The organism is Flavobacterium chungangensis (genome assembly GCF_042654045.1).
Classification (GTDB): domain Bacteria; phylum Bacteroidota; class Bacteroidia; order Flavobacteriales; family Flavobacteriaceae; genus Flavobacterium; species Flavobacterium chungangensis.
The window spans coordinates 1-57,671 of the sequence record NZ_JBHSFY010000018.1 but is presented as its reverse complement, the minus strand read 5'-3'; the positions used below and the strand labels follow the sequence as shown (position 1 = coordinate 57,671).

51 protein-coding genes and 1 tRNA gene (1 of these 52 running past the window's edge) are annotated in these 57,671 nt (G+C 32.2%); 21 read left to right on the top strand and 31 right to left on the bottom strand.

Going from position 1 to position 57,671, the window contains the following annotated elements:
- From ACFO3N_RS22495 to ACFO3N_RS22475, 5 genes are all read right to left on the bottom strand, one after another.
- Window positions 1-312, bottom strand: partial view of a mechanosensitive ion channel domain-containing protein gene (locus tag ACFO3N_RS22495; RefSeq protein WP_379801068.1) — the 5' portion only. It extends 219 nt beyond the left edge of the window; 312 of the gene's 531 nt are visible here — the first part of the coding sequence; the start codon lies at window positions 310-312; its stop codon lies beyond the left edge, outside the window.
- 10 nt (window positions 313-322) lie between these two features.
- Window positions 323-907 carry a Maf-like protein gene (locus tag ACFO3N_RS22490; RefSeq protein ID WP_379801067.1) on the bottom strand — a complete coding sequence of 195 codons (585 nt, stop codon included), beginning with the start codon at window positions 905-907 and terminating at the stop codon, window positions 323-325.
- The gene (locus tag ACFO3N_RS22485; RefSeq protein WP_379801066.1) at window positions 900-1,826 is read right to left on the bottom strand and encodes a geranylgeranylglycerol-phosphate geranylgeranyltransferase; all 927 of its coding nucleotides are present in this window, start codon (window positions 1,824-1,826) and stop codon (window positions 900-902) included. Before ACFO3N_RS22485 ends, ACFO3N_RS22490 begins: the two co-directional genes overlap by 8 nt.
- A gap of 76 nt (window positions 1,827-1,902) precedes the next feature.
- Window positions 1,903-2,430 (bottom strand): KdsC family phosphatase, encoded by a 528-nt coding sequence (locus tag ACFO3N_RS22480; RefSeq protein WP_379801065.1) that lies wholly within the window; start codon window positions 2,428-2,430, stop codon window positions 1,903-1,905.
- Window positions 2,414-3,175, bottom strand: coding sequence for a Rossmann-like and DUF2520 domain-containing protein (locus ACFO3N_RS22475; RefSeq protein WP_379801064.1), 762 nt, complete (start codon window positions 3,173-3,175; stop codon window positions 2,414-2,416). The genes ACFO3N_RS22480 and ACFO3N_RS22475 overlap by 17 nt, the downstream gene beginning before the upstream one ends.
- 288 nt (window positions 3,176-3,463) lie before the next feature.
- Between ACFO3N_RS22475 and ACFO3N_RS22470 the strand changes: the two genes are divergently transcribed.
- Window positions 3,464-6,685, top strand: coding sequence for a cytochrome c biogenesis protein CcsA (locus ACFO3N_RS22470; protein ID WP_379801063.1), 3,222 nt, complete (start codon window positions 3,464-3,466; stop codon window positions 6,683-6,685).
- 71 nt (window positions 6,686-6,756) lie between these two features.
- Here ACFO3N_RS22470 and ACFO3N_RS22465 read toward each other — a convergent pair whose 3' ends face one another.
- On the bottom strand, window positions 6,757-7,710 hold the full coding sequence (locus tag ACFO3N_RS22465) for an alpha/beta hydrolase (RefSeq protein WP_379801062.1): 954 nt from the start codon (window positions 7,708-7,710) through the stop codon (window positions 6,757-6,759).
- Window positions 7,711-7,882: 172 nt separating this feature from the next.
- Here ACFO3N_RS22465 and ACFO3N_RS22460 point away from each other — a divergent pair, with 172 nt between their 5' ends.
- Window positions 7,883-8,557, top strand: a complete 675-nt coding sequence (locus ACFO3N_RS22460; RefSeq protein ID WP_379801061.1) for an ArsR/SmtB family transcription factor — start codon at window positions 7,883-7,885, stop codon at window positions 8,555-8,557.
- Between the two features lie 67 nt (window positions 8,558-8,624).
- Here ACFO3N_RS22460 and ACFO3N_RS22455 read toward each other — a convergent pair whose 3' ends face one another.
- The 4 genes from ACFO3N_RS22455 to ACFO3N_RS22440 form a co-directional block, all read right to left on the bottom strand.
- On the bottom strand, window positions 8,625-9,353 hold the full coding sequence (locus ACFO3N_RS22455; RefSeq protein WP_379801060.1) for a DUF3667 domain-containing protein: 729 nt from the start codon (window positions 9,351-9,353) through the stop codon (window positions 8,625-8,627).
- Window positions 9,354-9,371: 18 nt separating this feature from the next.
- Window positions 9,372-9,764, bottom strand: coding sequence for a DoxX family protein (locus tag ACFO3N_RS22450; RefSeq protein ID WP_379801059.1), 393 nt, complete (start codon window positions 9,762-9,764; stop codon window positions 9,372-9,374).
- An 86-nt stretch (window positions 9,765-9,850) separates the two neighbouring features.
- Window positions 9,851-10,639, bottom strand: a complete 789-nt coding sequence (locus ACFO3N_RS22445; protein ID WP_095931171.1) for an anti-sigma factor — start codon at window positions 10,637-10,639, stop codon at window positions 9,851-9,853.
- Window positions 10,639-11,169 (bottom strand): RNA polymerase sigma factor, encoded by a 531-nt coding sequence (locus ACFO3N_RS22440; RefSeq protein WP_250836192.1) that lies wholly within the window; start codon window positions 11,167-11,169, stop codon window positions 10,639-10,641. The genes ACFO3N_RS22445 and ACFO3N_RS22440 overlap by 1 nt, the downstream gene beginning before the upstream one ends.
- 766 nt (window positions 11,170-11,935) lie before the next feature.
- On the opposite strand from ACFO3N_RS22440, the gene ACFO3N_RS22435 reads away from it, so the two are divergent.
- Complete coding sequence (locus ACFO3N_RS22435) at window positions 11,936-12,523, top strand: glutathione peroxidase (RefSeq protein WP_379801058.1); 588 nt, start codon at window positions 11,936-11,938, stop codon at window positions 12,521-12,523.
- A 189-nt stretch (window positions 12,524-12,712) separates the two neighbouring features.
- Here ACFO3N_RS22435 and ACFO3N_RS22430 read toward each other — a convergent pair whose 3' ends face one another.
- Window positions 12,713-13,210: a GNAT family N-acetyltransferase gene (locus ACFO3N_RS22430; RefSeq protein WP_250836190.1), complete on the bottom strand. Its 498-nt coding sequence runs from the start codon at window positions 13,208-13,210 to the stop codon at window positions 12,713-12,715.
- Window positions 13,211-13,226: 16 nt separating this feature from the next.
- Window positions 13,227-14,402 carry a thioredoxin family protein gene (locus ACFO3N_RS22425; RefSeq protein WP_379801056.1) on the bottom strand — a complete coding sequence of 392 codons (1,176 nt, stop codon included), beginning with the start codon at window positions 14,400-14,402 and terminating at the stop codon, window positions 13,227-13,229.
- 177 nt (window positions 14,403-14,579) lie between these two features.
- On the opposite strand from ACFO3N_RS22425, the gene menD reads away from it, so the two are divergent.
- The 8 genes from menD (at window position 14,580) to menC (ending at window position 23,669) form a co-directional block, all read left to right on the top strand.
- On the top strand, window positions 14,580-16,241 hold the full coding sequence (menD, locus tag ACFO3N_RS22420) for a 2-succinyl-5-enolpyruvyl-6-hydroxy-3-cyclohexene-1-carboxylic-acid synthase (protein ID WP_379801054.1): 1,662 nt from the start codon (window positions 14,580-14,582) through the stop codon (window positions 16,239-16,241).
- Window positions 16,242-16,331: 90 nt separating this feature from the next.
- A complete protein-coding gene (locus ACFO3N_RS22415) occupies window positions 16,332-16,673 on the top strand; it encodes a DUF2853 family protein (RefSeq protein WP_379801053.1) in 342 nt (113 codons plus the stop codon).
- 171 nt (window positions 16,674-16,844) lie between these two features.
- Window positions 16,845-17,699 carry a CvfB family protein gene (locus ACFO3N_RS22410; RefSeq protein ID WP_379801052.1) on the top strand — a complete coding sequence of 285 codons (855 nt, stop codon included), beginning with the start codon at window positions 16,845-16,847 and terminating at the stop codon, window positions 17,697-17,699.
- An 811-nt stretch (window positions 17,700-18,510) separates the two neighbouring features.
- A complete protein-coding gene (locus tag ACFO3N_RS22405) occupies window positions 18,511-19,344 on the top strand; it encodes a 1,4-dihydroxy-2-naphthoyl-CoA synthase (RefSeq protein WP_012024845.1) in 834 nt (277 codons plus the stop codon).
- A gap of 95 nt (window positions 19,345-19,439) precedes the next feature.
- Complete coding sequence (gene menA, locus ACFO3N_RS22400; RefSeq protein WP_379801051.1) at window positions 19,440-20,402, top strand: 1,4-dihydroxy-2-naphthoate octaprenyltransferase; 963 nt, start codon at window positions 19,440-19,442, stop codon at window positions 20,400-20,402.
- Window positions 20,403-20,432: 30 nt separating this feature from the next.
- A complete protein-coding gene (locus tag ACFO3N_RS22395; protein ID WP_379801050.1) occupies window positions 20,433-21,110 on the top strand; it encodes a metal-dependent hydrolase in 678 nt (225 codons plus the stop codon).
- Between the two features lie 183 nt (window positions 21,111-21,293).
- Window positions 21,294-22,532 (top strand): tetratricopeptide repeat protein, encoded by a 1,239-nt coding sequence (locus ACFO3N_RS22390; RefSeq protein WP_379801049.1) that lies wholly within the window; start codon window positions 21,294-21,296, stop codon window positions 22,530-22,532.
- A 93-nt stretch (window positions 22,533-22,625) separates the two neighbouring features.
- Window positions 22,626-23,669 carry an o-succinylbenzoate synthase gene (gene menC, locus ACFO3N_RS22385; RefSeq protein ID WP_379801048.1) on the top strand — a complete coding sequence of 348 codons (1,044 nt, stop codon included), beginning with the start codon at window positions 22,626-22,628 and terminating at the stop codon, window positions 23,667-23,669.
- Between the two features lie 35 nt (window positions 23,670-23,704).
- Here menC and ACFO3N_RS22380 read toward each other — a convergent pair whose 3' ends face one another.
- Window positions 23,705-24,247 (bottom strand): hypothetical protein, encoded by a 543-nt coding sequence (locus ACFO3N_RS22380; protein WP_379801047.1) that lies wholly within the window; start codon window positions 24,245-24,247, stop codon window positions 23,705-23,707.
- A gap of 17 nt (window positions 24,248-24,264) precedes the next feature.
- Entirely contained in the window at window positions 24,265-25,176 is a 912-nt protein-coding gene (locus tag ACFO3N_RS22375; RefSeq protein ID WP_379801046.1) for an OmpA family protein, read from the bottom strand.
- Between the two features lie 184 nt (window positions 25,177-25,360).
- Between ACFO3N_RS22375 and ACFO3N_RS22370 the strand changes: the two genes are divergently transcribed.
- Together ACFO3N_RS22370 and ACFO3N_RS22365 are read left to right on the top strand one after the other, a co-directional pair.
- Window positions 25,361-25,834 (top strand): CYTH domain-containing protein, encoded by a 474-nt coding sequence (locus ACFO3N_RS22370; protein WP_379801045.1) that lies wholly within the window; start codon window positions 25,361-25,363, stop codon window positions 25,832-25,834.
- 1 nt (window position 25,835) lies between these two features.
- Window positions 25,836-26,804, top strand: a complete 969-nt coding sequence (locus ACFO3N_RS22365) for a YpdA family putative bacillithiol disulfide reductase (protein WP_379801044.1) — start codon at window positions 25,836-25,838, stop codon at window positions 26,802-26,804.
- A 118-nt stretch (window positions 26,805-26,922) separates the two neighbouring features.
- Here the strand turns inward: ACFO3N_RS22365 and ACFO3N_RS22360 are convergent, their stop codons facing one another.
- Entirely contained in the window at window positions 26,923-28,491 is a 1,569-nt protein-coding gene (locus tag ACFO3N_RS22360; protein ID WP_379801043.1) for a protein adenylyltransferase SelO, read from the bottom strand.
- A 185-nt stretch (window positions 28,492-28,676) separates the two neighbouring features.
- Entirely contained in the window at window positions 28,677-29,210 is a 534-nt protein-coding gene (msrA, locus tag ACFO3N_RS22355; protein ID WP_379801042.1) for a peptide-methionine (S)-S-oxide reductase MsrA, read from the bottom strand.
- Between the two features lie 181 nt (window positions 29,211-29,391).
- Between msrA and ACFO3N_RS22350 the strand changes: the two genes are divergently transcribed.
- On the top strand, window positions 29,392-30,879 hold the full coding sequence (locus tag ACFO3N_RS22350) for an aminotransferase class V-fold PLP-dependent enzyme (RefSeq protein WP_379801041.1): 1,488 nt from the start codon (window positions 29,392-29,394) through the stop codon (window positions 30,877-30,879).
- A gap of 235 nt (window positions 30,880-31,114) precedes the next feature.
- Here the strand turns inward: ACFO3N_RS22350 and ACFO3N_RS22345 are convergent, their stop codons facing one another.
- The 6 genes from ACFO3N_RS22345 to ACFO3N_RS22320 form a co-directional block, all read right to left on the bottom strand.
- Entirely contained in the window at window positions 31,115-32,857 is a 1,743-nt protein-coding gene (locus ACFO3N_RS22345; RefSeq protein WP_379801040.1) for an APC family permease, read from the bottom strand.
- Between the two features lie 96 nt (window positions 32,858-32,953).
- Window positions 32,954-33,424: a nuclear transport factor 2 family protein gene (locus ACFO3N_RS22340; RefSeq protein ID WP_095931191.1), complete on the bottom strand. Its 471-nt coding sequence runs from the start codon at window positions 33,422-33,424 to the stop codon at window positions 32,954-32,956.
- A gap of 47 nt (window positions 33,425-33,471) precedes the next feature.
- Entirely contained in the window at window positions 33,472-33,996 is a 525-nt protein-coding gene (locus tag ACFO3N_RS22335) for a hypothetical protein (protein WP_379801039.1), read from the bottom strand.
- A gap of 11 nt (window positions 33,997-34,007) precedes the next feature.
- Entirely contained in the window at window positions 34,008-34,484 is a 477-nt protein-coding gene (locus ACFO3N_RS22330) for a hypothetical protein (protein ID WP_095931193.1), read from the bottom strand.
- A 6-nt stretch (window positions 34,485-34,490) separates the two neighbouring features.
- Window positions 34,491-35,168 carry a peptidoglycan DD-metalloendopeptidase family protein gene (locus ACFO3N_RS22325; protein ID WP_379801037.1) on the bottom strand — a complete coding sequence of 226 codons (678 nt, stop codon included), beginning with the start codon at window positions 35,166-35,168 and terminating at the stop codon, window positions 34,491-34,493.
- 4 nt (window positions 35,169-35,172) lie between these two features.
- On the bottom strand, window positions 35,173-35,838 hold the full coding sequence (locus tag ACFO3N_RS22320; RefSeq protein ID WP_379801036.1) for a spermidine synthase: 666 nt from the start codon (window positions 35,836-35,838) through the stop codon (window positions 35,173-35,175).
- Between the two features lie 64 nt (window positions 35,839-35,902).
- On the opposite strand from ACFO3N_RS22320, the gene ACFO3N_RS22315 reads away from it, so the two are divergent.
- Window positions 35,903-36,454, top strand: a complete 552-nt coding sequence (locus ACFO3N_RS22315; RefSeq protein WP_379801035.1) for a 1-acyl-sn-glycerol-3-phosphate acyltransferase — start codon at window positions 35,903-35,905, stop codon at window positions 36,452-36,454.
- 84 nt (window positions 36,455-36,538) lie between these two features.
- On the opposite strand, the gene ACFO3N_RS22310 is transcribed toward ACFO3N_RS22315, so the two are convergent.
- Entirely contained in the window at window positions 36,539-36,988 is a 450-nt protein-coding gene (locus ACFO3N_RS22310; protein ID WP_379801034.1) for a helix-turn-helix domain-containing protein, read from the bottom strand.
- A gap of 311 nt (window positions 36,989-37,299) precedes the next feature.
- Between ACFO3N_RS22310 and ACFO3N_RS22305 the strand changes: the two genes are divergently transcribed.
- The 4 genes from ACFO3N_RS22305 (at window position 37,300) to ACFO3N_RS22290 (ending at window position 42,216) form a co-directional block, all read left to right on the top strand.
- Complete coding sequence (locus ACFO3N_RS22305; RefSeq protein WP_379801033.1) at window positions 37,300-38,454, top strand: M14 family metallopeptidase; 1,155 nt, start codon at window positions 37,300-37,302, stop codon at window positions 38,452-38,454.
- 77 nt (window positions 38,455-38,531) lie between these two features.
- Window positions 38,532-39,011 carry an Lrp/AsnC family transcriptional regulator gene (locus tag ACFO3N_RS22300; protein WP_008468989.1) on the top strand — a complete coding sequence of 160 codons (480 nt, stop codon included), beginning with the start codon at window positions 38,532-38,534 and terminating at the stop codon, window positions 39,009-39,011.
- 92 nt (window positions 39,012-39,103) lie between these two features.
- The gene (locus ACFO3N_RS22295; protein WP_379801032.1) at window positions 39,104-41,689 is read left to right on the top strand and encodes a phosphoenolpyruvate carboxylase; all 2,586 of its coding nucleotides are present in this window, start codon (window positions 39,104-39,106) and stop codon (window positions 41,687-41,689) included.
- Window positions 41,690-41,700: 11 nt separating this feature from the next.
- Window positions 41,701-42,216 (top strand): DinB family protein, encoded by a 516-nt coding sequence (locus ACFO3N_RS22290; RefSeq protein WP_250836163.1) that lies wholly within the window; start codon window positions 41,701-41,703, stop codon window positions 42,214-42,216.
- A 173-nt stretch (window positions 42,217-42,389) separates the two neighbouring features.
- Here ACFO3N_RS22290 and recQ read toward each other — a convergent pair whose 3' ends face one another.
- The 7 genes from recQ to ACFO3N_RS22255 form a co-directional block, all read right to left on the bottom strand.
- The gene (gene recQ, locus ACFO3N_RS22285; protein WP_379801031.1) at window positions 42,390-44,498 is read right to left on the bottom strand and encodes a DNA helicase RecQ; all 2,109 of its coding nucleotides are present in this window, start codon (window positions 44,496-44,498) and stop codon (window positions 42,390-42,392) included.
- Between the two features lie 150 nt (window positions 44,499-44,648).
- Window positions 44,649-45,062, bottom strand: coding sequence for a DNA primase (locus tag ACFO3N_RS22280; RefSeq protein ID WP_379801030.1), 414 nt, complete (start codon window positions 45,060-45,062; stop codon window positions 44,649-44,651).
- Between the two features lie 8 nt (window positions 45,063-45,070).
- Window positions 45,071-46,039, bottom strand: coding sequence for a deoxyhypusine synthase family protein (locus ACFO3N_RS22275; RefSeq protein ID WP_095931202.1), 969 nt, complete (start codon window positions 46,037-46,039; stop codon window positions 45,071-45,073).
- Between the two features lie 103 nt (window positions 46,040-46,142).
- Window positions 46,143-47,546: a type III PLP-dependent enzyme domain-containing protein gene (locus tag ACFO3N_RS22270; RefSeq protein ID WP_095931203.1), complete on the bottom strand. Its 1,404-nt coding sequence runs from the start codon at window positions 47,544-47,546 to the stop codon at window positions 46,143-46,145.
- Between the two features lie 302 nt (window positions 47,547-47,848).
- Window positions 47,849-48,916: a 3-dehydroquinate synthase gene (gene aroB, locus ACFO3N_RS22265; protein ID WP_379801029.1), complete on the bottom strand. Its 1,068-nt coding sequence runs from the start codon at window positions 48,914-48,916 to the stop codon at window positions 47,849-47,851.
- Window positions 48,917-49,028: 112 nt separating this feature from the next.
- Window positions 49,029-51,740, bottom strand: coding sequence for an O-antigen ligase family protein (locus ACFO3N_RS22260; RefSeq protein WP_379801028.1), 2,712 nt, complete (start codon window positions 51,738-51,740; stop codon window positions 49,029-49,031).
- Window positions 51,741-51,793: 53 nt separating this feature from the next.
- A complete protein-coding gene (locus tag ACFO3N_RS22255) occupies window positions 51,794-54,103 on the bottom strand; it encodes an O-antigen ligase family protein (protein WP_379801027.1) in 2,310 nt (769 codons plus the stop codon).
- Window positions 54,104-54,256: 153 nt separating this feature from the next.
- Here ACFO3N_RS22255 and ACFO3N_RS22250 point away from each other — a divergent pair, with 153 nt between their 5' ends.
- Window positions 54,257-55,426: a proline dehydrogenase family protein gene (locus tag ACFO3N_RS22250; protein ID WP_379801026.1), complete on the top strand. Its 1,170-nt coding sequence runs from the start codon at window positions 54,257-54,259 to the stop codon at window positions 55,424-55,426.
- Window positions 55,427-55,536: 110 nt separating this feature from the next.
- Here ACFO3N_RS22250 and ACFO3N_RS22245 read toward each other — a convergent pair whose 3' ends face one another.
- The gene (locus tag ACFO3N_RS22245) at window positions 55,537-57,327 is read right to left on the bottom strand and encodes an ABC transporter ATP-binding protein (RefSeq protein ID WP_379801025.1); all 1,791 of its coding nucleotides are present in this window, start codon (window positions 57,325-57,327) and stop codon (window positions 55,537-55,539) included.
- A 263-nt stretch (window positions 57,328-57,590) separates the two neighbouring features.
- On the opposite strand from ACFO3N_RS22245, the gene ACFO3N_RS22240 reads away from it, so the two are divergent.
- Window positions 57,591-57,665: transfer RNA gene (locus ACFO3N_RS22240), tRNA-Val, on the top strand.
- The last annotated feature ends 6 nt before the right edge of the window (window positions 57,666-57,671 follow it).

The window sequence follows — 57,671 nt, the reverse complement described above, 5'->3', positions numbered from 1 at the left end:
TCCGGAAGTGATATTGCTTAAAATAGACCATTGGGCAAACATAGCAACACCAATTACAGTTGCAATAGAAGAAATGGTGATAAAAATATCTTCTGTTTGAACTCCCCAGATTACAATTAAAGTGGTTACAACAAGTATATTCATTAAAATGTTAATATACTTGATAATTAGATTGGTACGATGTTCAAATAATTGGCTTGTAGCCGCAAATTGCTTTATTAGTTTAGCAATTACTATACGTAGTACAATCAAAACACCAATAAGAATGATTGTTGCTATTATTTCTCGGCTATACTCTTTAAAAGAAAACATAAATAAATTTTTACACTAATGTAGTCAAAAAATCGTAAACTTTGGCTGTCGGAAGCCCCATTACATTGGTATAAGAGCCTTCTACTTTTGCAACTGCCATAAAACCAAACCATTCCTGAATGCCATAAGCACCAGCTTTGTCGTAAGGTTTGTAGTTTTCTATATAATATAAAATAGCTTCGTCTGACAAATCGTTGAAGGTTACTTTTGTGATATCATGCAAAAGAGTAGAGGAGTCTTTAGTTTTAAAACAAACAGAAGTAATGACTTCATGAGTAGCATTAGACATCGATTTAATCATATCAAATGCTTCTTCGGCACTTTTAGGCTTTCCTAAAGCTTTATTCTGGTGCCAAACAATGGTGTCGCTTGTAACCAAGATTTCATTTTCTTTCAATTCTCCTTCAAAAGCATTGGCCTTTAATTCAGCAAGATAATCGGTAATTTCGGCTGCTTTTAATTCTGGCGGATAAATTTCTTCAACATCTTTTAAACGAATTTCAAAATCAAGATCTAAATCCTTAAAAAATTGCTGTCTACGCGGAGAACCCGAAGCTAAAATGATTTTATATTTTTTTAGTTTTTCTTTAAGCATTGTATTTGATATTTAAGGCAATAACCAATATTGATAGGATTCCAAAGAATAAAATAAGTTTTAAGATGTTGCTTAAATGATGAAATTCCTTTTGAGATTTTGCACTGAATATTTTTACTATAAAATAAAGTAAAGGCGCTAAAACGGTCGCAAAAGCATAAAATACTGAAATGTAAAGCTTGTTTTGCATGAAGTACGTATTGCAATAAAGCGCACACATAATAAACGCAACAACGGCAAAGCCCAAAGCTATTTTGGCTGCTCTATTAACTCCTATTGCAACAGGTAACGTATTCATTCCCATATTGTAATCGCCATTTACATCTTCGATATCTTTTATAATTTCACGAATAAAATTAATCATAAAAGCAAATAAGGCATAGTCTATTAGAATAGAAAAAAGACTTGCCATTTGGGCTTGATTCTCGCCTGTTGTAGCAGGAAAAAGATCAAAAACACCAATAATCAAAACGCTTACAGCCAAAAGCAATGCCACTACGAAATTGCCTAAAATCATAATTTGTTTTAGACTCGTAGAATAAAAATATAGAAGCGAAGCAATTAGAATAAAAAGTGATGCAAAAGTCGGCCTCATAATAATATTCGAAAGAATAAAACCAATTGCAACGCCAGAAATATTTAAACCTATATAAATATTATAAGCAGCAGTTTCTGTAATTCCTTTTCCAACGACAACATTTTGCGGTTTGTTGATACTATCAGTTCCTACATCGTAAATATTATTGATTACATAACCTGCAGCAGCCAATAGAACGGTGCTTAAAACCAGCAAACCGTATTGCCAGTCAGCCAATGCCAGCGGAACTTGCTGTTGTTTTAAAAAGTCATAGCGAAAAAGCAGCTGCATAAAAGCAAGCATCAAAAGGTTTTTATAACGAATAAGTTTTAGGAATTTCATTTTTTTTGAAGTTACAAAGGTTCAGAGGAACAAAGGTTCAAAGGTGTGGAGCTAATTGAAAACTGCGACTGATTACTTAATCGTGTTTTGCGTTAAAATAATCCATCCATTTTCCTTGCACTTTCATCACTTGCTCGATAACGTCTCTTGCAGCACCGCGTCCTCCTTTTACGTGTGAGATGTAGCGGCATAGTGTTTTAATTTCTGGACTAGCATCTTGCGGACAAGTTGGAAGTCCAACTAATTTCATTACATGAAAATCAGGGATATCGTCTCCCATATACAACACATTTTCGGGTTTAATATTGTTGCTTTCGCAGTAAGCATTAAAAGTTTTTACTTTATCAGGAGTTCCTAAATGAATATCATTAACGCCCAAATTGCGAAGACGAACACGAACGCCTTCATTGCTTCCGCCAGAAATAATGCATACATGGTAACCACTTTCAATAGCTGCTTTCATTGCATAGCCATCACGAATGTTCATTGTTCTTAACATTTCGCCTTCATTGGTTACAAAAACAGAACCGTCTGTAAGTACGCCATCTACATCAAAAACAAACGTTGTGATGTCATTCATTATTTCTTTATAACTTTTTCCCATTATGCTGTATAGATTGTGTTAGGATTTTATAGATATTTTTTTTGTTTTCGTCTTGTAAAAAGGCCATATGCGCATCGGTTGTGTTAGAATCGTGGCGTATCGCTGGGCCTGTTTGTGCATCAATAGGATCGAGTGTATTGATTTTATCTGCTGTTTCCTGGATTAGAGGCTTTAAAACAGCAAAAGGAACTTGGTTTTCTTCGCAGATTTCGTGCCCCATTTGATACAAATGATTCGTAAAATTGCTAACAAATACTGCAGCAACATGAAGTGCCTTGCGCTGTTCTGAACTTATAGAATAAACCGCAGTTGAAACACTTTTTGCAATGGTTTCTAAAAGTTTGAAATCGGCTGTATTCTCTGCTTCCAAACAGAAAGGAACAACAGAATAATCTAAATCTTTATTTTTAGAAAACGTCTGAAGCGGATAAAAAACACCACGTCTGTTTTTAGGATCTAAAAGTTCAATGGAAGATGTTCCAGAAGTATGAACGACCAATTGGTTGTTAAACGGAAGCTGTTCTGAAACTTCTGTAATGGCATTATCTGAAACTGAAATAATATGCAAATCAGCAGGTTCTAATGCTTGAAAATCGGTAACAATCTTTTCAGAATCAATTAGATGGAGTAAGGCTCCTTTCTTTCGTGAAAAAACCTGTTTAATTTCAACAATTTTGCTGGCAGAAAAAGCCTTTATCAAATGCTGTGCAACATTGCCGGAACCGATTATTGTTATCTGAATCATGAAAGCAAAATTAGTATTATTTTTTTTAATGCGGGAGACTATTGAATATTGATAATGCTTTTTTGAAGTTTTTATTGTCTTCTGGTTTTAGTTAGAATTCTCACACTTTTTAGCTAAAAACAATTATTCAAAAAAAGCACATCTGTTTTGTAGGTTTTAACTTTCCATATTACCAATTCGTTTAAAAAATAGTCCTTATTTTTGGTTTTTATTAACAAAAGGCAAAGCCTGCTAATCAACATTTTTAAGTACTTTTGTCGCACTTTTATACAATGTAATTCCTAAGAAATGGATAAAAAAATATTCTCTTTTTTGTTTTCTACACGATTAATGGCCGTTCTTTTTTTAACATTCGCAATTGCAATGGGTATTGGAACTTTTATCGAAAGTAAATACAATACCGATACGGCTAGAATACTAATTTACAATACTTGGTGGTTTGAGGCAATTATGGCCATCTTTATGCTTAATTTCTTCGGAAATATCAAAAAATATCAATTGCATAAAAAAGAAAAATGGGCAACTCTTTTATTGCACCTTGCTTTTGTTTTTATCATTTTAGGAGCTTTTATTACAAGATATATTAGTTACGAAGGGATGATGCCAATTCGTGAAGGCGCGGCAGAAAACCAAGTGTATTCAGATAAAACCTTTTTGACCATTTTTGCTGATGGTGAATATAAAGGAGAAATGAAAAGAAGGGTTTTTGAAAAAAATCTATTATTGTCTCCTGTTACCAATAATGACTTTAGCATTTCAGGAAAATTTGACGAAACTCCTTTTGAAGTTACCTATTCGAACTATATCATGGGGGCAAAAGAAGTGGTTAAGCCAGATCCAAACGGAACTTTATACCTTAAATTGGTTGAAGCCGGAGCGGGTGGAAGAGAAGAACATTACCTAAAAGAGGGTGAAGTTCAGAACATTCACAATGTTTTATTTGCTTTAAATAAGCAGACAGACGGTGCCATTAACATTAATACCACTGGAAAAGAATATACAATCCAGACTCCTTTTGAAGGTGAATTTATGCGAATGGCTGATCAATTTAAAGGAAAAGTTACAAAAGATAATGTACAGCCTTTAATGATGCGTTCTTTATATAGCATTGGAGATATTAGAATTGTATTTCCTGAGCCACCATTGAAAGGAAAAGTGGATTATGAATCGAATAATGATTTTAAAGCAAAATCTCATTCTGACGCTTTAGTAGTTAAAGTAAAAGCTGAAGGACAAGAAAAAGAAGTGATGCTTTTTGGTTCTAAAGGACAAGTTGGAGAAGCTAAAACAGTAAAAATTGGCAACATAGAGTATTCTTTATTCTACGGAAGTAAAGCTTATATTTTGCCATTTAAAGTTCGTTTGAACGATTTTATTGCAGAGAAATATCCTGGAACAGAAAAAAGTTATTCTTCATACAAAAGTAAAGTAACTGTTCAAGATTCTACAGAAACTTTTGATGCTGATATTTTTATGAACCACGTTTTAGATTATAAAGGATTCCGTTTCTTTCAGTCTTCATTTGATCCAGACGAAAAAGGAACTGTTTTATCTGTCAACCACGATTTCTGGGGAACAAACATTACTTATTTTGGTTATTATCTATTATACATTGGTCTAATGGCAATTATGTTTACTAAACATTCTCGTTTTGGTGATTTGAAACGTAAGCTTGACGCTATTCAAAAGAAAAAAGAAAAGCTAATTACTATTTTAGTTTTATTGATTAGTTTGAACGGATTTGCACAGCAAACGCCTCATGTTCATTCTCATGATCATAATCATGATCACGAGCATTCGGCAGATCCAAATGATCATGCCAATCACGTTACGGCTCCGCCAAGCAAGAAACAGTTAGATTCTTTATTGAATATTTATAAAGCGCCAGAAGCACACGCGGCAAAATTTGGTCGTTTGATTATTCAGGATGCTGGAGGTAGAATGAAGCCAATTAATACGTTTTCATCTGAATTACTTCGTAAAGTAAGTCATAATGATAAATACAACGGAATGAATTCTGATCAGGTTTTCTTATCTATGACGCAGTATGCACAGGTTTGGATTCAGATTCCATTAATTTACATTAAATCTGGAAATGACAGTATCCGTAAAATTATCGGAATCGATTCTAAAGATCAATACGCTCCATTTGTAAAATTCTTTGACGAGCAAGGAAACTATAAATTATCTCCATATTTAGATGCAGCTTATAAAGCAGCAAATCCAAATAATTTTGAGAAAGATTTTGTTGAAACCGATAAAAAAGTAAACTTAATGGAATCGGCATTAAGTGGAAGCATTTTAAGAATTTTTCCAATTCCAAATGATCCAAATCACAAATGGGTTTCTTATTTAGAGCGCGAAAGTGCTGGTTTTAAAGGAATGGATTCTACTTACGTAAAACAAATTCTACCATTATACTTTAGTGCATTAAATAATGGATCTATTCAGAAAAACTTTGATACGGCCGATAACTTGGTTGAAAGTATTAATGGTTTCCAAAAGAAATTTGGAGCTAAAGTAAGGCCAAGTGAAGATAAAATTGATGCCGAGATTGCATATAATAAATATGATGTTTTTAAAGTATTGCCATATTGGTACATTACAGCATCTATCATTATGCTGATGTTTACGATTCTTAATATTTTCTTTGAGAAGAAATGGTTAAGATTTACTGTAAATGGCTTTCATATTATTATCGGATTATTGTTTGCGCTTCATACCGTTGGATTAATTGCGCGCTGGTATATTTCGGGTCACGCACCTTGGAGTAACGCATACGAATCTATTGTATATGTAGCTTGGTCTACGATGTTCTTTGGATTGGCTTTTGATAGAAAATCGAAACTTACAATTGCTTCATCTGCATTTGTTACAGCTATGATCTTAATGGCGGCATACATGAACTGGATCGATCCAGAAATTGCAAACTTACAGCCAGTTCTTAATTCGTATTGGTTAATGATTCACGTAGCAGTTATCGTAGCAAGTTATGGTCCGACTGCGTTAGGAATGATTTTAGGTTTTGTTGCTTTACTATTGATTTTCTTTACCAATGATAAAAATAAAGCCAAAATGGATTTACATATTAAAGAAGTAAGTTACATTAACGAAATGGCTTTGACTATTGGTCTTATCATGCTAACGATTGGAAACTTCTTAGGAGGACAATGGGCAAATGAAAGCTGGGGTCGTTACTGGGGATGGGATCCAAAAGAAACTTGGGCCTTAATCTCAATTATGGTGTATGCATTTGTAATTCACGCTCGTTTTGTTCCTGCTCTAAGAGGAAAATGGTTCTTTAATTTAATGAGTATGTTTGCTTTTGTTTCGATCTTGTTTACCTACTATGGAGTAAATTTCCACTTGGTTGGTTTACACTCTTACGCAAGCGGAGAAGCACATTCATTAAGCTGGATTTATTATTGTTTGATTACAATCTCTATAATTGGAGCGGTAACATATCCGAAGTATCGCAAATATTATAAAACTAAAAAAGTGAAGAAATAAATAATTTGCAATAATTATTAATTCATAAAAAAAGCTCAACATGATGTTGAGCTTTTTTTTATATTACTTATTTACTTAGAATCATATTCTTTATTTTTAAAAATATTTATATCATTATTTAAAAAAATTAAAGTTTCATTATATAGCTCATTTCGGCTTTTTTCTAAATGCATTACATGTGTTCCTTTTTGAATAACGACATATTTTTTCGACGCCGCATTTTCTAGAGAAAGAAATAAACCTTCAGCGTCGCTATTATTAGGATATAGATCCCATTCGCCTCTTATGACCAATGTTTTTGCAGTTATTTTTTTGGGATCGTAATAAGGATTATTATGTAATAAGTCAGAAACATCTGCAGAAGGACCTGATGGGTATCGAACCGTAGCATTTTTTGAATTTCCAGATAAAGGATCACTATTTTTCCAAATTTCTCCCCAAGTTTCAAATATTTCGGGTTCTAACTGGCATTCCTTTCCTGCTGGCGTGAGACTTTTCATTGCATTTATGCGTTGCAGAGGAGTCATTTCTTCAAATGATGATGTAATTTTTTCATTTTCAGAACTCTCATTTCTTGCTGTAATTGCAGCAAACAAAACTAGTTTTTCTATTTTGTTTGACATTTTAGAAGCGCATAATGCAGCAACAGAACCTCCCCAAGAATGACCTATTAAATAAATCTTATTTTTTCCTGTTTCTTTTAAAATAAAATTTACCGCTTTTTCAATATCCAAAGAAGCTTCCATGGCTCTTCCAACAATTTTATCAGAAGGATTTTTCATTTCGGGATATCTGTCAGAATTACCATAGCCAAGAAAATCAAGTGCATAAACATTATATCCGTTTTCTGATAAATTTTTCATCCAAGAAGTATTATTCATTTCAAAACCAAAAGAAAGTGCCGAAGGAAATGATGAACCATGAACAAAAAGTATAGGATAATCGTTTGAAGGCTTTTGTGGAGCGATATGATTGATTGCAAGTTTTAGCTCAGCAATATGGCTCTGAATTTTTAAAATTTCCATTGAATTTGTTTTTTTAGAATTTGAAATTCTTACCTTGTTTTGTGTATTCCCCATAGGAGCAAAGGACAAAAACAGAGATAAAACTATTATTATTTTCATTGATTTTTTCTGCAAAATTAAAATAGGATTACTTTTGAAACTTAAATAGAAACTTAACTATCATTGTCAGCATATGAATCATGAAATTAGCAAAATAAGCTCCATAATAGGAGATCCTGTACGGTCAGTAATATTGTGGACACTATTGGATAACAGAGCGTATACAGCTATTGAACTGGCTAATATTGTAGAAACATCGCCGCAAAACATTAGTATTCATTTATCTAAATTGTTAAAAGCTGATTTATTGACTGTTGAAAGCCAGGGAAGGCACAAATATTACAAGTTGTTAAATCCAGAAATAGCCAGTGTTATTGAAGGAATTGCAAATTTGGTTCCTAAAGATAGACAGCAAAAAGTAACCAATAAGGATTCTAAAATTAAATTTTGCAGGACTTGTTATGATCACTTGGCAGGTAAAATTGGTGTTGAAATAACGGTAAAATTAATTGACGAAAAGTACATCGTACTAGATAACAAAGCATTCTTGGTAACAGACAAAGGAGAACAGTTTTTTGCTGATTTTGGAATTGATGTTACGGTTTTAAAAAAACAAAGAAGAATTTTTGCAAAACCCTGTCTCGATTGGAGTGAAAGAAAACATCATTTTTCAGGATCATTAGCGACGGCATTTTTAAATAAAATGTTTGAGCTGGACTGGATTAGGAGAATTGATAACTCAAGAGCTGTATTGATAACCGCCAATGGACAAAAAGGTTTATACAATAAACTGAAGTTAGTGGTGTAATTTTTAATACGAGAAATAATTTTAAAAAAGGCTCAACATCATGTGGGGCTTTTATTTATGTCTAATCTTAAAATTTACCTGAGAGAACAAGTACAATAGCAGTTAGTATTAAAAAACAAAATAAAAAGATAAGATGACTTAATATGGATAAGAAAAATGCTTTTGTTTTAGATATTTTATTGAAGAACTGAATGTTGGTCCAAAAGATTAAAACAATACCAATAATATACATAGTATAAGAATACTGCTGTATGTGTGAAGTATGATTGAAAAGAATCAACGCTGGTATGGTTAATAGCTGTACAGCAATTCTTTGCGCGGCTTTGAAAGTATTTAGCACAAAAAGTTCCACAAAATTATAACCTTGTTTTCTAAAAACGAGATACGTACCAATAGTATAAATAGGAATGGAAGCTACTGTTACCCATGAGAAATGGGTCGCGAAAAATTCGTTTAAATAATCAGAATCTATGTTTGGACTCTTTACCGAATCAAAAGTATTAATGTGAAAATAGTGGTATAAAACCCCATAAAGCGTTGCAAGAACCACAACCAATGATAAAGGCTTGAAATGACGAACTCTTTTTCCTTCTATAAATTCGCGAATAGAATGGCCTGGCCTTGTAAACAATTGTTTTAGAGAATACAAAATACCTTTATCAAAATGCAATAAACCGTGCTGAATGTCGTGCCACAAAAAATGAATATTGATCTTGTGTGTTTCTGCAGGCTGACCGCAATTATTGCAATAATGACCTGTAAAGATCTGATGGCAATTTTTACACATTATTTCCATTTCAGTTCCATATTTGGTTTATGAATTACTTTTTTGCTTTCTTATGATTCCGTTAGGATACATAATTGCCAATAAAACTATTATCAGCAGAAAATTATATTCGACACCGTTTCTTCCGCCGCCCACAACAAACCAGCCTTCTTTAAAATGCACTAGAATGATTCCCATTATAAGAACAAAAATGGTTACAAAACCAGCAAGTTTAACATATTTGTTTGCTAACAAAAGTACCGCCGCTATAACATGAGATAATTTGATGCTCCAAGCTAAAAATACGCCATAAGGAGCAAAACCAATTTGATTTAGAAAAAGATTTCCAAAATCATGAATACCATTATTAAACATTCCGAAAACGGAATGGGTTAAAAGGATAATAGCCACAGCAATTCTCAAAAGTAAATTTGCACTCATAAATTGGTTTTTGGTGAATTAAAAATAATAAAAAAAAACGCATATTACTGTAAATATGCGTTTTAGCTTTTTATAAAAAATAAGTTTTAAACTTTTCCTAAAGTATAAAGCTGTTCCATTGTTGGTGTTAAACTTCCGCCAGCAGGCTCCAATGTAATTCCAAAAGCCTCAGCCGAATCGGTTTGGCTTACAGCAAAGATTTTTTGTTTATTTCCTTCAAAATCATCCAGTAAACCAATACTTGTAGGAGTAAGAACAGGACTTAACTTTAAAGACCAAACCTGATAAACCATTCCTTTTGGAGGATCTGGTAAACCTGCAGCATCAATATAAGTCGTTTTAGTCTGTTTATTCCAGTATACTTTTGCAAAAGAAGCTGGAGAAACGGCTTGACCGCCAAGAGTTACTCCGGTATTTTTGATATCTCTTACAATGCTTAGATTTTTTTCAGTTTGTTTATTCTGCTGATCTAAGAAAGCGTATTCGCGTTGAATTTTATTTTTTTCATTTCCAACAGTCGAGATTGCTTCTTTAGTTTTTGTTAATTCTAAAGTCTGATATCCCAAACCTAGCAATAATAGTACTGCAGCGGCCCAGCCTACATATTGAGACCAGTTTGAAGTTGGTTTCAGTTCGACTACTTTCCCGTGTTTAAGTTCCAGACGAGCTTTAATTTTTTCAAAATTTTCCACAGAATGGAAAGGAGAGAAGCTCGACGAAAGGGCAATTATAGCTTTTTCTATCGAAATGATTTCTTGATCAACTTCGGGTGATTTTTTTGCTAGTTCTGCTATTTCTAAATTTTCTTTTTCGCTCAGTAAGCCATAAACGTATAGCTCTAAAATTCCTGATTCTATATATTCTTGTGCTTCCATTATACTTTCAAATAATTACGTAAATCGTTAATACAGTTTCTGTTTTGTGTTTTGATAGTTCCCAGTGGCATTGCCAATTCTTCTGAAGCTTCTTGCTGGGTATATCCTTTAAAGAATAATAGGTTAATTATTTCGATACATTTTGGTTTCAGTTTCTTTACGAATTCTTGAATTCCAATTGCATCGAGTTTGTGGCTTAATTTATTACTCTCATCTAACAGATTTACGAAATTATCTGAGGAAAGGTTTTTTTGTGTGTTATTATAGTCCTTAGAACGAAGTTTATCGATCGACGTGTTTCTGGCAATATTAATGATCCAGGTGTAAAAACGACCTTTACTTTCGTTATAAGAATCGATGTTTTTCCAGATTTTGACAAAAACATCTTGCAGAACATCTTCTGCTTCTTCTCGATTTTTGATTAGGACATGTATGACAGAAAATAAGCTTTTTGAATACATATCATACAAATGGGTAAAAGCTTTTTCGTCCTTTTTGTAAATTAAGACTAGCAGTTCTTCTTGACTCATAAATTAGAAATTTTAAGTTTAAACATTAGAAATTGAAGCATTATATGTTAACCTGTTATAAAGTTAAATTATTTTTCTCTCACTTTTATATTTTTTTTAATAACGGAAAACCTAAGAAAATTAAGGCTTCAAAAAAAAATGTATTTTTTTTCATTTTTTTTAAAACCAAAAACAATCCAATTACGTAAATGTATTTATAAGGCCAGAAAAATCTTAATAGATTCATAGAAAAATAGAAAAACTGTTGTTATAATAGCATTATAGACATATGGATAGCAAGATAATAGTCAGAATATTAATAGTTGGATTAACAACAGTTTTGACACTGATCAGTTTTTCTGAAAGTGAATTTTTGAAAGATGCTTTAACAAGCTGTATTAGTAATAAGAATTGATAGCGAAGTAGTTTAAAAATATTAAATAGTTGATGCACTCGGACTTCCAAAAAAAGAAGATTTTTTTAATATGTCATTCGACAATTTTAGGATTTAAGTTTTCATCATACAAGCCAATAAGAGATTTTTTTTAAAGACGTTTGACATATGGGGGTTGAAGAAATTTTCGACATAACCGAGTGTCATCAACTATAATTTATTAAAAGATTGCATAATAATTAATTCATGGTTTGATTTGTTTGTATGGGGGAAGCCTAACGTCTGATTAACGTTAGGCTTCAATTTTTTATTTAACTTTTGATTGGCAAAAATTATAGACTTAAAATAGTTTTTGTGAAATGGATTTTAGCTAATTTTATAAAAAATTATCAGATGAAAAAAATAATATTAATGCTATTTGGAGCAGCTCTTTTGTCAGCAACAGGGTTAAATGCTCAAACTAATGCAAACAAATTATCTAAAAAAGATAAAGCCATGGCTAAAGAAACAATTTATCAATTTAAAGTAGAAGATTTATCAGGTGATACTTTTGACTTTGCGTCTTTAAAAGGCAAAAAAATCTTGATTGTTAACACAGCTTCAAAATGCGGCTTAACTCCACAATACAAAGATTTAGAAGCGGTTTACAAAGAATATAAAGATAAAGGTTTTGTAATTGTTGGATTTCCAGCAAATAATTTTGCTTCACAAGAACCTGGAACGGCTAAAGAAATCGAAACATTCTGCCAGCAAAATTACGGTGTAACTTTCCCGATGATGAACAAAGTTTCAGTTAAAGGAAGTGATATGTGTGAAGTGTATAAATTCTTAACCGAGAAGTCTAGAAACGGTTTGCAAGATTCTGAAGTAGAATGGAATTTTCAAAAATACCTAATCAACGAAAAAGGGGAACTAGTAAAAGTAATTAAACCAAAAACTTTAGTTACAGAACCGGAAGTAATCAATTGGATTAAAAGCTAAAGCATAACTATCTAAACCAAAAAATCCACAAAATTGAAATAATCAAATTTGTGGATTTTTTTGTCATTCTGAGGAACGAAGAATCACACTCGGAATTCGACAAAGATTGGAGAATTACTATATGGAATTACTTGTGTGATTCTTCGTTCCTCAGAATGACAAAGAATAAAGAATCTTCATCCTTTGCGGTTAAACTAAAATAAGTTGCATAAAAACCAAATCCAGCCAATGGTCAAATTTGTAGCCAACTTCACGAATCGTGCCTGTAGCTACAAATCCGAATTTTTCATGAAAAGCAATACTTCCTGCATTATCAGCATCAATGGCGCCAATCATAACATGATAACCTTGTTCTTTTGCTAAACGAATTAATTCTGTCAAAAGTTTAGAACCAATTCCTTTTCCTATAATATTATCCACTACATAGACAGAATGCTCTACGGTATATTGATACCCTATTTTCTCTCTAAATTGGCCATAACTCCCAAAACCAACTACTTCGCCATCTAAATCGGCTACAATTACAGGAAGATTTTTAGCTTTTTTATCTTCAAACCATTTGGTTTGAACTTCCAAAGTTTGAATCTCGTAGCTGTAATTAGCGGTAGTATGTAAAATAGAGTGATTTACAATTTCCAGAATCTTTTGCAAATCGTTTGTGGTTGCAGGTCTTAAAATAATGCTCATTGGTAATTATTGCGATTTATTTGGTATTCAGTTCAGCCAATAGAACGTCTACTTCTTTAGAGTTCCAATCCATTTCCTTAGCAATGGCTTTGGCATTTTTGGCATATTCCAAAGCTTTTTTCTTATTCTTTATTTTATTGTAAAGTTTAGCTTCAAGTAAATTACCGTCGTAAGAATCATTTAATTCTAAAGAGCGATCTACCCAAGAAATAGCCTTTTTTAAACTTTCTGTATCTTTAATATGTTTAAAGTAAGTATTTCCGATATCCTTTAAAAAACTTGCATCGTTCCAAACTAATTTCTGAGTATCTTCAAGAGTAACTTTTTTGTAGAAATTCCATTTTTCAGTTCTTTCTGCTAATGTCAAATCATATTTAAAAACCAAAGAATCCGTTTTTTGCAATCGAATAGATTTGGCGATTTCTCTTTGTTTATAATAGTTTACCGTATCTAAATTATCAACTAGAGGACGAAGCAATTCGTTTACGATACTTTCAATTTTACGGTCAACACGATTTTGAGACGCTACAGCAGCAAATTCCTTCTGATGGTTTAAAACAAACTGAAATTCTCTAGATTTAATATCGGTAACACCATTGGCTATAACTCGCCAGTTTAATTCGCTAACCAATTGATTATCCGTTTGAGTATTCAAATATACGTGGGTTGGTATTGATAACTCAGTTCTGTCTTTTCCTTTTTTTAGAGTATTTAAATAAGTAAAGAATTTATCCGAATTGCTTGGATCGGCAAGAAACTCCTTTTCTAAATAGGGCAATTGCATTTTCGGATTTAAAGCGTAACGCAATTCATTTTGAAACTCCGCTTTTTTCATTTCTCCTTTTAGAGCATAAATTAGCGTTTCATTGGTATCAAGAAATAAAAAAGTAGGAAGTGATTTTGTATTGAATTTATTCTTCAAAGCAATTCCTTCTTCTTTTTCAATATTTTTATAAGTGCATACAAAATTCTTATTCAAAAAATCAATAACAGCTGGATCATTTAAAACTTCAGTTTTCATTAAATTACAATGCGGGCACCAATCGGCATAAAGCATTACAAAAAGCGGTTTTCCTTCTTTTTTTGCATTTTCTAAAGCCGTTTTGTATGGAACATCAACAGGAACAAATTGATTCTGAGAAGTTATGGTTTGAAAAGTAACAGATAAAAAAAGTATAAATAAGAAACGCATAGTAAGTCTGGCTTTTATTAATTATTCGATTTTACAAATATATCCCCTTTTTTGAGAAAGAGCCTTAATATATTCCTAATTATAATATAAATCAAGTGCGAAGTTTGTAACTTTGTAAGCAAGAGAAAGAAAGATTAAATAAGGATTTTTCTTTAAAAAAAGTAATACACGACCGGAATGATTTACCCCAAAATAGCGCTTGCACAAAGCATTATCGAAATTTTATCTGCCAAAGGCATTGTTAATATTATAATTTCTCCAGGATCTAGAAATGCACCTTTAACTATCGGATTTGCTCAAAATTCAAACTTTACTTGCTACAGTATTGCAGACGAGCGATGTGCCGCTTTTTTTGCTCTAGGAATTGCACAGCAAACCAAACAGCCAACTGCAATTGTTTGTACTTCAGGATCGGCTTTGCTGAATTATTATCCCGCTTTCGCGGAAGCGTTTTACAGTCAAATTCCTTTAATTGTAATTTCTGCCGATCGTCCTCAGAGTAAAATTGATATTGGTGACGGACAAACGATTCGTCAAGAAAATGTTTTCTCTAATCATTCTGTTTTTAATGCAAATTTGACCGAAGAAGCTTCAGAAGAAAATGATTTAAAAATCAATTTGGCAATTGAAACCGCAATTAAAAAGAAAGGTCCAGTTCATATTAATGCACCTTTTGAAGAACCTTTATACGAAACAACAGCAGAGCTTTCTGTACAGCCCATAATTACAAACCCTGAGCCAGAAGCTTTTCCTTTAGCAATAGAAAATAGCGACGAGATAGTTTCTATTTGGAATACTGCCAAGCGAAAATTAATCTTAGTTGGAGTTAACGAAGCAAATGCAATCGATAAAGAAGTTATTGAAAATTTAGCTTCAGATCCGTCAATTGTGGTGTTGACAGAAACAACATCAAATCTGCATCATCCTAGTTTTATCAATTCAATAGATACTTTAATTACGCCTTTTGATGATTTTGATTTTAAGAAGTTTAACCCTCAGGTTTTAATCACTTTTGGAGGAATGGTTGTCTCAAAAAGAATTAAAGGATTTTTGCGAAAATACAAACCAGAACACCATTGGCATATTGATACTTTAAGAGCGTATGATACATTTGGAGCACTGACAAAACATTTTCAGATGCGACCAAATGATTTCTTTAAAGACTTGCTATCAAAAACAACATTTGTAAAAAGCAACTATTTTAATAATGTAGATACCGTGTACCAGACGAGATTAGAGAGAAGAAAAGAATATTTAAGTAAAATTGAATTTTCTGATTTTAAGGTTTTCGAAAAAGTAATAGAATCACTTCCTAAAAACAGTCTGCTCCAAATTAGCAACAGTTCTGCAATTCGCTATGCGCAATTAATCGATATTGATAGTTCTATTGAAGTTTTCTGTAATCGCGGAACAAGCGGAATTGATGGAAGCACTTCTACAGCAATTGGTGCAGCGGTTGGAAATGAAAAACAAACTGTTTTTGTAACTGGAGATATTAGTTTCTTGTACGATAGTAATGCTTTATGGAATTCATACATTCCAAAAAACTTCAAAATTATTTTGATTAATAATGGAGGAGGAGGAATCTTTAGAATTTTGCCAGGACATCAAGAAAAACCTGTTTTCAATACGTATTTTGAGACCTCTCATAATCTTACAGCGGAACATTTGGCTAAGATGTATAATTTTAATTATTATGCAGCAAAAGAGAATCAATCTTTAGAAAGCGGAATACAATCCTTATATAGTTCAGATGATGCCCCAGCAATTTTGGAAGTATTTACGCCAACATTTGAGAATGATCAAATTTTAAAACAATATTTTAGATACTTGTATTGAATTTGAAAGAAAAATTTTGTTAAAATTATTGATTTATTGGTTCTTTAGCTATAGATTTGGTGCATTATTCACCAAATTAAATTTATAGTTATGAGCAAGAGAGAAGAACTAATTAAAAAGTACACTACTGATTTAAAAGAGAAATGTGGTATTACAGCTGATGTAGATCTACTAACAAAAGTCACAATTGCTTGTGGTCCATCAATTTATAATAATGACGCCTCTACAGTAGCTTCTTCGCAACAATCAGAATTGGATACCGTAAAAAACAACTTTCTAATCAAGAAGTTAGGTTTAAGTAGTGGTCCAGATTTAGACAAAGGAATTGATGCCGTTATGGAAAAATACGGGAAATCAAATAAACACAAATATAGAGCTGTAGTTTATTATTTACTGACAGTACATTTTAAAAAAGAAAGCATCTTCAAATAATCTAAGTTTGAGATAATTCAAAATCCCTTTATAACTTCTACTTATAAAGGGATTTTCTATTTTTTACCTACAAATTAAGTTTTGTTAAATTAATTTCTTTGTACGATGCCAAACTTCGTACCTTTGCACCTCACAAACTTAGTTGTATAATCAACTTAGAATATTTAGAAAATGCTAGAAATAGGAAAATACAATACCCTAACTATATTGCGTGATACTAAAGTTGGTTTGTTTTTAGGAGATCCTGAAAACGATCCAGATGGCGTTCACGATGTTTTGCTTCCCAATAAATATGTACCAAAAGTATTTGAAATTGGCGAAGAATTAATCGTTTTTGTTTACTTAGATCATGAACAGCGACCAGTTGCAACAACTTTGGTTCCGTACATTTTACTTAATGAGTTTGCTCTTTTGAGAGTAAATTACATTAATAACGTTGGTGCGTTTATGGACTGGGGAATGGAAAAAGATATCTTGGTTCCGTTTAAAGAACAAGCGCGTCCGATGGAAAAAGGAAAACGCTATTTGGTTTATTTATATTTAGACACACAGACCAATCGTTTGGTGGCTTCAAGTAAAACCAATCAATTTTTGAGTAATGAAAAGTTGACGGTTGAAAAAGGAGAAGAAGTAGATTTAATCGTGTCTCATATTACCGATATGGGAATTAATGTTATTATAAACGAACAACATAAAGGACTTTTGTACAAAGATGAAGTTTATGATGATTCGATAAGAACCGGCGACAGAATGCGCGGTTATATTAAAAACATTCGTCCTGATAACAAAATTGATGTTGCGCTTCATCCTCAAGGTGTTGAGAGTATAGAACCCAATGCAGATAAGATTTTAAGTGAATTAAGAGCTAGCAGAGGTTTCCTTCGTTTAAACGATAATTCTCATCCAGAAGACATTAAAACCGTTTTGAAAATGAGTAAAAAGTCTTTCAAAAAAGCAATTGGCTCATTATACAAAGAAAAACTGATCGAAATTAAAGAAGACGGAATTTATTTGGTAAAAGAATAAAAACTTAAAAATCCCAATATTTTAAATTCCAAATTCCAAGATTGATTCAACGCAATCCATTGGAATTTGGAATTTTTATTTTTTGGAATTTATTTTGCGCTAGCAAAATTATTATAACACGAAAGGCTGCTCATTACAAGCAGCCTTTCGCTTTTTATTCAGTTTTAAAAAAAATTGTAATTAAAAAAAAACAGAAATAAAATAATTCGAATTCATCTCAGGACAATGGCTTTACGTATTTTAGAGATCGTCCCATCGATGGTATGTCTTTTAAATAATCAATGCACCTATCTTAAAAGCAAAAAAGAGAATTTCACGGCTCATCCATTGGTTTATAAAATAACTTTTAGAAAGTTGTGAATTAGTACTTTTTTCCTCTTTTCGTTATCATTTCTATACTAATCAATAGACAATTCTAACATTTAACCTTAGGTGTTACTTTTTTCTTTTTGAAGTTTCGACAAACACATAAATCATTTGCTCCTTTAATTGAGGTTTGTTACTTAAAACCCTAAAAAAATGAGCGACAAATTTTTTAAATTTTCTCAAAAAAATCATTTTTTAGGTTAATAAATCAGTGAAAGAAAATCAATCTGAAATCTTTGAAATGTTTTGTATCTCATTGATTTCTAGGGTGTAAAATTAATTATTATTTTTCTAAACTAATGTTAAAAAATGTTATTTTTTGTAAGTAAATACTAATTGTTAACATTAGAAGTCAATTTAGCAAAGACTTAAGAGCGATTGAGTAGGTAAAGTAGTAAAAATGATTTATTTTTACCCTATAATTATTTTTAAACAAAAAATCAAAATGGATTGGATTACAGCCAGAGAATTTGAAGATATAACTTATAAAAAATGCAATGGAGTAGCGAGAATAGCTTTTAACAGACCTAATGTTAGAAATGCATTCCGTCCTAAAACTACTTCAGAATTATACCAAGCTTTTTATGATGCACAAGAAGATACTTCGATTGGTGTAGTTTTACTTTCAGCTGAAGGGCCTTCAACAAAAGACGGAGTTTATTCTTTCTGCAGCGGTGGAGATCAAAATGCACGTGGACACCAAGGATACGTTGGAGACGACGGACAACACCGTTTAAATATCTTAGAAGTACAGCGTTTAATTCGTTTTATGCCTAAAGTAGTAATTGCAGTGGTTCCAGGATGGGCTGTAGGTGGCGGACACAGTTTGCACGTAGTTTGCGACATGACGCTTGCAAGTAAAGAACATGCCATTTTTAAACAAACTGATGCAGACGTAACAAGTTTTGACGGTGGTTACGGATCGGCATATTTGGCTAAAATGGTGGGTCAGAAAAAAGCTCGCGAAATCTTCTTTTTAGGTAGAAATTATTCTGCTCAAGAAGCTTTTGAAATGGGAATGGTAAATGCTGTAATTCCACATGACGAGTTAGAAGCTACCGCTTACGAGTGGGCACAAGAAATTCTTCAAAAATCACCAACATCTATAAAAATGCTAAAATTCGCAATGAATTTGACAGACGACGGAATGGTCGGACAACAAGTTTTTGCAGGAGAAGCAACTCGTTTAGCTTACATGACCGAAGAAGCAAAAGAAGGAAGAAACGCTTTCTTAGAAAAAAGAAAACCAAACTTCGGTGAAAATAAGTGGTTACCTTAATTTAATAAAATTGTTCCAAGTTTCAAGTTTCATGTTATACGTTCTGCGAAAAACTTGAAACCTGAAACTTTAAACCATATAAACTAAAAAATAGAATGAAACATTGGATTGAAGCCGCTAGACTGCGCACATTACCTTTATCAGTTTCCGGAATTATAGTTGGAAGTATTTATGCATTGTCAAATCCAACAGAAACGATTAACACTCCGACAGAAGTATTCAGCTGGAAAGTTTTTGGTTTTGCTCTATTGACAACGTTAGGATTACAGGTTTTATCCAATTTTGCAAACGATTATGGCGATGGAGTAAAAGGTACTGATAACGCTGATCGAGTAGGGCCGCAACGCGCTATTCAGAGTGGTGTTATTACGCCTCAGGCCATGAAAAAAGCCATTATTATTACTTCGCTTTTAACTTTATTGTCTGCCATCATATTAATTTATTTTGCTTTTGGAAAAGACAATTTCGGATATTCAATATTTTTTCTATTATTAGGAATCGCGGCTATTGTTTCTGCAATTCGCTATACAGTTGGTAATTCTGCTTATGGTTATAGAGGATTTGGAGATTTATTTGTTTTCATTTTCTTCGGATTAGTGAGTACTTTGGGCGTAAACTTTTTGTACGCAAAAGAAGTTGATCCGCTTTTGATTCTTCCAGCCGTTGCAATCGGGTTATTGAGTGTTGGGGTTTTAAATCTAAACAATATGCGCGATCAGGAATCTGATAAAAAATCGGGCAAAAATACAATTGTAGTGCAATTAGGGGCTAAAAAAGCTAAAAACTACCACTTTTTTCTAATCATTACTGCAATGGTATTAGTAGTTGCATTTGCTATTTTAAGCGATTACAACTTCGATCAATACTTGTTTTTATTGGCTTATATTCCGTTGACAAAACATTTGATCACGGTTTACAAAAATCAAGATCCAAAATTATTAGATCCAGAATTAAAGAAACTGGCATTAAGCACGTTCTTACTTTCTATACTACTTACAGTGTGTATGATTTCTTTGATTTCAGATATCATTGTAAACCTCTTTTTAGGAGGTAGATAAAAATAAACGTTTAATTTAAAAGGTAAAAAAATGAAAATTACATACTACGGACATGCTTCATTGGGAATTGAAGTAGGAGGAAAACATATCATTGTGGATCCATTTATTACCGGAAATCCACAAGCAGCATCAATCAATCTTAGCACAATAAAAGCCGATTATATCTTATTGACGCATGCGCATGCCGATCACGTTCTAGATGTTGAGGCAATTGCTCAAAATACAAAGGCAGTTATTGTTTCTAATGCTGAAATTGCTAGCTATTACGCAAAAAAAGGATTCAATTCTCACCCAATGAATCACGGTGGAAGCTGGAAATTTGATTTCGGAAAAGTAAAATATGTAAACGCAATTCATTCAAGCAGTTTTCCTGACGGTTCTTACGGAGGAAATCCTGGAGGTTTTGTAATCGAAGGAGAACATAAAAATATCTATATCGCTGGAGATACTGCTTTGACTTACGATATGAAATTGATTCCGCTTCGTACAAAATTAGATTTAGCAATTCTTCCAATTGGAGACAACTTTACAATGGATGTTGAAGATGCTATTATTGCTTCAGATTTTGTAGAATGTGACAAAGTTTTAGGATATCACTTTGACACTTTTGGCTATATCGAAATCAATCATGAAGAAGCAATCCGTAAATTTTTCGATAAAGGAAAAGATTTAATGCTTTTACCAATCGGAGATTCTATTGAATTATAATTGTCATCCTGAGCGGAGTCGAAAGAGCTAATCCCGCTATACGCTATATCTTTTGTGGCGAACCCCGCCACAAAAGGATATCGCTGCTATCGGGGCTAGGGCACTCAATTCCATAAGAAAGTTATTTGGCATAATCTATGTTAATTGAATTAAAGTTTTTTAAAGTAAAAATCATTTTAATCTGTGAAATCAGTGGCAATTAAAGCATCATCACAAAATTCAACTTTCAAACCAATCCTATTCTTACTATTTATCGCAATTTCCAGTAATGCGTTTGCACAAAAAGACGGTTATTGGGATAAAGAACGAGCTACAACCAAAGAAATTATGGTTCCTGCGCGAGATAGAATTTCTATACCAACAGAAGATTTACCGGTTGGAACTACAGAAATTGTATATAGAATCACACTTTTAGACAAAAATCAAGAAATGGCCAATAGTTTGGTCTCTTTATTAAAAGCAATTCCAGATCCAACAGGAGTAACCCAGGGTTCGGCTGGTGCTGTTTTCCTGATGTCAAAAATTTCAGGAGATGACAAATGCACTTATTCGATTTTTACGTCTAATGAAAATGCTAAAAAATATATTGCAGACGGTAAAATTGACAATGCTTGCTATTCTCAGGCAGAACCTGTAAGCAAAGATGCCAAACGTTTATCTGTAAACAAATCTTCTTGTTTAAAAGAAGATATAAGTACTATTTGGTTTGGCTTTGAAAGCAAAAATTGGATCTTGAGTCAGAAAGTTGTTATAGAAGTGGTGCCTTGGGTTGATACTAAATTAAGCCGCGGTTGGAATCAAGACAATAAAAACGAAATTATAAGTTTGTGCAAAACGTCTACAATGGCACAAAAAATGGCCAATTCAGACGATTTCTGTGTTTGTATTTTAAATAAAATTATGAAGCAATATCGTTACGACGAGTTTCAAAAATTATTAGCCGTAGAAAAGACAAAAGTGTACAAAGATTTTGGAAACAGCTGTTACAAAGATGCCGATATTTCTAAAAATGTATTCAACGATTTGAGAACGCAAGTTGCTTCTTTAATTAAGGCTCAAAAATACAACGAGGCAATTCCAAAATTAAACACGATTGTAAGCGAAGGCAAAGCAACTGCATTAGATTACAGTTCTTTAGGTTATTGTTATATTTTGACCAAACAATATGCAAAAGCATTAAAAGTACTTTTGGAAGGCGAAAAATTGGATGATACCGAATTATTAGTGAAATTAAATCTAGCGCATACTTATTTGGTAAGCGATGATTATAGTGCTGCTAAAGCTATTTACAAAAAGTACCAAACGCAAAATGTAACAGACAGCTTAAGCTGGATTGCCAAAACAAAATTAGACTTTGCAGCATTTGAAAAAGCAGGTTTACCAACAAAAGATTTTGAAAAAGTCTTAAAATTATACAATTAAGTTTCTGAGCCATGAAGTGCTTCTTAAAGTCTATTTTTTTTAGCTTAGCAACTCAGCATCTTAGCGTCTTAGCGTCTTAGCATCTTTAAAAAAATGAAAGCATCATATCAAAAATATTTATTAGAGTTTAAACGCCCGTCAGGAACTTCAAGAGGGATTATGACCGAGAAAGAAACTTGGTTTATAATTCTGGAAGAAAATGGCAAAAAAGGAATAGGAGAGTGCGGTATACTTCGTGGCTTAAGTGCAGATGACCGTGAGGACTACGAAGAAAAATTAAAATGGGCTTGCGATAACATTCATTTAGGAGAAACCGAACTTTGGAACGCTTTACTAGAATTTCCTTCTATTCAATTTGGCTTAGAAATGGCTTTCTTGTCTCTTAAAAGCGAGAATCCATACATTTTATTCCCTTCAGATTTTACAAAAAACACGAGTTCAATTCCTATAAACGGATTAGTTTGGATGGGTGAAGCTGCTTTTATGAAACAGCAAATAGAAGAGAAATTGGCAGACGGTTTTAACTGTATAAAACTTAAAATTGGTGCTATTGATTTCAATAAAGAATTAGAATTATTGCAATACATTAGAAGCCATTTTTCTCCAGAAGAAATAGAAATCAGAGTAGATGCTAATGGTGCTTTTTCTTCAATAGAGGCTTTAGATAAGCTGAATCAATTAAATCAATTTCAACTTCATAGCATAGAACAGCCAATTAAGAAAGGCCATATTTCAGAAATGGCAGAATTGTGCAAACAAACTCCATTTCCAATTGCGTTGGATGAAGAGCTTATTGGAGTGTTTTCATTTGAAGAAAAAGAAAAATTGCTTCAAGAAATCCAACCCCAATACATCATTTTAAAACCAAGCTTTATTGGTGGTTTCCGTGGTACTCAGGAATGGATTACTCTAGCAGAAAAACATAATATAGGTTGGTGGATTACTTCGGCATTAGAAAGCAATATCGGATTGAATGCCATTGCACAATGGACCTTTACTTTAAATTCGGATATGCCACAAGGTTTAGGAACAGGAGCATTATATACTAATAATATAGATTGCCCACTTGAAGTAAAAAATGGAAAACTTTGGTACAATTCTTCTAAGAATTGGGAAAGGTTCAAAGGTACAGAGTAATAAAGGTAAAATCTCTGAACCTTTGAACCTATTTTTTACTCTTTCCCACCCAAAAGATTTTCTTGCCATTCTTTTAAATCCTGCCATTTGCCTTGATAAGCAAAGAGTGCTTGTTTAGCCCATGTGCTCGGATTATGCATGGCGTAATTTTCTCCGCCAGCATCTAGAATAGACTGCATTTTTTCGGTAGAAGCTTGTGAAAGCTCGTACCAGGTATTAATTCCTGAGGCATTAAACAGAGCTTCTATTTTAGGACCAATTCCTTCTACAATTTTTAAATCATTTTCTTTAATTTTCTTGCCTAAGACATTTGCCGCCAAACCAGCATCAAAAACAATGTCTGCAGGTGCAGTTGCAAAAGATTGTACCGAAGCTTTGGTTTTTGCCGCCAAATCTGCTTCTAGTGTAGCGATTTTTGCATTTAAGTTTCGTGTATTCGCTTTACAGGCATCTAAATCAGCTTGAAGCGATGCTGAAAGCGAATCATCATTTTTAGAATTCATTTTTCCTAGTAAATAACCTAAGATTCCACAAATTAAGCCTATTAGAATAGGTATTAAGATACAAGGTATATTCATGATCGTATATTTTTATGTTATTTAATGGTAATTACAGTTCGTCTGTTTGAAGCTTTTCCTTCTGCAGTATTATTATCGCCAATAGGCTCGTCAGGACCTTTAGATTGTGTTTCAATTCTCGCATTATCGATTCCGTTTTTAGAGAGATAATTTTTTGAGAAATCGGCTCTTTTTTGTCCTAGAACAATATTTGAATCGCGATTACCAACATTATCAGAATGCCCAATAACGACAATCACCGCATCTTTTACATTCTCGGCATATTTGGCGATGTCAGTAACTTTTTGCTTCTCCAAATCGCTTAATTTCTCGCTAGATTTATTGGTGTTGAAGTGCAGAATTAACGGATCAGCATTTATTTTTGCTTTTAATGCGCTCCACTCATCATTTGATGTTGCAGTAGAATCTATCGCTTCAAATAAATATTCTGCAGGCCCAAGAAGTGTGTCGCCACTCATTTTCCATTTGTCTATAATGATACCCTTCGTAGAAAACTGATTTTCTAACAGTCCTTCAGAAACAAAATAATTTTTAACATCATTAGCTCTTGCCAGACCAAGATTTTCAAAAGTAGTAGAATTTGTTTCGTCCGAAGTCGCGTAACCGGTTATTGTAATTTTTTGTTTCGGATTTGCTTCTAAGAATTTCTTTAAGTTATCAATGCCAGTTGTGACCGAGTCGCTTACAGGCATAATAAGCTTTGCACTGTTTTTAAGGAACTTCAAATTATCATTTGTCTGATAATTAAGTCCGGGACCATTTAATACAAACGGAACAAAATTGGGCTCTGTGGCAGTAGGAGTAACTGTTTTTGGAGTAATGTCCGTTGTTGTTTTTTCGCAGCAATTGCAGCAAAATTTCAGATATAAAAAAGTACCCAAAATGATGGTTATTGCAATGCCTAACAGGTAAAGTGCTTTTTTAGACATATATTTCGGATTAAGATTCTATCAAATTTAATTAAAATAATAATCATAACACATTAATAATCAGTTATTTTAATGTTTCGGCATTAAAGTGAAGCAAAATAAATTGACTTGTTTTTCGACTTTTACACGTTCAAAAACATGATTAAAATGAGTAACTTGCATAAAAAAATAATCTACAGTTAAAATGGTTGAAATAGAAAGAAAGTTTCTTGTAAAATCGGATGATTTCAAGAGTCAAGCTTTTAATCAGAATAATATTGCCCAAGGTTATTTGAGTTCTGCTCCTGAGCGTACAGTTCGGATTAGAATTAAAGGGCAAAAAGGCTTTATAACCATAAAAGGAATAAGCCATAGTGGTGGTATGTCTCGTTTTGAATGGGAAAATGAAATTCCGCTAGATGAAGCAAAAGAGCTATTGAAATTATGCGAAAAGGGCAAAATTGAAAAAACACGCTACGAAATAAAATCTGGTGAGCATATCTTTGAAGTAGATGAATTTTATGGAGAAAATGAAGGTTTGGTAATGGCTGAAATCGAGTTAAATTCTGAAAATGAAACTTTTGAAAAACCAGAGTGGTTGGGCGAAGAAGTAACAAACGACGAAAGATATTACAATGCTTACTTGAGCAAAAATCCATATAAAGATTGGCAAAAATAAAATGACAGAATCAAAATACGACCTTATTATTGTGGGAGGCGGGCCAATTGGTCTCGCTTGTGCGATAGAAGCAGAAAAGAAAAAACTGAAATATTTAATTATAGAAAAAGGTGCGATCGTAAATAGCATTTTCAACTATCCGCTCTACATGACTTTTTTTTCTACAGCAGAAAGATTAGAAATTGGCGAGATTCCGTTTAATTGTTTGGCACCAAAACCAGGACGTCAGGAAGCTTTGGAATATTACAGAAACATTCATCGCTATTTTAAATTCAATATCAATTTATTTGAAAAGGTTCTGAGTGTTGAGAAACAAAATGCAATTTTTAAGATTACAACAGATAAACGAAATTATGAAGCTCAAAACGTTGTAGTCGCGACAGGTTTTTATGATATTCCGATTGAAATGAATGTTTTAGGTGAAGCTTTACCCAAGGTACGCCATTACTATAAAGAAGCGCACGAATATGCTTTTAGAAAAGTTTTGGTTGTAGGCGCTAATAATTCGTCTGTAGATGCGGCTTTAGAATGCTGGAGAAAAGGAGCAGAGGTTACCATGGTAATTCGTAAAAACGAAATTAATAGCCGTGTAAAATATTGGGTTAAACCCGATATTGAAAACCGAATTGCAGAAGGAAGTATTAAAGCTTATTTTGAATCTAATATCACCGAAATTAGAGAAAATGAAGTAGAAATTGAAACTCCAAACGGAAAAGTTACAATTGAAAATGATTTCGTTCTAGCTTTAACAGGATATAAACCAGATTTGACTTTTCTAGAAAAAATGGGAATTAAACTTTCTGACGATGAATTAAAAATTCCAGTTTATAATCCCGAAACCATGGAAACTAATGTAGAGGGTTTATTTCTTGCCGGAGTAGTTTGCGGCGGAATGCAGACGCATAAATGGTTTATAGAAAACTCTAGAATTCATGCTAATCTGATTGTAGATTATATAAGCTCAAATTAAGAAATTTGTCTTTTGAGCTATATTTTTAGAGCTAAAAAGCATTTCGACTTCGCTCAATGTGACAAATCTGTAACTAAATACGTTTGTCAGTTCGAGCGGAGTCGAGAACCTTTTGATATTAAGAGCTACAAGATAACATAGAACAGCCAACTTTAGTTCTTGCCCAATCTGGACGTTTTGCAAACCATTTTTCAGATTCAGGCTGTTCGTCATATGGATTTTTCAAAAGCTGAAATAATTCATCAACCAGAGCGTAATCTTCTTTATCTGCAGCATCTATGGCTAATTGAGCCATATAATTTCGAAGTACATATTTTGGATTAATTTGATTCATTTTTAAAGCTCTTTCTTCATCCGAAAGCACTTCGGCATTTAATCTTTTCAAATAAACCGTAAACCATTTTTGCCAAGCATCGAGAATATTTTCTCTTATTTCTTCTGGAATATAAAATGCATATTCAATTTTTTCGAATGCTTGTTCTACAGAATCTTCTTTTTTAATTTTACTCAGATTTCTAAAAAAGATAGTCATATCGGTTTCTGATAACTGCAAAATTTCTTCTAAACCTTTAATAAATTTATCATCAGATTCACTTGAAGTAAAGATTCCTAATTTGCTTAAAAACATTATTTTGTAATCATTCTCAAACTTTGTCATAAATGAATCTAAGATCTTTTCTAAAGGTGCAGCTTCATTAACCAAAGGATAAAGTGCATTGGCTAATTGAAACAAATTCCATTGTGCTACCTGAGGCTGATTTCCGAAACGATATCTTCTATTTTGACTGTCTGTTGTATTTGGCGTCCAGTCTGGATCATAATTTTCAAGCCATCCGTATGGGCCATAATCGATTGTGATTCCATGAATCGACATATTATCGGTATTCATAACACCATGCACAAATCCGACACGTTGCCAATGCAGAATCATTTCGCGAGTTGTATCGGCAACTTTTTGAAAGAATTGTAAATATTGTTCTTTTGGTTCTCCTTTTATTTCAGGAAAATAGTGCCGAATTGTATATTCTACAAACTGTTTCAAATTTCTCAACTCATTTCGAGCCGTAAGCATCTCGAAGCTTCCGAAACGAATAAATGAGGGAGCAACACGACAAACGATCGCACCTTTTTCATAAGCAGGGTTTCCGTTGTACAAAATATCCCTAAAAACTTGATCTCCAGAAAGAGCAAGAGAAAGCGATCGAGTAGTAGGAACACCCAAATAGTGCATTGCTTCGGCACATAAATACTCTCTTATAGAAGAACGTAAAACAGCTAAACCATCTGCAGTTCTTGAATAGGGAGTTTTTCCAGCTCCTTTTAATTGCAGAGTATAAAATTGATTGTTGTTTTCAACTTCCATTAAATTGATTGCGCGACCGTCGCCTAATTGTCCCGCCCAGTTTCCGAATTGATGTCCTGCATAGCACATTGCATAAGGACGTGATTCTGGAAGAATTTCTTTTCCAGAAAAAACATTTAAAAATTCTTCTGATTGAATTTCATCTTTAGAAATCCCAACCAATTCAGCAACTTCTTGAGAAGCATGAATCAATTTTGGATTGGAAGGTTTTACTGGATTTACATACGAAAACAGCGTGTCTTTAACCTGACGAATTTCATTTGTCAAATCTGGATCGGCAGGTAATTCGGCAGTAAAACGATTTTTTATTTTAAGATTTTTCATTTTGTTGATTTTCTTTTTGCCACATATTATACAGAATAGAAGGATGTTATCCCTGTCTTTGTCAGGCTGAACGAAGTCGAAGCTCAAGTCCAATTGGAACGCCCTTCGACTTCGCTCAGGGTGACAAATCTAATTCAGAGATAATTTTAATCTTTCATTTGTGTAATCTGTGGCTAGAACTAAATTTAGCCAATTAACCTATCAGCGTACATTTTTTTAAGTTTTTGAATTTTAGGATCAATTACAACTTGGCAATATCCAGCTTCTTGATTTTCATTATAATAGTTCTGATGATAATCTTCGGCTTCGTAAAAAACTTCAAAAGGCTTTAATTGCGTTACAATTGGATCTGGATATGCAGGCTGAACTTCTTCAAATACTTTTTCTGCAATTTCTTTTTGTTCCTCATTATGATACAGAACTATAGAACGATATTGCGTTCCGCTATCGCCACCTTGACGATTTAAAGTTGTTGGATCATGACTTGTCATGAATATGAAAATTAAGTCATGATATGAAATTATGTCAGGGTTGAAAGTTACTTGAATCACTTCAGCATGTCCTGTTCTACCTGTGCATACTTCGCGATAAGCAGGATTCTTTATAAATCCGTCTGAATAACCTGATTTTATAGATTCTACACCTTTTATACGCTGAATTACAGCTTCAATACACCAAAAACATCCGCCACCAAAGGTAGCAACTGATAAATTTCCCATAAATAATGCTTTCTTTAAATTTAATGCCTATTAATTCGATAGGATATTATGATAATTTATTAAAAAAAAGTTCTTTTAACTAAAAATACCAAACGGTTACGTGGTGTTTGAAGTTTAGTATTGATAAATTCGCAATTTTATAAAAAAACTATATATTTGCACTCAAACACAGGCACAACTAATGAATAGCAAAAATAGTACCATGACCCTGGAAACGTATTTTCAGGAATTTAGACAAAATATTATCGGTATAAACCAAGAATTTACGTCACCTTATGGCAGAAAATCAATAATTTACACCGATTGGACTGCCAGCGGAAGATTATATCGTCCTATTGAAGAAAAATTATTGAATCAATTTGGGCCATTTGTTGCCAATACACATACAGAAACGACTGTTTCTGGTACTGCCATGACAAAAGCGTATCATCATGCTAGACATATTATTAAGCGTCATGCTAATGCAAATCATGATGATGTGCTAATTACAGATGGAACTGGAATGACGGGAGTTATCAATAAGTTTCAGCGTATTTTAGGATTGAAAATTCCTGAAAATTTGAAAGGTTTTACCAATGTTCCTGCTGAGAAAAAGCCAATTGTCTTTATTTCGCATATGGAGCACCATTCTAACCAGACTTCTTGGTTGGAGACTATTGCAGATGTAGAAATTATTCCTTCTTGCGAGAAAGGACTTTTCAATTTAGAAAACCTTGAAGTTTTATTAGAAAAATATAAAGATAGAACGATAAAAATCGCTTCTATTACAGCCTGTTCAAATGTTACTGGATTAAGAACTCCTTTTCACGAAGCGGCAAAATTGATGCATCAGTACAATGGTGTTTGTTTTGTTGATTTTGCTTGTTCTGGACCTTATGTAGAAATAGATATGCATCCTGCTGATCCAGAAGCCTATTTAGATGCTGTTTTTATGTCTCCACATAAATTCTTAGGAGGGCCTGGAACTTCTGGGGTTTTAATTTTCAATAAGAAATTATACAACAATATGATTCCTGATTGCCCTGGCGGAGGAACGGTAAGTTGGACAAATCCTTGGGGCGAACATAAATATATTGATAATATTGAAGATCGTGAAGATGGTGGAACACCAGGATTTCTACAGGTTATTAAAATTGCGCTTGCCATCGAATTGAAAGAAGAAATGGGGATTGAAAACATCATGGAGCGCGAGCACGAAATTGTTGATTATGTTTTCTCTCAATTGGATTCTGTCGAAAATATCAAAATTTTAGCAGGGCAGCACAAAGAGCGTCTTGGGGTCATTTCATTCTTTATTGATGATCTTCACTTTAATTTGGGCGTTAAAATTTTAAACGATCGTTTCGGAATTCAGACTAGAGGCGGGTGCAGTTGTGCGGGAACTTACGGTCATTATTTATTGCATGTTGATCAAGAAACTTCCAATAAGCTGGTTAATGAAATTACAATTGGTGATTTAATCAAAAAACCGGGATGGATTAGAATGTCGATTCACCCAACGACTACAGATAAGGAAATTGCTTTTGTTTGTGAAAGTATAAAAGAGTTGGCAGCAAATCATAAAACTTGGGCTTTGGATTATTCTTATGATAAAATGCGTAACGAGTTTATTCATAAAGATGCAACTTCGTTTGAAGATGAACTAGTTGAAAGTTGGTTTAAATCTTAGATTTTTATTTAACCGCAAAGTTCGCTAAGATATACGCAAAGTTCGCAAAAGTTTTTTCTATAAAAATATTTTTAAAGAACGCAAAGTTTAGTAAACCCGACAGGTTTTTGAAACCTGTCGGGTTTGTCAATTTTACGTATAACCTTTGTCAAAGTTTGAAACTTTGACAAAGGTCTTCTAAGGCAATTAATTTGTTATTTCTTATGAAAACACAAATTTTTCTGCTTCATAAAAATTACATAATCAATCGTACACCACCAAGATCGGCTACACGGTAAGAGAATTTGTTTCCTGGAGAACCGATAAACATAAAGTTTTTTGGGATTTTCCATTTTTCAGAAAGCTCGTCGATTATTTCGGGACCAAATGTGCCTTCAATTTCGATGTATTCTATATCTAGTCCGCCGTAAGCGCGATCTAAAACTTCTAGATCTTTTTTAAGCGCTTCGTTGTCTACAGGATCTTTTTTGACATGAACAATTTTTAGTTTCTTCGTGGTTTCATTGTCTTCAACGTATTGTAAGACTTTGTTCAAGATCGTAATGTCATCTCCTTTTGTAAAGAAAACAAACTCTTGAGAGTTAATTTCGGAACTTAGTTTTTCCAGATAACGATTACTGAGAATAACCATCTTGCGCAATGGCTGATAGAAATATTCTAAAGCTTCTATTAATAGACGTATTAAAATAACACGATTAAGCATAATTCCAATAAAAAGTAAGGCTGGAATCATATATTGCAAAAAGGTATAAAACGTATTGATGTTGAGAAGCATGTTTCCAAAAAAAGCAGCTATTACAGAAGCTACTGCAATTACGACCGCAATACCTCGCGCACGTTCTGGTCTTGGCAGTTTTCTGCGTTTGTATTTTAAAAGCAGATTTCCGATTCCGAAAAGAGCCATAACGGCTAAAAATGAAAAAGTATAAACTCCAGCAAGAGATTCCAAATGCCCGTTTGTCGCAAAAAGAACAGAAATACAAAGAATTAGAAAACTTAAAACAATTCTATAATGAGAACCTCTTTTATTTTGTTTTAGAAAATAATTAGGAAGAATTCGGTCTAATGTCATTCGGTTCAAAAGCCCTGAAACTCCTACAAATGAGGTTAAAACGGCTCCACAAAGCACCATGACAGCATCTATAGAGATCATCCATGCTAACCAAGACCCACCTGTTGTTTCTCCTAAATGCGCTAAAAGTGATTCTTTGTTTTCTCCAACTTCTGTTAGCGGAATTACGCTGATTAACAAAATAGCAATTACGGGATTGAAGAAACTTACGATTCCCCACATGTTTCGAAGCGTTTTAGGAAAAACGCCTTGTTCTTGTTCTTCAACAAAATTGGCTGAACTCTCAAAACCTGATATCCCTAACATGGCTGCCGAAAAGCCAAGAAAAAGAGCCGTTTGTATGCTTCCTGACGAAATTGGTGTTTGCCAATTGATATGAAAAGTATCTAATCCGTGTGTTAGGACAAACCAGATTGACGCTAAAACCAACAAAGTCAAGGTTCCTAAATGTGTCATAAAAATAATGACGGCCACAAATGCCGATTCTCCGATTCCTAAAATGGCTAATCCCGTAAACAGAATTAAAACGACTACTGTTGCAATGGTTACATTTAGACCTTCAAAGATTCCATGCAAATAATGCATTCCCTCAGAAGCAGAAATTACAGCAGTTGCCATATAGGATAAAACCGTTAAAGTCGCTGCTAAAGAAGCCAGACGTTTGGTCGAAGTGTTTAATAAAACATTGTAAGCACCACCATTTAAGGGAATTGCTCCAACAACTTCAGCGTAAATTTTACGGAAAAGAAATAATACAACAGCAACAATTAGAAGTGAAATCCAAGCATATTGACCTGCGTATAAAATGGTCAAGGCTGAAACATATAAGCAAGAAGAGCTAATGTCGTTTCCGCAAATTGCAGTTGCCTGTAATTCATTTAATTTTTTGTGTACGATTTCTTTCATTAGTATCTAAAATTTACACTTTTAGTAAAATTAAGTAACAAAAAAATTAGAATCGGGCGTGAGGCAAATAGTGATATCTAGTTGTAACGTATTGTTTTATTTGGCATTCTGAAATTGTTTTAGTGCTGATAAGGCTTGCGATTGGACTTTCTTCTGAAAAAAGCCGGTCCAGCCTAATAAATAGCCAGTAATGCCAAAAGCTTGTTTTGACCATTTCCAGACATCAAAACTATCGGTGTGTTTGATAATTAATCCGTCTTGAAAAATAAAGTGGGCAGAGATTTTATTGACAACTTTTCTATTTGTTTTGCTAAAATTATAGGTAGCGGTCCAATTTGCTGAACCAGTCGAATCATCGGCAGTTACGTTTGAAAATTCGATTTTTAAATTGCCTTTACTTTTTAGAAGTAACATTTCCCACATTTTAGAAACCTGTTCTTCTTTTAATAATCCAAAAGCTGGATCTATAAAATGAACTTTCGGATGATAGCATTCACTCATCGTTTTAGCATCTGCATTCGCGAAAGCAGTATAGAATTTTGCAATTAAAGCCTCATTTGCATTCATAAAAATATATTTATGTTAAATATAAGGTTTATTAAATTAAAAAATCATTACAAAACACTAATTTCTTTTGCTGTATCAAATGTTTTTTTAGTTTTATCAAATGCTGTTGAGAAATACTTCACTTTGCTGTAAGCTGTAAAATGTCCCGTTAAATTCCCTGAAATATCTGGCCCTCCAGCAATTATAAACCTTATCGCATAAATATCGGTCTTTTTAAGTTTCAGCCATTCAGCAGGCGTAAAATAATAGTAGGCAGTTGTTTTTCCGTCTGCAGATTCTTTTACGTTCTTATCTGTACAGGCAATTACATCTGCATTGGTTAAATCGACATAAACGCCACCAGCAATTTTTGCTTTGTCACTTGCTGTTGAAATAGTTAGTTTTAAAATACCTCCTTTTTCCGTCTTAGCTATTTGAACACTAATTTCGCCAGAGTAAGCATATTTTTCGCAAATAAAAGTGTATTCTTGTGTTGCTGGACAGGGAGCTGAACCTTTTACACTCATTGTTTGCTGTGCTGAAGCAAAAGTTGAAATAAAAAATAATAGGAGTAGTGGCAGTTTAAAATTCATATATATGGTATTTATTGTTCGGCTAATTTGGCATCAAATTTCTCATCCCAATCCATAGATTTTATGGCAGAAATAAGATTGTCTTCATTTACAAAAATGCGTAATTCCTTATTGGCCACTTTTTTAGTGTACAAGGCATGATAGCGGTAAATGACTTCTTGTTTGGTTTTGTAAACTCCATCTAATTTTAAATCTATAAAACTTCCGTAATATTGTCTAAATCTTTGGCAGGTCTTTGTCAAACGCTCTTCTGTAGTGTTTTCCATAACCGATTTAGTAACTTCAGTTTCATTAAAAGGTTTAAATTTTGAAGTGTTACAAGTTTCTAAAACTCTCTTTCCTAAATCATACGCTTTTCGCTGCTGATTTGCATTTACTTCTTCTCCAGAAACTTTTTTAATTTTTAAATCTTCTGTATCTCTACTTACTGTTTTCGACTTACATCCAATTAGCAATAACAAACATATAATCAATCCTGCTTTCTTCATAACTATTTAAGTAATTTTTAATAATAAGTTAGGATCGGGACAATTTTCGATATAAAAGTTTAGGTCATTTGTATTGCAGACGCCTGGATAGTCTCCCCAATAATCGCCAATATTATGGATAATCTGAAAATGCAAATGAGGGGCGTAATCTCCATTTACTGAGGCATTTCCTAAAGTCGCAATCTTTTCGCCTTTCTTAAATTGGTCTCCGATATTTAAATTTTCTATACTTTCTAACGATAAATGTCCGTATAAAGTATAAAATTTCTCATTTTCTACTTCATGTTCTAAAATAATGGTCGGTCCATAATCGCCCAGACCAATATTGTTTTTAAAACTATGAACAATTCCGTCAAGGGCAGCAAGCACGGCTGTTCCAGCTTCGGCCCATAAATCTAATCCGATGTGAATATTACGTTCGGGTTTGGATACGTCCAAAAAAATAGGACTTCTTTGATATAAAAATCTTCCTTCTATATAACCGCCAAAGGCAACTTTAGCATTGTTTTCTTTTAAAAATTTTGAAATGTATTTTTCAAAATCTTCTGAGGTATCCAATTTTTGACTTACTAATTCCTCATTCGAAACCGATAAATTTAACGGTGTGTATTCTGAAATATTAATTGAGGCATCAATAATTTTAGTAGGTGGCTGGGCATTTAAGATTGAGGTTAGGGGCTTCATAAAACTAGGCAACTTTATTTATAATTATTAATTCATTATGTACTTCGATTCGGGGCAGCATTTTGGTTTGAAAAAATTTCGGATTAACTTCTGTCACATACTTTCTATTTCGAACATTATGCGCTTCGTCTAATATCATGGTGTTGAATAAAACAAAGCCAGCATCTTTTAAAATCGTGCACACTCTATCTACAAAAAACTTCTCAAACAAAAAGTTAGGCATATGTATATCTTCAAAAATATCAATTATTATGAGATCGTATTTCTCTTTTGTTTTTAAAACAAATTCAAATGCATCATCAATAACTACTTCCAACTGTTTAATTTGATTAAGATTAAAATACTGATTTGCAATCTCTATCATATCGGGATCGATTTCTACGCCAGTAATCTTTTCTTTGTATTCGATCTCATCTACTAGTGTTTTAACTACGCTTCCGCCAGCTACACCTAATAATAAGATGTGCTCCATTTTTAGAATTTTATCGTAACCAATATTTCGAAGTCCGTACCTTAATATACGTTGTAGACTTCCGTACGAATAATTTGTGTTTTCAGTGTCCAATACTAATTCTCCATTTGCCCAGGTAACTTCGATTATTTTACTTCTGGTCGATTTTTTCTTAAATATTTTTATTGGAATTAAGTAACTGAAAAATTTTCGAATCATTTTTTATGCTTTTACTCAAATTTACCATTAAATCTTTTATTTTGCACGAAATATTGAATCTTTAATGAAAAAACTATTCTATAAATTCGTCTTTTTTAAGCTAATGGGCTGGAAAATAGTAGGAATCGAAAATGCAGAAATTAAAAAATGTATTCTCATGGTGATGCCTCATACGAGTAATCATGATTTTTATATCGGACTTTTTACTCGAGGTATCTCTGAACTGCAGATGAATTGGGTAGGAAAGAAAGAATTGTTTCGTTTTCCGTTTGGTTATTACTTTAAAAACGTTGGAGGAGAACCTTTAGATCGTTCCGGCGGATTAAATAAAGTAGATTCTATTGCTGCCATTTTTGATAGAAAAGAAACCTTTCGTTTGGCTGTTGCTCCTGAAGGAACTAGAAAAAAAGTAAAAGAAATTAAAACAGGATTTTATTTTATCGCGCTTAAAGCGAATGTTCCAATTGTTCCCGTAGCTTTTGATTGGGGTAAAAAAGAAGTAAATATGGGCAAACCATTTTATCCGACTGGAAATTATGAAGCCGATTTTGAAATCTTAAAAAAACACTACGAAGGAGTTTTGGGAAAAATTCCTGAAAATGGAGTGAAATTGTAATTTCTGAGATTTTTTTCAAACGCGCGAGAATCGCATATTTGAAAATTTTCTGGACTAGGAATTAAATACGCGCTAATTTTTGCATTACGGAGAATAGGCTTTAAAAGTTCCATTTTTATAGAATAAGACTATTTTTTCAATTTCATCATCTTCAAAATTAATAGTTACATTTTTTGAAGGCGATACTTTTTTTATTTCTCTTTTTTCTTCTTCATTTTTTTCAATGGAAGAAAACAAATCGGTACCCACATTTTCATTGGATGAAATTGGAGTAGGAGACTCTGGGATTTCTAAATTTTCATCGTTGTTTTTAGGAAAACTTCCTTTCCCAACTAAAATCCAATATAGATCAACATCAGGGAAAACCTCTAGAATTTTCATTACAAAATCTAAACTGGGCTTGTTTCTACCAGATAAAAGATGAGACATACTAGAACGTTGTACACCAATTTTATCTGCAAAGGTAGAAGCATTTAAACCATAATAATCTAATATGGTTTCGAGTCTTTTTACAAAATCATCTATGTTTACCATTGTGAATTTATATTTTGAATTATTGTATTTACAAATGTAAACAAAAAAGAAAAGCGTTTCTGTCTTGTTGTTGCATTTTTAATAGGAGTTTAGTTTTATGTTAAATATAAAATTTATATAAAGCTTTATAATTAACTGAAATTAATATATTTATAAACTATAAGTGGTTTAAACAACTCTATTGAAACAAGTTAAAGCTTAAATAAATAAATGCTTGACAAAACTGTTTACAAATCTAAATTATTAAATTTTCTGTTTGTTTACAATTGTAAAAATAAAGATATTTACTTTTGTAAACTAATCAAAATGCAATGAATTTAGAACAGCTTTTTACTCAATACAAGGAACAGTCGATATCTGGAAGATATATTACTTTAGACCATATTAAACCTCTATTAGATAAGTTAAATACAAATGGCCAAGTAGAGATTATTGGTACATCTGTTTTAGGCGAACCTATATATAGTTATCAAATCGGAACAGGAAAGACACGTGCTTATCTATGGTCTCAAATGCATGGTAACGAAAGCACAACAACAAAAGCTTTATTTGATTTCATTAATTTATTAAATGACGATACTGATTTTGCTAAGCAAATGTTGGAGAATTTTACTTTCTACTGTATTCCTATACTTAATCCTGATGGTGCGAGACTTTATACACGAGCAAATGCAAATGAAGTAGATTTAAATCGCGATTCTCAAGACCTCACACAGCCGGAAAGCAAAGTTCTACGTGAAGAATTTGAAAAATTTAAACCTGATTTCTGTTTTAACCTTCACGACCAGCGAACAATTTTTGGAGCAGGAACGACAGGAAAACCAGCAACAGTTTCTTTTCTAGCTCCTTCTTATAATGAAGAAAGAGAAGTAAACGATAATAGATTGAAAGCGATCAATATTATTGCAGGAATCAATGAAGAACTTCAAAAATACATTCCCGGACAGGTTGGTCGATTTGATGACTCATTCAATATTAATTGTATAGGAGACACTTTTCAATTTTTAGGCGTTCCTACTATCTTATTTGAGGCTGGCCACTTTCCAGAAGATTACGAGCGAGAAATTACTAGGAAATTCATATTTTTCTCGTTAATTTTAAGCTTCAAACTAATATCCGAAAACGATTTAGTTGACAATAGATTTTCTGAATATTTGAATATTTCACAAAATAACGTGGTTTTTTATGATTTTATGTATAAAAATGTCAAAATAAATTATGATGGTATCGAAATTATTACGAATTTTGTCGCACAATACAAAGAAGAATTAATCGAAAATAAGATTCATTTTAATGCTTACATAGTAGAAGTAGGTGAGCTGGAAAATTATTTTGGTCATTACGAATACGACGCAAAAGGCGCAGAATATTCGGACGATTTCCAAAATTTTCCAAAAACGGGTCAGAAAGCAAATTTTTATTTAAATAAAAATGTTAAATTTGTTAACGGATTAATAAAAAGTTAATTTTTATGTGAATTTGTTGTTTTTTATATATAATTTTATACTTTGTAATAGCAATTAGTAATATTAATTAAACAATTATGAGTAAATTTCGTTTAGATGAAGTAGATCACCAGATTTTAGATATGTTAATAGACAATACGAGAGTTCCGTTTACTGACATTGCAAAAAAACTATTGATATCTGCTGGTACAGTACACGTTAGAGTTAAAAAGATGGAAGATGCCGGTATCATCATGGGGTCTTCATTAGCCTTGGATTACGATAAATTAGGTTATTCATTTATTGCTTATGTAGGGGTTTTTCTAAATAATACATCTCAAACTAAATTTGTATTAGAGAGAATTAATCAAATTCCATTCGTAACTGTAGCTTCTGTAACTACAGGAAAATTCAACATCTTTTGTAAAATTAGAGCAAAAGACACTAAGCACGCGAAAGAAGTTATCTTTATGATTGACGATATTGATGGTGTTTACAGAACAGAAACAATGATTTCATTAGAGGAAAGTATAAACGATAAGAAGCGTTTGATGCATACTATTTTCAAAAATATGTAAGAACTTTTCTTGAATGCTATATTAAAATATAACCTCAAGTTTATTCTTGGGGTTTTTTTATGACTAATTAACCAACCAACTATAACACGATTATGTATACGTTGCCAAAAATTGAGCGTTTTAATCAAGACGTTCTCTCAAAATACCACATTTATAATAGTGTTTTCATAACATTACCTTTTGACTCTATAGATAACACAGGAGTTTTACTTCCTTTATTTACAGAGACTTGCGAAACGGGCTTTAAAAAACAAGAAACACCGAAAGAGATCGTAGATTTCTTTTCTAATAAATTCTTAAACAATAGCTCTGAAGATGAAAAAATCGATCTTATGTTTCGATTTATTCAGTATATAGAACGTCAGATTGTATTGTTTGATGCCATTGAAGATGCTGCTTTTCCAGAAGTTAACAATATGGAAGGCCGTGGATCTCTTCGTGATATTAAGGAGAAATCGGATGCCAAAGAGAAAGATGACGAATTGGTAGAGTTTCTAGAAAGCTTTAACGTTCGTACGGTTTTAACAGCGCATCCTACTCAGTTTTATCCTGGACCCGTATTAGGAATTATAAATGACTTGACAGAAGCAATTCGTCAAAATGATTTACTTCAAATTAAACAATTACTTGCTCAATTAGGAAAAACGCCTTTCATTCAGAAAGAGAAACCAAATCCTTATGATGAAGCAGTAAGCTTAATTTGGTACCTAGAAAATGTATTTTATGCTACTGCAGGAGAAATTGTGCATTATTTGCAGAAAAACATTTTAAATGGAAATCCGATTCATAATCAATTAGTAAAGCTTGGTTTCTGGCCAGGAGGTGATCGTGACGGAAATCCTTTTGTCACTACAGACATTACACTTAAAGTTGCAGATCGTTTGCGTACCTCAATTTTAAAGTGCTATTATGTAGAAATGAGAAACTTAAAACGCAAGCTAACTTTTTCAGGTGTAGATGATTTAGTAGCAGAACTTGAACATAAGCTTTACCGTTCTGTATTCTATTCTAAAGGAGATATTTTTATTACTTTAGAAGAATTACTGACTCAACTAAACAAAATTAGAGATATAATTATTGAGAAACATCAATCTTTATATTTGGATGAATTAGATGCGCTTTTAGTAAAAATTAATTTATTCGGATTCCATTTTGCAACTTTAGATATTCGTCAGAATAGTAAAATTCATAATGCTGTTTTCAAAGATGTGGTTGATTACTATTTGAATTCTGGTTCAGATGTTTTTCCTAAGAATTATTTCGAATTGACAGAAGATCAAAAAATTGATGTTTTATCGAAAGTTAAAGGAAATTTAAATCCTGTTGATTTCGAAAATGAAATTACGAGATATACTTTAGAATCGGTGCAAGCCATTAAAACCATCCAGCAAAATAATGGTGAAGAAGGAGCAAACCGTTACATTATCAGCAATAACGAAAGCGCGCTGAATGTGATGGAAACATTTGCCATGATTCGTTTGAATAATTGGGAAAAACCAACAGTTGATATTATTCCGCTTTTTGAATCTGTAGACGATTTACAAAATGCACATGCTATTATGGAGCAATTGTATACCAATCCAGAATATGCTAAACATTTAAAATCAAGAGGAAATAAGCAAACTATAATGCTTGGATTCTCTGACGGAACTAAAGATGGTGGCTATTTAATGGCAAACTGGAGTATTTATCAAGCTAAAATTTCATTGACTAAAATTTCTAGAGAATACGGAATTAAAGCCATTTTCTTTGACGGACGTGGTGGACCTCCAGCTCGTGGAGGTGGAAAAACACATAAATTCTATGCTTCTTTAGGTCCAAAAATTGAAAACAACGAGATTCAGATTACAGTTCAAGGTCAGACTATTAGTTCTAATTTTGGAACTTTAGATTCTTGCCGTTACAATATCGAAAACTTATTGAGTGCAGGTGTTACCAATCAAGTATTTAGTAAAGAGAAAAATGAATTATCAGCTGATGAAACTCAAATTTTAACGGATTTGGCTAATTTAGGTTATGAGAAATATTTAAGTTTCAAAAACCATCCAAAGTTTATTCCGTATTTAGAAAAAATGAGTACACTGAAATATTACTCAAAAACCAATATTGGAAGCCGTCCTTCAAAAAGAAGTAAATCTGAATCTTTAGATTTTGCCGATTTAAGAGCGATTCCGTTCGTAGGTTCATGGAGCCAATTAAAACAAAACGTTCCAGGATTTTTTGGAGTAGGTTCGGCTTTAAAACATTTTGAAGAATCTGGTCAATGGAATAAAGTAAGCGATTTATATCACAATTCATTGTTTTTCAAAACTTTGCTTGAAAACAGTATGATGTCATTAGCAAAATCATTCTTGCCTTTGACAGCTTACATGAAAAATGATCCTGAGTTTGGCGAATTCTGGCAGATTATTTACGATGAGTTCTCAGAAACAAAACGTCTTTTGTTGAAAATAGCTGATCACAAAACATTGATGGAAAATTATCCTGATGGTATTGCTTCTATTCAAATAAGAGAGCGTATTGTTTTACCTTTATTGACCATTCAGCAATATGCTTTATTGAGAATCAATGAGCTAAATAAAGAACAAACTCCTGATGAAGAATTGATTAAAGTTTATGAGAAAATCGTAACGAGATCACTATTCGGAAATACGAATGCAAGTAGAAACTCAGCTTAAAAAAATAAAAAATGAGAGCATCAGAATTATTGGAAAATGAATATTCAGGTCATTTTGGAACTTACATTAAAGCAGCTGGAGATGGTATTTTAATTGAAGAATTGGAAATTTCTCTTCATGAGTTCATTCGATTTGTTCAAAATATTCCGATGGATAAATTTGATTATCGCTATGCAGAAGGAAAGTGGACAATCAAAGACATTATTCAGCACGTAATAGATACGGAGAGAATTTTTGCATATCGTGCTTTGCGTTTTTCAAGAAACGACAAAACGCCTTTGCCAAGCTTTGAAGAAAATGATTATGCAGATAATACAAATTCAAACAGCAGAAGTATTCAAGATCTGCTTACTGAATTTTCAGCGGTAAGACATTCGACTTTATTATTTTACAAAAGTTTATCTGAAGAACAGTTGAAGAGAATTGGTACTGCATCTAATAATCCAATTTCTGTTCGTGCTTTAGGTTTTGTCATAATTGGACATCAAAAACACCATCAGAAAGTTTTTGAGGAACGATATTTATAAAAATTAAATATTTAAAAATTTAAAATCCCAAATTCCAATTTCGTTGGAGTTTGGGATTTTTTATAGATTCTGTTTAGTAAATCCGACAGGTTTTAAAAACCTGTCGGGTTTGGTGCTTAACTAATCTTTGTAGAATTTCTAGTGTGATCTTTCCTTCGTCAAGATAACAAAACTCATTTAAGTTTTCTCTCTAAAAACGCCAATCCAAATCGAATTTTGTCATAAGACATTTTTTCTTCAAAATAATCGAAGTAAGGTCTTAATGCATTAGGATTTTCTAACTCAATCTGAGCTTTTTCAATTTGAAGAATTTCTTCTTCCGAAACAAATTGACTTAAATCTATATCATTTCCGTCAACGTATAATTTAGCCAAATGAGAAATGATTGTAGTTTCGCCCAGATTTCGTTGCTCAGCGATTTCCTTCACAGAAAGTCCGGCTTGAAATAATTCTAGCGTTTTTTTATAAGTATTTTCTTTTTTCTCTTTTTTGACAACCGATTTGTTTCGCTGAAATTCAATTATAGCATTTATAAAATCAGCTCCGTATTTTTCTAGTTTGGCTTTTCCGACACCTTCAACTGCCAAGAAATCCTCATCTGACATTGGTCTTAAAATTTCCATTTGCCTCAATGAAGCATCGCTAAAAATAACATAAGCTGGAACTTCTTCTTCTTGAGCAATTTCGTAGCGTAGTTTTCTAAGCGTTTCAAAAAGAGAATTTTTAGCAGCTTTTGGTTTCGCTTCCTTAGCTTCGTTTTTATCAATTACTTTTTTGACAACTGTTGTCAGTTTTACTTTTTCTCCTTCAAACAAAACTTTCTTCGCAAAAGGTGTAAGCAAAATTTTATTATGCTGATGAAAAGCAATTTCGCAATATCCTAAATTGATAAGCTGAATAAGATATTGATTCCAATCGTACCAAGAAACATCAGCGCCAATTCCGTACGTTTTTAGCTCTTGATAATTTTTTTCGTAGATGTACGCGTTTCTCGAGCCTCTCAAAAAATCGACAATTACAGCTAGAGGTTCAGATTCTTTTAATCGTACAATTGCAGATAAGGCTTTTTGCGCGAGAATCGTCCCATCAAAAAAAGTTGGCGGATTTTTGCAAATATCGCAGTTTCCGCAATTTTCAGTTACCAGTTCGCCAAAATAAGACAGCAGAATTTTTCTGCGACAGCTTACAGCATCGGCATATTGCTTCATACGATCTAATTTTGCAAGCTGAATATCCGAGTTCAATCCTTCAGATGCAAATTTCTGCAATTGAATTACATCGGCGTAGCTTTCAAACAAAACGGTTTCAGCTGGCAAACCATCTCGGCCCGCACGCCCAATTTCTTGGTAATATCCTTCTATATTTTTTGGAAGATTGTAATGAATAACCCATCGAACATTTGACTTGTCAATTCCCATTCCGAAAGCAATTGTAGCGCAAACTACTTGACAATCATCGTTAATAAATTGATCCTGAGTTTTAGCACGCGTTTCATTATCTAAGCCGGCATGATACGCTTTAGCTACAATTCCGTTTTTTTTCAGTTTTTCAGCTAATTCTTCTGTAGTTTTACGACTCAAACAATAAATTATTCCAGATTCATTGGGTTTATTTTCAATAAAATCAATGATTTGATTGACGCGATCTAAAGCAGGACGAACTTCCAAACTTAAATTTGCGCGATCAAAAGAAGCAATAAAGGTCTTTGGATTTTTTAATTTGAGCTGTTTAGATATATCTGTCCGAGTTGCTTTATCGGCAGTCGCAGTCAAGGCCAAAATTGGAGTAGAAGGGAAGCGGCTTTTCAAATAACCCAAATTAGTATAAGCCGGTCTAAAATCATGACCCCAAGATGAAATACAATGTGCTTCATCAATTGCTATTAAGCTAATATTCAATTCATTGAAAGCCATATCTAAGTAAGAAAGACTTTCGGGCGCGATATATACTAACTTAAAATGATTTGTTTTTAAATTATCAATATAATATTGCTGCTCTTGAGAAGATTGGCTGCTATTGATAAAGCAAGCAGAAATTCCGTTGGTTTTTAAACTATCAACCTGATCTTTCATTAAAGCAATCAAAGGTGATATGACAACTGTTATTCCTGGCAGAATTAAAGCTGGAAGTTGAAAACATATTGATTTTCCGCCTCCAGTAGGCATAATTGCCAAAGTATCTTGTCCAGATAATATGGTATTAATTATGGTTTCTTGATTGGGTCTGAATCTTTCGAAACCAAAATTTTCTTTTAGTGTAGTATGTAGAATTTCTGAAGTCATAGGCATATATTTTTTATTCAAGATTTAAATGTAAAAATAATCCTATAAAAATAAAAATATAAATTGGTTTTGTTTATTTCTTGTGTGTCATAAAAAAAAGGAACTCTCAATAGAGTTCCTTTTTTTTTTTTTTATTAAAAAGAAAATGAATTAATCTTCATCGTCTTCGTCTTCTTCGTCATAATCAGTATCTGCTTTGTCATCATCATCGTCATCATCGTCACCACCGTCAGTATCTGGCTTGTCAAGATTATCATCATCTTCGTCATCGTCATTGCTAATATCATCATCAAGATCAATACCTTTAACTGGCGCAATTGCATCTACATCAACATCTAAATCATCATCTTCATCATAGTTTTCAATTCTGTCAGCAAGTTTAGTACTAATTTTTACCAGGTAAATTGTGTCTTCAGTACGAACTTCTACAGCTTCAACTAATTCGTTTTTAGCATTTCTAAAACGGATAACATCCGAATCATCATAACCATCAGGAAATTTTTCAACCAAAAGGTTTAAAATTTCGTTGGTAAGTTTGGCGTAGTCTACTATAACTCTTTTCATAAATTATCTTATAAATCTAATAAGTATGCAAAAATTAACGGCGCAACGATTGTAGCATCCGATTCAATAATAAATTTAGGGGTTTTGATGTCTAATTTACCCCAAGTGATTTTTTCATTTGGAACTGCCCCAGAATAAGAACCATAACTAGTTGTTGAATCTGAAATTTGGCAGAAATAACTCCAAAATGGAACATCGTGCATTTCCATATCTTGGTATAGCATTGGCACTACACAAATAGGGAAGTCACCCGCGATACCACCACCGATTTGGAAGAATCCAATTCCGTTTGAACTGTTTTTAGAATACCAATCTGCAAGGAAAGTCATGTATTCAATTCCAGATTTCATGGTAGATGCTTTTAGTTCTCCTTTAATTACGTATGAAGCAAAGATGTTACCCATTGTACTATCTTCCCATCCTGGAACGATAATCGGTAAGTTTTTCTCTGCAGCTGCATACATCCAGCTATCTTTTAGATCAATTTCATAATATTCTTCTAAAACGCCAGACAACAACATTTTATACATAAATTCATGTGGGAAGTAACGCTCACCTTTGTCATCAGCGTCTTTCCAAATTTTGTAAATATGTTTTTGTAAACGACGGAAAGCTTCATGCTCAGGAATACAAGTGTCTGTAACACGGTTTAATCCTCTTTCTAATAAAGCCCATTCGTCTTCTGGTGTTAAATCGCGATAGTTAGGAACTCTCTCGTAGTGAGAGTGAGCTACTAAATTCATGATGTCTTCTTCTAAGTTTGCTCCAGTACATGAAATAATATGCACTTTGTCCTGTCTGATTACTTCGGCAAAAATTTTACCAATTTCTGCTGTACTCATTGCGCCAGCCATACTTACCAGCATTTTAGCACCATCAGCTAATTGCTGCTCATAAGCTTTTGCAGCATCTACTAATGAAGCAGAGTTAAAATGCAAATAATGTTTTTCAATAAACTGACTGATTGGTCCTTTCATTTTTTTTTGTTTTTTTTTTGAATTAAAAAGTTTTAACCTTTTTGGATGTTCATGCAAATTAAGAATTTTTTAAGAAAAATTATTACTTAATGTGCCGTTTTTTTTACACCTTTTTTTTGTATCCTAAAATCTTTAAAACGTCGTCTGAAGTTTGTTGTTCTGAGAACACTTCGGTTGCCAGAATTCCATTTTCATCACGATCAATTAAAATATGTTTAGGTTGCGGAATCAAACAGTGGTGCAGACCTCCGTATCCTCCAATTGTTTCTTGATAAGCGCCAGTATTAAAGAATCCAATATACAAAGGTTTCTCTTTGTTATATTTAGGCAAATAAATGGCATTCATGTTTTGCTCAGAATTGTAATAATCGTCACTATCACAAGTCAGACCTCCTAACAGAACCCGTTCGTAAGTATCATTCCAGCGATTTACTGCCAGCATAATAAAACGTTTGTTTATAGCCCAAGTATCTGGTAAAGTGGTAATGAAAGATGAGTCGATCATATTCCATTTTTCTCTATCATTTTGTTGTTTTTGATACAAAATCTGATAGATTGCACCACCGCTTTCACCTACAGTAAACGATCCAAATTCCGTAAAAATATTCGGAACATCAACTTCGGCTTCATCACAAGCAATTTTAATCTGATTGATAATTTCATCAATCATATATTGATAATCATATTCAAAGGCAAGTGAGTTTTTAATTGGAAAACCACCACCAATGTTCAAACCGTCTAGAGTAGGGCACTCTTTTTTAAGAGCAATGTATACTTTAATACATTTTACAAGCTCATTCCAGTAATATGAAGTATCGTTTATACCAGTATTAATGAAAAAGTGAAGCATTTTCAGCTCTAATTTATCATTTTCCTGTATTTGTTTTTTATAGAAAGAAACTATGTTTTTGTAACCAATACCTAATCTAGAAGTATAAAACTCAAACTTAGGCTCTTCTTCAGCAGCAATACGGATTCCGATTTTGAATTTTCCTTTAATTTCTGCCTGAAGCAAATCTAACTCTTCATAATTATCAATAATCGGAATAGTGTTTTTATGTCCGTTATTGATTAATCTTGCAATGTTAGCAATATATTCATCTCTTTTAAAACCATTGCAAATTACATAAGTACTTTTATTGATTTTTCCATTTTCTAATAAATTCTCCACAATATTTACGTCAAATGCAGATGAAGTTTCAATGTGAATGTTATTCTTGAAAGCTTCATTCATTATATATTCAAAATGAGAGCTTTTTGTACAATAACAATAGTAATATTTTGCTTCGTATTTATTCTTTTCCATTGATTTTCTGAACCAAGCTTTTGCTTTGTTGATATTTTCAGAAATCTGAGGCAGATAAGTAAACTTTAATGGTGTACCATATTGTTCAACCAATTTCATCAAATCGATGTTGTGAAACAATAGGTTGTCTTTGTTTAGTTTGAATTCCTCTTGTGGAAAGTAGTATGTTTGATTTATTAGATCAGAATATTTTGTATTCATTTATTTGTCAATGTTTAGAGATTGTAATTTTACTTAATGTTAGGCTTCTGGGGCTTAATCTTAAATTCAAACTCTAATATTGGCAAATATAATTGGCAGTTTTTCATGCTCAGCTTTAGTACATTGGAAAACATCAAAACAAAACGGGCTTTTACTATTATAGAAACGGTTCAACATTCTTAATAAAGAACTATTGAGTCTGTTTCTGTAAGAGCTAAAGTGCCTTTGCTGATTCTTTGTTTTCATGGGGCAAATGTAAAAAATAATATATACCAAATGCAACGCTTTTGATTAAAAAAAGTTTAAGATTTATAATCCTCAAACGCTTCTAGAATCAATTTATTTTCAACGGATTGGTTAATTTTTATTTTTCCTATTCCTTCAATCAATGCAAATTGAATTAAACCGTATTCATTTTTTTTGTCATGAATTAGCAATTCTAAGATCGGATCGATGTCTTTTTCTTCGAAAATTACATCGTCATAAATGTCTTTAATCACCGCTTTAATCTCTCTGTATTCTTCTGCAGAAATTAATCCTTTTTGAAGAGAAATATAACTTTCCAAAATCATACCAACCGCAATGGCTTCTCCATGTAGTAAAGTGGTTTTTTCTTCACTTTCTAGAAAATATCCTTCAATGGCATGTCCTAACGTATGTCCGAAGTTTAAAGCTTTACGGATGTTTTTCTCAGTTGGATCCTGAATTACGATTTCATTCTTGATTTCAACCGAACGATAAATTAATTGGTCTAATTCATCAAAAACAATGGATTTCAAATCTGAAAATTGTCTCCAGTACGGCGCATCATATATTAACCCGTGTTTTAGCATTTCTGCCAAACCAGAACGCATTTCGCTTTGTGGTAAAGTTTCTAAATACTGGGTATCAATTAAAACCATTTGAGGCACATTGATAACGCCAATCTGATTTTTAAGATTTCCTAAGTCAACACCTGTTTTTCCTCCGACAGAAGCATCAACCATAGATAATAATGTAGTAGGGATATTAATGAAATTTACACCTCTTTTGAAAGTAGAAGCAACAAAACCACCTAAGTCTGTAACAACGCCACCTCCTAAATTAATAACTAGCGATTTTCTATCAGCACCAAGTTCTGTCAATATATTCCATATCTCGATACAAGTCTCAATGTTTTTATTTGCTTCTCCAGCTTCAAATTCAATGATTTCGATCGCTAAATCCGTCTCTAATAGAGGAATAAATTTAGGCAAACAATGTTCATTGGTCTGATCATCTACGATTATAAATATATTAGAATATTTATTCTCTCTCAAATGTTTATTTAAAGCTTCGTAAGCATTCTCATTAAAATGTACGAGATAATTATTGGCTTGAATAGATTGCATAATACTTTTGTTAATTGAAAGCACAAAATAAGGCATTTTTAACGTAATAATATTCAAACTTCTGGGCTAATTTGTTTTAAAATGAGCGATTCTAAATTAGTATTTCAAGTATTTATTTACAATTCTCTAGAATTGCTTGTTGTGCTAAAGCGAAGTTCTTCTCTTTTGAGATATTAAAATATTTACATGAATTATTTTTGTCATTTACATTTAAATAGCAAATTGCTAAATAATATTCCGTTTTTCCGTCATTTAAGCCTGGATATTTCAATGCATTTAACAAATTGCTTATACCTTTTGCATATTGTCCAGTTTTGAAATAAAAGAAGCCAATGTTTTGAAATGCATATATATTTCTTGAATCGACTTTTAAAGCTTTTTGATAGGATTTTAAAGCTTCTTCAAATTTATTTTCCCCTTCAAATTTTTGTCCTATTGTAATATAATCGGCAATTAAAAGATCATTTTTACGCTTTTGCTCAATCTCAGCTGCAGATTTTACATTTTGCATGATAGAAATTAATTGCTCTTGAGTTATATAATTCTTGTTTTTTGAAATATTTAAATATTTATAAGCATTCTCTTTTTCATTAATTCCTAAATAACATATTCCTAGAAAATACTCTGTTTTTCCGTCAACTAAACCTGGATATTTTAATGCTTCGACCAAATAATTTATGGCTTTCGCTTGTTCACCTCTATTGTAATAATAAAATCCTATATTCTGTAAAGCATAGATGTCTTTATTATCGAGTTTTAGAGCATTCTGATAAGATTGTAATGCTTTGTCAAAGTTTGAGAGTGATTCGTATTTCTGACCTTCTACAATGTAATTAGTTATTTGGAATTTACTTTTTTGTGTCAATAATGTACTGTCTTTGGGGAACAATTTTACTCCCTGATCGATAAACTTAAATAAATTACTACGACTAAAACCTGCATTTCTTAATTGAGTTGCTGCTATATTCCAAGCAGCAGATGAATTTTCATAATGTGTAAATAGTTTATGCATTTTAAGTAGTTCCAAAGTATCTCCTTTGGTTCCATGTTTTATCATTGCATTTTCATAAAAAGAGAAGTTTTTTGGTCGATAATAAAAAGCTTGTTTTATATAAACACAAGAACTATCTAGATTTCCTTGATCTTGAGCCATAACATATTTATAAAAACTTACCCTTCCTAAATAAGGGTTAATTTTATTAGCCTTTGCAAAACATTTATTAGCTTTTTCATAGTTTTTTTCTCTTACATAATATATTCCAGCATATTCATAAAATGATTCAGAAGTGCTCATTACATTTGGATAAAGCGGCATTTTATCAATAACTTCATCTCCGGTAAGTACTCCCTTTTCTTTTGAATTTATATCATCTCTGATTAATAATAAGTCGAGGCTTGATGCTTTATAAATTATAAAAGAAGAAAAACTCGTTAATATTAAAACTGAAATTAAAATCAAAGTGATTGTTTTAAAGAATTTTTTTGCAGGAACTATTGGGTAATCTACTTTGAAATTGACAATTATACTTAAAGCTAGTAGTAAGCTAAAAAATATTGCCATGGTTGGCCTGTACATAGGAAAGTTAAAAACTGAGTCTATCCCATAAACTATCAGCACCATTAAACTTAATAATGCAGTCATTTGTGCATCTTTATTTGAGAACTTAATTGTGCTTTTAAGATTGACAATAAAAAGAAGGATAAAAATAGAAAGATAGATAATCCCATTTATAATTCCTGTTTCTGAAGCTATTTCAATGAAATCATTATGAGTATGTAATGAAATCATTGTTCCTCCTGATGTGGCTTTTTCATATGGAATGGATTCAACTTGATAATTACCTAATCCTACTCCTAGAAATGGATCTTTTTTAATCATTTTTATTCCATTTCCCCAATAAGTTAACCTCAATTTAGAAGACTCATCTGTAGTATTGATCTTTCCTATTTTACTTTCTAAAGATACATAACGACTATTGTTAGCATCCATATTTTTAAAAATTGAGCTTGAAAATATGATTGCAGATGCTACTGCAATAGCAGCATATGAAATTTTAACAAAAGCACTTCTTTTAAAAGAATATTCTTTTAAAAGATAAATTACATATATCGTTAATATTAAAAATAAATTAATTAATGGTGTTCTTGCACCTGTTAAGAGTATAATGGTAATTACAGAAAACAAAGTAATAATTGATAGCACTCTTTTAAAACCCTTAAAGTAAATTATTGAAAGTAATATGAAAGGAATTTTAATTGTTAGACTAGCTGCTAGAATATTAATATTTCCTGTATTCCCCTTCAACCCAGTTAATAGGTCATTTATCAAAGTTTTCTTTGGTATATATATAAAGTGTACCAATTCTTGAAAAGACTGAAAAAAAGCAAAAACACTGACCACAAAAGCAATTTTATAAATAAAATCTAGTCTGTCTTTTAAAATTATTAATAGATTAATAAACAAACAGAATATTATCAAAATTTCAGTAAGCTTCGTAAAGACTAATGAATTATTTTTTGCGCTAAGAAATGATAATGAGCAAAAAATAATAAAAATTATATACAATTTTACGGTATAACTCTTTTTAAGAATAGGAAAAATGGTAGGAGAAATTAGATTTCTGTTGAAATATAAATAAATAGCCACAATTAAATTTATTATAGATAAATAAACAAATTGAGGATTTATAATTTCTAAACTTTTAAAATAGGGTAAAAAATCAATTGCAAGAATTAGAACAAAAAAAGATATAATTACAAAATCGGGAAAAACATCTTTCTTCTTTACCTCATTTAGTATTTGAGTTATCTGATTATTTTTCATAATTCATTTTTTACAAAATTAGCGAAATAAATAAAATCTTTCATTTTCAGTAATTATTTACAGTTCTCTTGAATCAATTGTTGCGCTTGAATAAAGTTTTTACTTTTTGAAATATTAAAATATTTACAGGCATTTTCGTGATCATTGACCTTTAAATAACAATATCCAATAAAAAACTCAGTTCGTCCGGAGTTAAAGTTTTGATGACTTAATGCATTTAAAAAATACATTTTAGCTTCTTCATATTTACCCATATTATAATAGTTGAAAGCCAGATTTTGCATAGTATCAGCATTGTTCGGATCAATTTTTAGTGCTTTTCGATATATTTCTAAACTCTTATTTAAATCCTTTACATTTAAATAACCTTGCGCTTCATTTATATAATTATTTACCAAGATATTTTTTTTAAGCTGTATTAATGTACTGTCTTCGGGATGCTGTGCAGCACCAAGATTTATAAAATCTAATAAATCTTTGGAATTATAATTTCCTTTTTGCAATTGTTTTGCGGCAACGCTCCATGCATCCGGAATATTACGGTATTTAATAAATAATTGATGCTCCTTAAGGATTTCCTGATTATCATTCTTGGCGCGTGCAAACTGTGTTGACATTTTATAGAAGTTCAAATTTCGGGGACGCATGTAAAATGCTTTTTTAGCATAAATGTAAGCACTGTCAATATTTCCTTTAGCGTTAGATATAATCATTTTGTAAAATAGAATACGTCCAAAATAAGGGTTAATCTTATCTGCTTTTGAAAAATATTTCATTGCTTCATCGTATTTTTTCTCATTGCAATAATAAATCCCAACATATTCATCAAATGATTCTGCGGTACTTAAAACATTCTTATAGTTAGGAAGTCTGCTCACAAGTTCATCTCCAGTTAAATTATTTGTAATAAAAGAACTGTCTATATCGTTTTTAATTAAATGTTCTAAATTCGAAGTTTTATAATCTAAAAAGGCAAAATATGTTGTAGTCAAAGTAAGAGCAATCAAAACTAAGTAAACCTTGTTTTTATTAGTTTCTACTTGAACATCTGATTCTGTATTTATTATTGTTAAAGCAATTATAAAGCAGAAAAAGACTAACATTATAGGTCTAAATATTGGAAAATTAAAAAATGAATCTACGCCATAAACAAGCACCATCATTAAAGATAATATAGAAATCGCTCTTGCATTACTTTCTTCCGATCTTTTTATTCTCATTAGATTAATAAAAAAAATGAAAATAAAAATTGACATATAAATCAATCCATTTAGTATCCCTGTTTCTGCCATAATTTCTAAAAAATCATTGTGGGCATGTAGGGATATAGAAGAATCATTATCTAAAGTTTTTTCATAAGGAATTGATTCTACTTTATAATTTCCTAAACCAACTCCGGTTAAAGGATTTTCTTTAATTATTTGCAAGCTATTTTTCCAAATAACGATTCTTGCATTAGTAGATTCGTCTGCAAGGTTTATTTGTTTTACCCTGTTGGATAAAGAAACAAATCGTCCCTCGTCATTAGATTTTTTAAAAATTGCATTAACTATAAAGATAGATAACAGTAACGGTGTTAATAGTATTAAACAATTCAATAAAGAAGATTTTTTTAATGAATTCGTTTTTAGATAATAGATAATGTAAACAACATATATTAAAAACATGCTTATAAATGCAGCTCTGGAAGCAGTTAAAAATACTGTCACAGTTACAATTAGTAAAACTAGATTTAAAAATAACCTCTTTAAACCTTTAGAAGCAGTAATTGCAAGTAATATAAAAGGGATTTTAATTGTCAATCCTGAGGCTAGAATATTAATATTTCCAGTTGTTTTAACCATTGAATTAAGAGCAGTCGAAAGAGACGACTCACTACTCAGTTTTTTTAAATTATAAATTTCGTAAGAAGCCTGAAAAAAAGCAGAGATAGAAATTATAAAAAGGATTTTATAGAATAAATCTATTCTATTTTTTAGTAATACAATAAGATTTAAAATGAAACAAAAAGCAACAATGAATTCTACTAATTTTTCTAAAATTAAAGTTTGATTTTTAGCATTAAAATAAGAAACACCGCAAAGTATAACAAACAAAGCGTAGAATTTTAAAACATAACTTCTTTTAAATATTGAAATTATGTCAATTGAAATTGTATTCGAATTAATATACAAATAGACTCCAAATACTAGATTCAGGATTGAGAGGTATAAAAATTGAGGATAGAGCAGATCAATGGATTTTGAGTGCGGGATAAAATCTATAAATAAAATGAGACTAAGAAATACATATATTATATAATCAGGTATTTTTTTAGCCCCTTTTACTTCATTAAGTATATTATCAATTCTATAACTGTTCATTTTTTTTTGGTGCAAATATAAACATATATGTGTAATTTCTTACTTTTAAGTAAAAATATTGTTATAGAGTCGTTTAAGGAATTAAAAAAAATAAATACCATTTAGTAAATAATACTCAAAACACTCTCTATATTTGCATAAAAAATAAATTTAATGGAAAAGATATTCGACAACACACAAGTTGCGTTTTCACTAAAAAGTGATACAGAACTTGATAGAGCTTATTTCCTTTTCAAAATGATTGACAGCGAACCTTTAGTAAGAATAGGAACTGCTGTAACAAATTTTGCAATTAAAGCTCATTTACCAGTAGAAGGATTAATTCGTGCAACTGTTTTTGATCACTTTTGTGGTGGTGTAAACGAAAACGACTGTCTTACTGTTGTAGACAAAATGTTTACAAAAGGCGTTTCGTCTGTTTTAGATTATTCTGTTGAAGGAAAAGAAGAAGAGGAGCAATTTGATGCTGCTTTAGAAATGACTTTAAGAACTATTGATTTTGCTAAAGAACGTTTAGCAATTCCGTTTGCAGTTTTTAAACCAACAGGTTTAGGTCGTTTTGAATTGTACGAGAAATTAGGAGAAAAACAAACTCTTAATCTATCAGAACAAGCAGAATGGGATAGAGTAGTAGCTCGTTTTGATAAAGTATGTGGCGAAGCTCATAAAAAAGATGTTGCCTTATTAATTGATGGTGAAGAAAGCTGGATGCAAGATGCAGCCGATGATTTGGTTACCGATATGATGCGCAAATACAATAAAGAAAAAGCGATTGTATTTAACACTTTGCAAATGTACCGTTGGGATCGTTTAGATTATTTGAAAAAACTTCATGAAGTTGCCAAATCTGAAGGTTTTTATATCGGAATGAAACTAGTTCGTGGCGCTTACATGGAAAAAGAAAACAAAAGAGCCGAAGAAAAAGTTTATGTTTCTCCAATCTGTGTTTCTAAAGAAGCTACTGATATCAATTACGATAATGCAGTACAATATATGTTAGAGCATATTGAAAAAATGGCCATTTTTGCAGGAACTCACAACGAATTGAGCTCTTATAAATTAATGGAAATGATGGCGCAGAAAGGAATCGCAAAAAATGATTCTAGAATTTGGTTTGGACAATTATACGGAATGAGTGATAATATTAGCTACAACTTAGCAGAAAACGGCTATAACGTTGCTAAATACTTACCATTCGGACCTGTAAAAGATGTTATGCCATACTTAATTCGTCGTGCAGAAGAGAATACTTCTGTTGCTGGTCAAACTAGCCGCGAATTATCTATGATTAAAGCAGAACGTAAACGTAGAAAAGGGAAATAATTTTTAGTTTTCAGTCTCAGTTTATAGTTTATAGATTATATAAAAAAAGCTTCAATGAAAATTGAAGCTTTTTTATTGGAATTTGGATTTTATAAAATTGAAATTTCAAACTAAGAGTTACTAAACTGTAAGTTGCTTAGATTCTTATAAATTCCGTTTTCTAGGTTTATTAATTCCTGATGTGTTCCTTCTTCAGAAATTCTTCCGTTATCTAAAACTAAGATTTTGTCTGCATTTCTAATGGTAGAAAGTCTGTGCGCAATAATAATGCTTGTTCTTCCTTCCATTAAAACTTCTAGAGCTTCTTGAACTAGTTTTTCACTTTCACTATCTAAAGAAGACGTTGCTTCGTCTAAGATCAAAATGCTTGGATTTTTAAGCAGGGCTCTCGCAATTGCGATACGCTGACGCTGACCTCCAGAAAGCTTAACACCACGTTCTCCAACCAAAGTTTCAAATTTTTCAGGGAAACCATCTACAAAATTAAAAGCATTAGCTTGTTTCGCAGCAGCTATAATTTCTTCTTCTGAGGCGTTTGGATTTCCATAAGCGATATTTTCTCTAATAGTTCCTCCAAATAAAATTACATCTTGAGGAACGATACTCATATTGCCGCGAAGATTTTCTAAATCATAATCGTAAATATTTTTTCCATCGACTAAAATTTCTCCTGAAGTGATATCATAAAAACGCAATAAAAGCGATGAAATAGTAGATTTTCCGGCTCCACTTGGTCCAACGATTGCTATTTTCTGGCCAAATTCGGCATTGAAATTCACATCTTTTAAAACCTGAACTTCCTTTCTTGAAGGATAACTAAAAGCAACGTTATTGAAAGCTACATTTCCTTTTATTTTTTCAACTGCTGAAAGTCTTGGCTTAGCATTGATTTCTTCTGGAGTTTCTTCTAGTAATTCAAAAACACGCTCTGTTGCGCCAACTGCTTTTTGAATTTGTGCATACATTTCTGCAATTCCACCAAAAGAAGCACCAATAAATGTAGTATATAATACAAATGAGATTAAATCACCAACACCTTCAACTTCTCCTTTAATCGTTAATGTGATTCCATACCAAACAACAGCAACAACACATCCGAAAAGGCAAAGAATAATAAACGAAGCAAAATAACCTCTGTATTGACCACCTTTAATAGCGATTTTTACAATTTCTCTAATTTTGTTTTTATAGCGCTGAATTTCGTACCATTCGTTAGCAAATGCTTTTACATTGCTAATTCCTTGCAGCGTTTCTTCAACTATAACCTGGCTTTCGGCAACTTTATCTTGTGTTTTTTTTCCGTATTTACGAATGAATCTTCCAAAGATCACAGCAGCAACTGCTACAATAGGTACAATTGCCAGCATCATTAAGGTTAATTTTGGACTAATGCTTCCTAAGATTACAAAACCTCCAATAATTAAAATAAACTGACGCAGAAACTCTGCAATAGTGGTGCTGAAAGTATCTTGCAATTGCGAAATATCTGCACTGATTCTACTATTAAGTTCTCCAACACGTTTTTGAGAATAAAACGACATGGGTAATTTTATCAGATTCTCATATAATGCAAAACGAATATTAGAAAGAGAGTTTTCGGTAAAATTTACAAACAATGAAATTCTGAAAAACGAGAAAATTGCCTGAAGTCCGAGAATTACCATTAAACCAAGAGCAATTTCGTTTGCTTTAGAAAGGTCTTTATTTGTAACGCAATCAACCAGCATTCCCATCAATTTAGGAAAGGCTAGGGCAGTGGCGCTTGTTAAAAATAAGAAAATCAAACCTAGGAAGAATTTCCATTTGTGGTTTTTAGCGTATTTAAAAATTCGGAGAGCTTTTTGAAGGGAGTTAGAGTTTAATTTAGCTTTAGGTAAATCATTTTCTTGAAATCTTGCCATTTGAATATACAATTAAGGTACGCAAAGGTATGACTATAGCAAATGAATACAAAAAGAATATTCTGAATTAGCTTTCGAGCATTGAATTTTTAACTAAAATTTAGAAATTGCAGATTTTTTCGTTTTTTTAATTAGCTGAAAAATAGTTTTCTAAATATTTTTATTGATGTTTTTTTTACTTTTTTCAAAAAAAGGCTTGGAAATATAAAATCTAGCTGTATATTTGCACTCGCAATCACAAACGATAGCAACCTAGTAAAATAGGGCGATTAGCTCAGCTGGTTCAGAGCACCTCGTTTACACCGAGGGGGTCGGGGGTTCGAACCCCTCATCGCCCACAAAAA

What these genes read in the sequence shown, in the direction of transcription:
- ACFO3N_RS22270 (WP_095931203.1), bottom strand. Translation starts at nt 47,546, where the DNA reads ATGAATACAAAATATTCTGATCTAATAAATCAAACATACTACTTTCCA.
- ACFO3N_RS22275 (WP_095931202.1), bottom strand. Translation starts at nt 46,039, where the DNA reads ATGAAAGGACCAATCAGTCAGTTTATTGAAAAACATTATTTGCATTTT.
- ACFO3N_RS22340 (WP_095931191.1), bottom strand. Translation starts at nt 33,424, where the DNA reads ATGAATGCAAATGAGGCTTTAATTGCAAAATTCTATACTGCTTTCGCG.
- ACFO3N_RS22450 (WP_379801059.1), bottom strand. Translation starts at nt 9,764, where the DNA reads ATGAGTGCAAATTTACTTTTGAGAATTGCTGTGGCTATTATCCTTTTA.
- ACFO3N_RS22405 (WP_012024845.1), top strand. Translation starts at nt 18,511, where the DNA reads ATGGATTGGATTACAGCCAGAGAATTTGAAGATATAACTTATAAAAAA.
- aroB (WP_379801029.1), bottom strand. Translation starts at nt 48,916, where the DNA reads ATGCAATCTATTCAAGCCAATAATTATCTCGTACATTTTAATGAGAAT.
- ACFO3N_RS22435 (WP_379801058.1), top strand. Translation starts at nt 11,936, where the DNA reads ATGAAAAAAATAATATTAATGCTATTTGGAGCAGCTCTTTTGTCAGCA.
- menD (WP_379801054.1), top strand. Translation starts at nt 14,580, where the DNA reads ATGATTTACCCCAAAATAGCGCTTGCACAAAGCATTATCGAAATTTTA.
- ACFO3N_RS22330 (WP_095931193.1), bottom strand. Translation starts at nt 34,484, where the DNA reads ATGAAGAAAGCAGGATTGATTATATGTTTGTTATTGCTAATTGGATGT.
- ACFO3N_RS22305 (WP_379801033.1), top strand. Translation starts at nt 37,300, where the DNA reads ATGAATTTAGAACAGCTTTTTACTCAATACAAGGAACAGTCGATATCT.
- ACFO3N_RS22345 (WP_379801040.1), bottom strand. Translation starts at nt 32,857, where the DNA reads ATGAAAGAAATCGTACACAAAAAATTAAATGAATTACAGGCAACTGCA.
- ACFO3N_RS22375 (WP_379801046.1), bottom strand. Translation starts at nt 25,176, where the DNA reads ATGTCTAAAAAAGCACTTTACCTGTTAGGCATTGCAATAACCATCATT.
- ACFO3N_RS22300 (WP_008468989.1), top strand. Translation starts at nt 38,532, where the DNA reads ATGAGTAAATTTCGTTTAGATGAAGTAGATCACCAGATTTTAGATATG.
- ACFO3N_RS22485 (WP_379801066.1), bottom strand. Translation starts at nt 1,826, where the DNA reads ATGAAATTCCTAAAACTTATTCGTTATAAAAACCTTTTGATGCTTGCT.
- menC (WP_379801048.1), top strand. Translation starts at nt 22,626, where the DNA reads ATGAAAGCATCATATCAAAAATATTTATTAGAGTTTAAACGCCCGTCA.
- ACFO3N_RS22445 (WP_095931171.1), bottom strand. Translation starts at nt 10,639, where the DNA reads ATGGAAGCACAAGAATATATAGAATCAGGAATTTTAGAGCTATACGTT.
- ACFO3N_RS22380 (WP_379801047.1), bottom strand. Translation starts at nt 24,247, where the DNA reads ATGAATATACCTTGTATCTTAATACCTATTCTAATAGGCTTAATTTGT.
- ACFO3N_RS22365 (WP_379801044.1), top strand. Translation starts at nt 25,836, where the DNA reads ATGACAGAATCAAAATACGACCTTATTATTGTGGGAGGCGGGCCAATT.
- ACFO3N_RS22425 (WP_379801056.1), bottom strand. Translation starts at nt 14,402, where the DNA reads ATGCGTTTCTTATTTATACTTTTTTTATCTGTTACTTTTCAAACCATA.
- ACFO3N_RS22260 (WP_379801028.1), bottom strand. Translation starts at nt 51,740, where the DNA reads ATGAAAAATAATCAGATAACTCAAATACTAAATGAGGTAAAGAAGAAA.
- msrA (WP_379801042.1), bottom strand. Translation starts at nt 29,210, where the DNA reads ATGGGAAATTTATCAGTTGCTACCTTTGGTGGCGGATGTTTTTGGTGT.
- menA (WP_379801051.1), top strand. Translation starts at nt 19,440, where the DNA reads ATGAAACATTGGATTGAAGCCGCTAGACTGCGCACATTACCTTTATCA.
- ACFO3N_RS22335 (WP_379801039.1), bottom strand. Translation starts at nt 33,996, where the DNA reads ATGAATTTTAAACTGCCACTACTCCTATTATTTTTTATTTCAACTTTT.
- ACFO3N_RS22480 (WP_379801065.1), bottom strand. Translation starts at nt 2,430, where the DNA reads ATGGGAAAAAGTTATAAAGAAATAATGAATGACATCACAACGTTTGTT.
- ACFO3N_RS22315 (WP_379801035.1), top strand. Translation starts at nt 35,903, where the DNA reads ATGAAAAAACTATTCTATAAATTCGTCTTTTTTAAGCTAATGGGCTGG.
- recQ (WP_379801031.1), bottom strand. Translation starts at nt 44,498, where the DNA reads ATGACTTCAGAAATTCTACATACTACACTAAAAGAAAATTTTGGTTTC.
- ACFO3N_RS22490 (WP_379801067.1), bottom strand. Translation starts at nt 907, where the DNA reads ATGCTTAAAGAAAAACTAAAAAAATATAAAATCATTTTAGCTTCGGGT.
- ACFO3N_RS22470 (WP_379801063.1), top strand. Translation starts at nt 3,464, where the DNA reads ATGGATAAAAAAATATTCTCTTTTTTGTTTTCTACACGATTAATGGCC.
- ACFO3N_RS22475 (WP_379801064.1), bottom strand. Translation starts at nt 3,175, where the DNA reads ATGATTCAGATAACAATAATCGGTTCCGGCAATGTTGCACAGCATTTG.
- ACFO3N_RS22465 (WP_379801062.1), bottom strand. Translation starts at nt 7,710, where the DNA reads ATGGAAATTTTAAAAATTCAGAGCCATATTGCTGAGCTAAAACTTGCA.
- ACFO3N_RS22395 (WP_379801050.1), top strand. Translation starts at nt 20,433, where the DNA reads ATGAAAATTACATACTACGGACATGCTTCATTGGGAATTGAAGTAGGA.
- ACFO3N_RS22295 (WP_379801032.1), top strand. Translation starts at nt 39,104, where the DNA reads ATGTATACGTTGCCAAAAATTGAGCGTTTTAATCAAGACGTTCTCTCA.
- ACFO3N_RS22455 (WP_379801060.1), bottom strand. Translation starts at nt 9,353, where the DNA reads ATGGAAATAATGTGTAAAAATTGCCATCAGATCTTTACAGGTCATTAT.
- ACFO3N_RS22460 (WP_379801061.1), top strand. Translation starts at nt 7,883, where the DNA reads ATGAATCATGAAATTAGCAAAATAAGCTCCATAATAGGAGATCCTGTA.
- ACFO3N_RS22250 (WP_379801026.1), top strand. Translation starts at nt 54,257, where the DNA reads ATGGAAAAGATATTCGACAACACACAAGTTGCGTTTTCACTAAAAAGT.
- ACFO3N_RS22320 (WP_379801036.1), bottom strand. Translation starts at nt 35,838, where the DNA reads ATGATTCGAAAATTTTTCAGTTACTTAATTCCAATAAAAATATTTAAG.
- ACFO3N_RS22440 (WP_250836192.1), bottom strand. Translation starts at nt 11,169, where the DNA reads ATGAGTCAAGAAGAACTGCTAGTCTTAATTTACAAAAAGGACGAAAAA.
- ACFO3N_RS22255 (WP_379801027.1), bottom strand. Translation starts at nt 54,103, where the DNA reads ATGAACAGTTATAGAATTGATAATATACTTAATGAAGTAAAAGGGGCT.
- ACFO3N_RS22350 (WP_379801041.1), top strand. Translation starts at nt 29,392, where the DNA reads ATGAATAGCAAAAATAGTACCATGACCCTGGAAACGTATTTTCAGGAA.
- ACFO3N_RS22310 (WP_379801034.1), bottom strand. Translation starts at nt 36,988, where the DNA reads ATGGTAAACATAGATGATTTTGTAAAAAGACTCGAAACCATATTAGAT.
- ACFO3N_RS22325 (WP_379801037.1), bottom strand. Translation starts at nt 35,168, where the DNA reads ATGAAGCCCCTAACCTCAATCTTAAATGCCCAGCCACCTACTAAAATT.
- ACFO3N_RS22280 (WP_379801030.1), bottom strand. Translation starts at nt 45,062, where the DNA reads ATGAAAAGAGTTATAGTAGACTACGCCAAACTTACCAACGAAATTTTA.
- ACFO3N_RS22415 (WP_379801053.1), top strand. Translation starts at nt 16,332, where the DNA reads ATGAGCAAGAGAGAAGAACTAATTAAAAAGTACACTACTGATTTAAAA.
- ACFO3N_RS22290 (WP_250836163.1), top strand. Translation starts at nt 41,701, where the DNA reads ATGAGAGCATCAGAATTATTGGAAAATGAATATTCAGGTCATTTTGGA.
- ACFO3N_RS22360 (WP_379801043.1), bottom strand. Translation starts at nt 28,491, where the DNA reads ATGAAAAATCTTAAAATAAAAAATCGTTTTACTGCCGAATTACCTGCC.
- ACFO3N_RS22410 (WP_379801052.1), top strand. Translation starts at nt 16,845, where the DNA reads ATGCTAGAAATAGGAAAATACAATACCCTAACTATATTGCGTGATACT.
- ACFO3N_RS22430 (WP_250836190.1), bottom strand. Translation starts at nt 13,210, where the DNA reads ATGAGCATTATTTTAAGACCTGCAACCACAAACGATTTGCAAAAGATT.
- ACFO3N_RS22370 (WP_379801045.1), top strand. Translation starts at nt 25,361, where the DNA reads ATGGTTGAAATAGAAAGAAAGTTTCTTGTAAAATCGGATGATTTCAAG.
- ACFO3N_RS22245 (WP_379801025.1), bottom strand. Translation starts at nt 57,327, where the DNA reads ATGGCAAGATTTCAAGAAAATGATTTACCTAAAGCTAAATTAAACTCT.